This is a genomic window from Natronococcus sp. CG52 (genome assembly GCF_023913515.1).
GTDB lineage: Archaea > Halobacteriota > Halobacteria > Halobacteriales > Natrialbaceae > Natronococcus > Natronococcus zhouii.
Window position 1 is genome coordinate 665,543 of the sequence record NZ_CP099391.1, and the last position, 55,415, is coordinate 720,957.

A 55,415-nucleotide genomic window follows, 5' to 3' on the forward strand; every position below is an offset into this window, starting at 1 on the left:
ATCGGCCACGCCGTCGAGACGCTTGCGGGCGCGATCGAGCGGATCGGTCTCGAGCACGAGTAACTGCTCGACACGTCCGATCCGAGGTATCGATGGCCGAGAGCGCGGCTCGAGCACCGCGAGAGGCGTGCGATCCGGGGAAGGACAGGTGATTCATCGGTTCCGACCGCGAGCCTCCAAGAGGCGAGCGGGCCGACGACTGACGTGGAGGACGCGTAGCGTCCGGAACGGAAGGAGGAGCGCTTTTGATCAACCTTTTACCGAGTGACAGCGCGACGTGCGACAGCAACGCTGTCGCCGTCGCGTCTCGAACGCAGCGTAAAAGGTTGGTGTTAGTACTTCGGCTCCGCCCCGGTCGTCTCGTAGACTGCGTCCATCAGGTCGTCGCGACGATCCTGCCAGCTGTCGAGCGCGCCGGGGTGGGACGGGTAGTTCTCGTAGTGGGCGAGCAGTTCGTCGGCCCGCCGCTTCGTCCGGTAGAGGTTCCAGATCGTGCCCCAGTGGCCGCGGCTCTTGAGCAGGGCCTCCGCCTTGAGCTTCGGTCCGATGTCCGTGCTGCCGGAGTACAGCGCCTCGGCGAGTTTGTCGCCCGGCATCGCGGCGAGCAGCCCCATCAGGTCGTCGACGTCGACGGCCGTCGAAAGGATGTTGTAGACGTCCAGCGCGGCGTAGCGGGCGCCGAAGTGCTCCATCACGCGCTGATTGTACTCCCAGAGGGTAGCCTCGCCGCAGTCGCCGGTCTCGAGCGCCTCGATCGCCTGGTCGGCGGCGTACTTGCCGGCGTAGGCGGCTCCGGCGATACCGCCGCCCGTCGTGGGGTTGACGTGTCCGGCGGCATCGCCGACGGCCATGTAGCCGGGATGGACGGCCGAATCGTACGGCCGCCGCGTCGGAAGCGCGGCGCCGAGTTTGTCCTCGACCTCGGCGCCGTCGAACTCCGCACGGCTCTGGAGGTCGCGCTTGAGATCCTCGACGAGTTCCATCGGCTCCTCGGTCATCTGGAAGCCGAGTCCGGCGTTGATCTCCGTCTCCGTGCGCGGGAAGTACCAGAGGTAGCCCGCCGCGCGCTCGGTCGGCTTGAAGACGAGCGCGTCGGACCACTCGACGGGTTCGTCGACGGTGACGATCTCGCGGTAGGCCGAACAGAAGTGCGTGTAGTTGACGTTCGTGTCGAACGTCGACTCCGAGAAGTCGACGTGGTCCTGGAGTACCGACAGCGAGCCGGCGGCGTCGATGACGATATCGGCCTCGTACTCGAGTCGCTCTCCCTTCCGCGTCGCCGTGACGCCGGTCACCTGGCCGTCGTCGGCCTGGGTGACGTCCTGGACGACGGTGTCGTAGTGGACGTCGGCGCCGGTCTCCTCGGCGCCCTCGATGATCAGCTTGCCGTACTCCAGGCGGTCGATGACGGCCAGCTCCCCGGGAACGGGGATCTCGAGGACCGTATCCTCCTGCGGGATCTCGAAGCGGCCGTGGTCGACGCCGGTGTTGGTGAACGCGGGTTCGATCTTCGACTTGGGAATCGACTCGGGGAAGGCGTCCGCACCCTTCAGCGCGTCCCCGCAGGCGATGTGCCCCGCCTCTTCCTCGGACTTTCGCTCGAGGATGACGGCGTCGTATCCCTCGCGTGCGACGGTCGCTGCGGCGTAACAGCCTGCGGTCCCGGCGCCGACGACGACCACGTCCGGCGATCGAGTCTCGGGCGTCGCGGCGGTGGCCGACTGTTCCTGCGTACTCATATCGATAATGTGTATTCCGCGGTAAGAAAACGTTTTATGAGCGATCCGGCGATCCGTCGGCGACAAAACTCCGGCCGATGCCGGGCGGCCGGGCCGTGCCGGGTCGACCCCGGGTAGCTTCCGTCGGAACTGTCACGAGCGATTGTAATAAAGAGTTTTGGTGGGGTCTTTCGTACCGTCCCGTATGACAGAGTACACCGTCGAGTTCGTCGGCACGGGCGAGACGATCACCTGCACGGACAAGGAGACCATCCTCAGCCGCTGTCTCGAGGAGGGAATCGCCCAGGAGTACTCCTGCCGCGTCGGGATGTGTCTGGCCTGTTCGGCCGAGATCGTCGAGGGCGAGGTCACCCAGCCGGCGGCTCGCGGGCTCACGGAGAAAGAAGCAGAGAACTACGCGCTCACCTGCATGGCGCGACCGCAGTCGGACCTCAAACTCGACCGCGGAAAGTACCCGCCGAGCATCGAGGGCGACCTCGAGGCGGACACCGGAAACGAACCGACGCCGGCTGACGACTGACCCTCCGTCCCCTACTTCTAGACGAACTCTCGAGAAACGACGATAGCGTCAGAACGATCCGAGATCGCGTCGGTCTGTGGCCGATCCCGGTCGATCAGTCGACGAAGTCGATGTCGTCGCCCTGCGGCGCCTGCTCGGGCTGGACCGCTTCGCCCTCTCCGCGGCCGTAGATCTGTGGCGACTCGACGCCCGTGACGACGATCATCGTCCGCATGCTGCCCTCGAGGGTCTCGTCGATCGAGGTCCCCCAGATGATGCGGGCGTCGGGGTCGATCCGGTCGTAGATCTCTTCGACGACTCCCTCCGCCTCCTCGATGGACATGTCGTTGCCGCCGGTGACGTTGACCAGCGCGGAACTCGCGCCGGAGATGTCGACGTCGAGCAGCGGCGATCGGAGGGCGGTCTTGACCGAGTCCTCGGCCTTGGCTTCCGAGTCGGACTCGCCGAGACCGATCATGGCGACGCCGCCGCGTTCCATCACGGTGCGGACGTCGGCGAAGTCGAGGTTGACGAGGCCGGGTTTCGTGATCAGCTCCGTGATCCCCTTCACCGAGCGCATCAGCACCTCGTCGCTCACCTTGAACGCCTGGCGGACGGGAAGTTTGCCGACCGAGTCGAGCAGGCGGTCGTTCGGGACGACGATGACGGTGTCGCTCACGTCGCGAAGTCGCTCGAGACCGGCTTCGGCGTTCGTCCGGCGGACCTCTCCCTCGGCGGTGAACGGCGTGGTAACGATCGAGATCGTGAGTGCACCGGACTCGCGGGCCGCCTTCGCGACGACGGGCGCGGATCCGGTACCGGTGCCACCGCCGAGGCCGGCCGTAACGAAGACCATGTCGGAGCCGTCGATGGCGTCGTAGATGTCCTCCTGGCTCTCGAGGGCGGCCTCTTCACCGACCTGGGGGAGCGAACCGGCGCCGCGGCCGCCGGTCTTGTCCTCGCCCATCAGAATCTTGGTGTCGGCCTCGATCTCCACGAGGTGTTGAACGTCCGTGTTCGCGGCGACGAGTTTCGCGCCGTGGATTCCCTCCTCGTGCATCCGGTTGATCGTGTTTCCGCCGGCACCCCCGCAGCCGACGACCGTGATGTCGGTCTGGAGATCCTGCAGAACGTCTTCCAGTTCGTCGTCCGTCATCGTCCCTGTGTTGGTGTCCGATCCGTCCGCGGTCGACGGGCCGGACCCCGACTCGGGAACCTCCCCCTCCGCGTTTTCGGCCTCGTCGATCGCGTCTTCGATGAGAGAGTCCATTCCTGGCCCTGACTAGTAGATGGAGCGTAATTACCTTTCCCCTACACGTCAGACTTCTGGCTGACTAGTAAGGAGATCTTACCTATCACGACCAGTGAATTAAAAATCCCGCAATAGCGGGCGGGAATGATACAATTACTGTTCTCTTTCGATTCGGTCAGATCGGGAACCGATGCGTCCGCTCGCGATGAACTGTTTCGGGTTTGATGGTTTCGCCGTTAACGGTGACGGGTTCACCGGAGGTGAGCGCACCGAACTTCGGCCCCTCGGGAATACCGAGCGTCCGGGCGAGTTCCGGATCGAAGGCCAGTTCCTCGACGAGGACGGCGTCGTCCTCGACCGTCACCGACTCGTACTTCGTCTCGAGGACGGCGGCTCCCTCCTCGACGATCCGGCGCCGACTCTCGGACTTCGGGACGGCGGCTCGCGCGCCGACGCGGCTCCCGCTGTTCTCGGTCTCGAACGCGACGCTGTGGTGTTCGACGATCTCGCGAACCCGGACGGGATCGATCCCTTCCGCCGTCTCGATCAGTTCCGTCGGGAGGTCGACGACCGCAAACGACGACTCGGATCGGACACCGAATCGGACGCCGCCCCCGATCGTCCCGAGTCTCGACTCGACGGCGTCGACGAGTTCCAGAGAGCGGTTGCCGACTTCGCGCAGCCAGGTTTCGCCGACGATCCGACAGTCGAGTTCGGCCAGCGTCTCCTCGAGCACCGGCCACTCGCCGTCGAGCATCGCGACGTCGGCCCGACTCGCCGCGAACGCCTGCTCGAGGACCTGACGGTGGCTCTCGGGGTGGCCCATCGCCTCGAGCGCCCAGTCGGCGGCGATGTGGCCGACCGCCCACGGCGTCTCCCGGGTGATCCGTCCGAACCGCGGCGCGTAGTGGTTACCGCCAAAGCCGACGAACTGTCCGGAACTGTGGGGGTCGACGTCGCGCAGGTCGAGGATAGCGCGCGCGACCGCTTCCGCGCCGTCGGGGTCGTCCCACTGTTCGTCGCCGCTGCCGAGTTCGGCGAACAGCGACGGACAGCCGACGTCGCTCGGCCCGTGGTGGGTACACTCCATGCCAACCTCGTACTCGTCGGGCGCGTACTCCTCGAAGGCCTCGAGCAGCCGAGAGAGGGCGTTCGGACACGCCTCGGCGAGCGTATCGTCTTCGCCGCCGAACTCCGCCGGCCCGAAGCTCCCCGTGAAGTGGCCCGTGAGCAGGGCGCCAGTGTCGCCGGAGTGACGCGACGCGAACACGAGCAGGTCGGGGTCGCAGTCGAACGCGGCGGCCGGGCGCTCGAGTTCGAGATGTAAGTCGTCGAAGGAGCGAAGTTCGGCGTTCTCGAGTCGGTAGAAGGTGCCGCCGCCGCCGGCGTCGGGACTGGTGTCGTCCTCTTGGGCCGTCCAGTCGGCGCGCTCGCGGAGGTGGTCGCAGATGCGGACGGACGCGCGGTCGGCGCGGCTCTCGACGATTGCGATCACGAGTCGAGTGTCGGTTACGACGCCTCGAATACCCTGCGTTTTCGGCCGTTCGGGCCGCGAGTCGAGAATCAGTCGGAGGCGATCGGCTGCTCCGGCGCGGGGGCTTCAGTCGAGAGTAGCTGCGCGTAGTCGTCGAGATCCAGCGCGAACTCGCGGGCGGTCGTCGGACTGACCCACTCGTACTCGAACTCGGAGCCGTGTTCCTCGCCGCCGTCGGCGACCGTGTGAGTCCACTCGTCGCGCGGTTCGTGAACGGTCGCGTGGAAGAAGTGGCGGACGTACCGCTTCGGCGGCGACCGGCGACGCGTCCAGACGTCCGTCGTGACGTGTCGCGCTCCGTGCAGGTTCTCGAGTCCGCTCTCCTCTCTCACTTCCCGGAACAGTCCCTCCCGGGGAGATTCGCCCGTCTCGAGCGTTCCCTTCGGAATCTGCAGTCCGTCGTGGCCTGGTCCCTCGAATACGAGCAACTCGCCCGTTTTCCGCGTGATGTACGCACAGGCCTTGTGTACGTACGTCACGTTCTCCGTTTCGTTCATGGCCGTACCTATCACGTGTTTCAGGTAAAGCCCTCTCCCAAAGTGTTTGGGGCGAGACTGCCAGCGCCTCGTCGATCACGGCAGTAGCAGGGTGACGAACGCAACGTAGCCGGCGACGAGTGCGACCCCGTCGAGGCGAGACAGTCGTCTGCCGTACCCCATCATCGCGACCAGTACGACGGTGAAGACGACCAGCACCGGCAGTTCGAACCGGAGCGTGCTCGGGGCGATCTCGATCGGCGTGATCAGTGCGACGATGCCGAGCACCGCGAGGACGTTGTAGATGTTCGAGCCGACGACGTTCCCGACGGCGAACGCCGTCTCGTCCCGGATCGCGCCGATGACCGAAGCCGCCAGCTCGGGCAGCGAGGTGCCGAGTGCGAGCACCGTGAGTCCGACGAACAGTTCGGAGAAGCCGAGCTTCAGGAGGAGATCGGAGCCGCCGGCGACGAGCCAGCGCGAGCCGATAACGAGCGCCAGGAGTCCGCCGACGACGAGCGCGCCGTCGCGGAGTTCGACGCCGTTTCCCGCATCGGGGGTATCCTCGAGCGGCGCGGGATCGGCGTTGACGTAGTAGAGCAGGTACGCCGTGAAGCCGCCGAGAACGAGCAGGAAGAGCGCTCCCTCGAGACGACCGATCGTCCCGTTCGATCCGAAGGCGACGAGCAGGATCGCCGCGAACGCCATGAACGGGACGTGTCGCTTCACGACCGTCTCGCTGACCGAAAGCGGCTTGATCAGCGTGGCGACGCCGAGGACCAGTCCGATGTTCGCGATGTTCGAGCCGATGACCGCTCCCAGTCCGATGTCCGTCGAGACGTCGAGCGCGCCGATGGTCGCGACGAACAGCTCCGGCGCGGTCGTCGCGAACGCGATCACCGTCACGCCGACGGTCGCCGCCCGGAGGCCGATCCCGAGCGCGAGTCGACCGGCGCCGGCGACGAGCAACTCCGCGCCGCCGTAGAGGGCGACGACCCCGCCCAGGAGCAACAGCAGAGAGAACGCGGTCTCGGAGAGCATACGTGTCGCTACTCGAGAGCGTGGTATAAGCGACGCGGAGATGAGTGAGGCCGAGACATTATTATGTATTGCTCGATAAGTATCGGCAGCAAATGAGTGACGACCCGGAGTCAATTGCTCCACTTGTCGCTGACTCCGCAACGGCGGTCTTCGATCGAATCAGCGATGCGGTTTTCGCGCTCGACGAGGAGTGGCGGTTTACCTTTCTCAACGAACAGGCGGAGCACATCCTCCGGCAAAGCGAGGCGGAACTGCTCGGAAAGCCCATCTGGGAGGCGTTTCCCGGCGCGGTCGGATCGACGTTTCAGCGGGAGTACGAACGGGCCATGGAGACCCAGGAGGCGGTCACGTTCGAGGAGTTCTACCAGCCGCTCGACACCTGGTTCGAGGTCCGGGCGTACCCCTCGGAGAACGGACTCTCCGTCTACTTTCGCGACATCAGCGCGCGTGCCGAGCGAGAGCGGGAGCTTCGGAAACGCAAGCGAGCGCTCCGCCAGGCCTACGAGATCGTTGCGGACCCGGATCGGACGTTCTCCGAGCAGGTCGACGCGCTCTTGACGACCGTCCGCGACGTGATCGGAACCGACTACGCGACGCTCTCGCGCGTTCGCGAGGACGCCGACGAGTACATCTTCGAAACGATCGACATCCCGGACGGCGTCGAACTCCAGGAGGGCGACGTGGTATCGCTCTCGCTCCTGCCGAACTGCGCGACGGTCGTTCGGACCGGGCAAACGCTCGTCCTCGAGGACGTCGCGGCGGAGGCACCGGAGCTGGTGGATCCCGAGTTCGGCATCGCCTGCTATCTCGGGGCGCCGATAACCGCCAACGGAGAGGTGTACGGGACCTTCTGCTTCTACGGTACGGAGGCGCGATCCGAAGCGTTCTCCGAGTGGGACGTGACGTTCGTCGAACTGTTGAGCAACTGGGTGAGCTACGAACTCGAGCGCAAGCAGCGCGAGCACGACCTCGAGGCGTCGAACGAACGCTTGGAGCAGTTCGCCTACACCGTTTCCCACGACCTGCAGGAGCCGCTGCGAATGGTCTCGAGCTACCTCTCGCTCATCGAACAGCGCTACGAGGACGAGTTCGACGAGGAGGGACGGGAGTTCCTCGAGTTCGCCCTCGACGGTGCGGATCGGATGCGCGAAATGATCGACGCGCTGCTCACGTACTCGCGGGTCGAAACGCAGGGCCAGGAGTTCGAACCCGTCGACCTGGACGACGTCCTCGAGGACGTACTCGACGACCTCCACCTGCAACTCGAGGAAAACGACGCTTCGGTCTCGACGGAGTCGTTACCCCGTGTCCAAGGAGACGACGACCAACTGCGGCAGGTGTTCCAGAACCTGGTCGAGAACGCGATCACCTACTGCGGCGACGAACCGCCGCGGATCCACGTCACCGTCGAACGAGACGACGGCACCTGCGTGGTCTCCGTCCGCGACGAGGGGATCGGCATCGATCCGGCGGAGACCGACCGGATCTTCGAGATCTTCGAGCGTCTCCACTCGGTGGAGGAACACGACGGCACCGGCATCGGCCTCGCGCTCTGTCGGCGGATCGTCGATCGTCACGACGGTGAAATCTGGGTCGAGTCCCAACCCGGCAGGGGTTCGACGTTCTCGTTCACGCTGCCGTCAGCGGACGCGGCCGACGACTGACGTCGGTCGTACGGTCGTAACAATCCGTGCGATTCCAGATCCGCACGGCACCCGCGAACGGGTTGATTGCAGCGGAGCGCCGGGTCGGTTTGAACGGAGAGCAGACCTCGAGCCACCGCGTCGTCGAAGCCACACTGATTATGACCCCGCCGGATCGAGTACCGGCCATGACGATGAAGGTCTTCGGACTGCTCGGCAACCCCGTCGGTCACTCGCTTTCACCGCCGATGCACGAGGCGGCCTACGACGAACTCGGGCTCGAGGCGCGCTACGTCACCCTCGAACCGGAGCCGGCGGAGATCGCGGACGCGATCCACGGCGCCGACGCGCTCGGGGTTCGCGGGCTGAACGTGACGATCCCGTTCAAGCGGGACGCCCTCGAGATCGTCGACGCGGACGAGCTGGCCACCCGGATCGGCGCGGTAAACACGATCGATTTCAGCGGGTCCGGACCGCCGACCGGCCACAACACCGACGCCGGCGGCGCGCTGCGGGCGCTCCGCGATCACGGCGTCGACCTCGAGGGCGCACGCGCGGTGGTCGTCGGTGCCGGCGGCGCCGGCCGGGCGATCTCGTTCGGACTCGCCGACGCGGGAGCGACGGTAACGATCGCGAACCGGACCGAGTCGACGGCGCACGAACTCGCCGACGAGGTGCCCGGCGCGTCCGGACAGGGGCTCGAGGACCTTACCGACCTGCTCGCCGACGCCGACGTGCTGGTCAACGCGACGAGCGTCGGGATGGAGGAGGACGCTACGCCGGTCCCGTCGGAGGCGCTCCACGGCGACCTCGCCGTGATGGACGCCGTCTACCGTCCGCTCGAGACGCGACTGCTGCGCGAGGCCGCCGCCGTCGGGGCGACGACCGTCGACGGCGCCTGGATGTTGCTCTATCAGGGCGTCGAGGCGTTCGAACTGTGGACGGGTCGCGAGGCACCGGTCGCGACGATGAACGAGGCGCTCCGGTCGCGACTCTGAAGCGTCTCCGTTGGAACGCCGCTCGTGCTGGTATCAGGCGAATTTAAGTGAGGGGAGCGGACTATATTCAGCTAATGGCAATCCTCCAAAAGCTGAAGTCGCTGTTGGGGTTCGACGATTCGGGCTCGGAGCGAGGGGACACTCGGGAGGTCGGGGTAACGGTCGAACGCGAACGGTCCGGGGAGACCGACACCGAGACAGTCACCGACGATGAATCGACGTCGACCAGCACCGACAGTGCGGCGGCCGGCACCGACGCTGCGGCGTCGACTGACTCGATGACTGAACCGTCGGACGCTCCCCACAAGCCGGCTGAACCGGCGGAATCGACGGGGCCGGATCAGACCGACGCGATGCCGGAGGGGGAGAAGGCTCCGGACGAAGCGGGCCTCGAGGACTCCGTAGAAGAGACCGCAGACGAGCCGGAGACCGAAGCCGAAACGGAGACGGAAGAAGATGCGGGCGCGGACGACGATCTCGACGAGGAGGAGCGCAGCGAACCCGTCGACGTGATCAAGGGGATCGGTCCCGCCTACGCCGACCGGATGGCCGATGCGGGCGTCGAGACCGTCGCCGACCTCGCCGACGCCGACGCCGCCGAACTCGAGTCCGAGACCGACATCTCGGAGAAGCGCATCCAGGGCTGGATCGACCGGGCGAAGGTCCGATAACGAACGCCGCTTCGATCTCTCGTCTCTCCATTGCTACCGCTCGTTTCGAGCGCGGAATCGCAAAAGGATTAGTCCTAGACTCCGTCAGCAGGGGTATGAGCGATCCGCGCGTCGTTACCTCGTTCGACTCGTTCCGAGCCGCCGCTCGCGGCCCCCTCGAGTGCGTCGACGAGGCCGAGACGACGCGCACGATCCGCGTTCCCGTCGAAGTGCAGGTTTCTACCGTCGATCCGTTTCTGGCGTACCGACGGGTGCGCGATGGACCCGGAAGCGTCTATCTCGAGACGACCGGCGGCCAGCCCGGCTGGGGCTACTTCGGCACCGACCCGGTCGACCGCCTCACGGTCGGCCCGGACGCGACGGCATGGAACCGAAACGCCGACTCGCCGACGCTGGCCGCGCTCGAGGGGCTGCTGGAGCGCGATCGACTCGTCCGCGGCGACTGCGACGTCCCCTACCCCTGCGGGGCGGTCGGCTGGCTCTCCTACGACGTCGCGCGCGAACTCGAGACGCTGCCGGAATCGGCCGTCGACGACCGCGGACTGCCGCGGCTGGAACTGGGGATCTACGATTGCCTGGCCGCCTGGGAGGCGCCGGCGGAAACGGCGGATGCGACGGACGGGGAGGTCACACTACGGATCACCGCCTGTCCGCGGCTCCCCGGGGAGGCCGCGGCGGCGGACCTCGAGGCCGCCTACGAGCGCGGCCGGGATCGAGCGCTCGAACTCGCCCGCGCGTGTCTCGAGGGCGATCCGGGGATCGGCGAGGCGCCGGTCGACGCCGACGAGGCGAACTTTGAGAGCGACTGCGGCCGCGACGCGTTCGCCGACCGCGTTCGTCGGGTCAAGGAGTACGTCCGCGACGGCGACACCTTCCAGGCGAACGTCTCCCAGCGGCTGGTCGCACCCGCCGCGGTCCATCCCGTCGCCGCCTACGACGCCCTGCGGCGGGTGAACCCGGCGCCCTACTCGGGACTGCTCGAGTTCCGATCCGCCGACCTGGTGAGCGCGAGTCCGGAGTTGCTGCTCGAGCGCGGGGAGCCACGGTCCCCGGAATTCTCGAGCGGCGGGCGAGGCGGTTCCACCGCCTCGAACGAGACGGCGTCGCCGTCTCGCGATCCGCGAGAGCGCGACGGAGAGTTCGTCCGGACGGAGCCGATCGCCGGAACCCGGCCGCGCGGCGCAACGCCCGAGGAGGACGACGCGTTCGAGGACGATCTGCGAACCGACGAGAAGGAGCGCGCCGAGCACGCGATGCTCGTCGACCTGGAGCGCAACGACCTCGGCAAAGTGTGCGAGTACGGCTCCGTCGAGGTCGACGAGTACCGACGGATCGACCGCTACTCCGAGGTGATGCACCTCGTCTCGAACGTGACCGGTCGGCTCCGACCGACCGAGACGCTCGCGGACGCCGTCGCGGCCGTTTTCCCGGGCGGGACGATCACCGGCGCGCCCAAGCCGCGGACGATGGAAATTATCGACGAACTCGAGGCGACCCGACGCGGCCCCTACACCGGTAGTATCGGGATCTTCGGCCTCGACGGCCGCGCGACGCTGAATATCGTCATCCGGACGCTCGTCTGTCACGCCGACGAGTACCACCTCCGGGTCGGCGCGGGAATCGTCCACGACTCGGAGCCGAACCGGGAGTACGACGAGACCCTCGACAAGGCGCGGGCGCTGCTCACTGCCGTCGACGAGGCGCTCGGCGAGCGGGCCGGAATAGCGCTCGAGAGCGATGGAGGAGATCAGCGATGACGGACACCGACAGCACCTGCGAGCGAGTGGACACGAGCGAGCGGCCCGACGATCGACCAGCGGGAGGGAGGAAGGGTTTTCATCAACGTTTTGCCAGGGAACGAGCGTCAGCGAGTGACCGCAGCAAAAGGTTGCTGGTGGTCGACAATTACGACTCTTTCGCGTACAATCTCGTCCAGTACGTCGGCGAGGTCGCCGACGAGGTCGTCGTCCGACGAAACGACGAGATCGACCTCGAGGGCGTTCGCGACCTCGACCCGACGGGGATCGTCGTCTCACCGGGGCCGGGGACGCCCCGGGAGGCCGGCGTTTCGATCCCGCTGTTCGCCGAATCCGAGTATCCGACCCTGGGCGTCTGTCTCGGTCATCAGGCGCTGTGTGCGGCCGAGGGCGCCCCGGTCGTCCACGCACCGCACGTCGTCCACGGGAAGCCGTCGACGGTCTCCCACGACGGCGAGGGGCTCTTTTCGGATCTTCCCGAGACGTTTCGGGTCGGCCGGTACCACTCGCTGGCGGTCGAGCGCGAGGACCTCCCGGAGACGCTCGCGGAGACGGCCCGGACGACCGACGAGCGCGGCGTCCTGATGGCGGTCCGCCACCGCGAGAAGCCCCACCTCGGCGTGCAGTTCCACCCCGAGAGCATCCTCACGCGGAGTCACGAGGACGCCGCCGCGGGGGACGGCATCTCGCTTCGAGTCGGCAAGCGGATGATCGCCAACTTCTGTCGGTTCGCCGCCGACCACGAGGGGACCGAGCCGAATCGGGGGTGAACCGATGAGCGACGAGTTGCTGTACCACGTCGACGGCGAACTCGTTCCCGCGAGCGAGGCGACCGTCAGCGTCGACGACCGGGGCTTTCGCTACGGCGACGCCGCCTTCGAAACGCTGCGGGCCTACGGCGGGACGCTCTTCGAGTGGAGCGCCCACGTCGAGCGCCTCGAGCGAACCTGCGACGCGCTGCGCCTCGAGCACGGCCTCTCCGCCGACGACCTCCACGAGCGGGTTCGGGAGACGCTCGCGGCCAACGACCTCGCGGACGCCTACGCGCGACTGTCGGTCACCCGCGGCGTCCAGCCGGGAAAGCTGACGCCCCAACCGGAGGTCGATCCGACAGTCGTCGTCTACGTCAAACCGCTCCCTCGCGGCGGACTCGAGGGCGCCCCCGTCTGGGACGGGCCGGCAACGGTCCAATCCGTCGAGACCAGGCGGGTCCCCGACGCGGCGATTCCGGCGAGCGCGAAGACCCACAACTACCTGAACGGGATCCTCGCGCGGGCGGAACTCGAGGGCGACGCGGACGAGGCGCTGCTTCGCGATCTCGAAGGGAACGTCGCGGAGGGCGCGACGAGCAACCTGTTCTTCGTCCGGGGCGGCACGCTTTGCACCCCTTCGACCGACGGCGACGTGCTGCCGGGGATCACCCGCGAGATCGTGCTCGAACTGGCCGACGAGGCCGGTGTGCCGACCGAGGAGGGACGTTACGGACTCGAGGACGTACTCGAGGCTGACGAGGCGTTTCTCACCAACCGGACCTGGGAGCTCCGTCCGGTGGCCGAATTGGACAGGGCCGAGATCGGCGGGGGCGAGGTGACGGAACGACTCTCGAGGAGCTACGACGAGCGCGTTAAGGAGGTCTGTTACTAGTGGCAGAAACGGACTCGAGGGTTACTCATCGGATGTGGTGGCGCGCGCTGAGCGACAGTGAGCGAACAGCGAACTGTCGCTCGGCCGTCTTCCAAGCCTTCGCTCGTTCCATCTGCTCACGGACGCTACGCGTCCGTTCGCACGGGACGCGGGACCGCGCCGGTCCCGCGCTACTCGCGAAGATCTCGCACGGCGTCGACCGACGGCTCACTCGATGTTCGCCGTCGGCCAGCGCGCACCACCGTACAGGCAGCAAGTGGATTGACTCGGGATCCGCTCCCCGTCACTAATACCGTCGGTCGCTCGCAGCGTGCCGGCTCCCACAGTTTCAAGCCCGGCCGAACGGGAGACGGAAACGTGTTCTCGAGGGGACGCCGGCGACTGCTCGAGGTCTGGCGGCGGGTGTTCCACCTGTCCTGGCCCGTGATGGCCGAGCAGTTCCTCCGGACGCTGATGCGGACGACTGACGTCGCCGTTACGGGGCTGTTCTCGCCGGCGGCGGTCGCCGCGGTCGGGCTGGCGGACCTGTACGCCCGGCTCCCCCTCCGGATCGGGCTGGGACTCGGCAGCGGCGCGATCGCGAATCGGGACGAGGCGATCACGCAGGCGGTGATTCTCGGCGCGCTCGCGGGGATCCCGTTCGTGCTCTTCGGCTTCCTCCTCGGCCAGTGGGCGATCCGGATCCTGGGCGCCGAGGCCGAAGTCGCCCGTATGGGCGGGCTCTACCTGGCGATCATCTTCGCGACGAGCCCGGCCCGCCACGTCGCGATCGTCGCCGCGCGGTCGATTCAGGGGGCCGGCGACACGCGAACGCCGATGTACGTCAACGGGGTCTCGAACGCGCTCAACATCGTCGGCACGGTCGTCCTCGGACTGGGACTCGGGCCGGTGCCGGAACTCCACATCGTCGGCGTCGGCATCGCGACCGCCTTCGGCAACGTCTTCTCCGCGCTGGCGCTCGTCGCGGCCATCAACTCGTCGTGGACGCCCGCCGGCTTCGCTCGTCCCTCGCGGGTGACGATCACGAAGCAGTTGCTCGCGATCAGCGCCCCGCGGATCGTCGAGGGAGGGATCACGTTCCTCCTCGAGTTCCCGTTCAACGCAATTCTGCTGTACTTCGGAACCGAGGTCAACGCCGCCTACCAGATCGGGCGACGGGTCTACCAGCAGCTGACGTCGCCGCTCTCGCGAGGCTACCGCACCGGCACGAGCATCGTCGTCGGACAGAGCCTCGGAGACGGCGACCCCGCTCGAGCGCGGTACGACGGCTGGGCCGCGGCCGCGCTCGGTCTGGTGACCGTCGGCTCGCTGGGCGTCGTCCTCTTCGTGCGAGCCGAGTGGCTGGTCTCCCTGTTCACCGACGATCCGGAGACGCTGTCGTACGCGGCCGGCTTCGCCAGGGCCTACGCCGCGGCGGCGCCGGTTACCGTCCTCTACGTCGTTCTCGCGGGCGCGCTGACCAGCGGCAGTGATACTATGACTCCCCTTATCGCCCGCGTGACGGGGATGTTCTTCGGGATGCTCGGAATCTCGTACGTCGCCGGCGTTCGCCTCGGTTACGGCGTCCCGGCGATCTACGCCTCGATCGTCGTCTACTACGTCTGGGCGACGATCTACGTCGCGGTCGGCTTCCACCGCGGCCGCTGGATCGAGCGCACCCAGTCGATGATGGACGAACGGGGGAGCACGACCGGCGAAGACTGACGGTCTCGGCGCGGTCACCTGCCGGGTTCGAGCGGCGCCGGCTTGCCTTTGGCGGGCGTCTCGAGCAGTTCCCGATCCGTTCCCGAGAGCTCCAGCGCGAAGTCGGCGCCGAACGCGCGGGCGGGCGTCTGGAACCCCGGCTCGACCCGCTTGTCCGCGAGCACTCGTTCGGCGGCGCTCACCGCGGACTCGGCGGTCAGCGCGTAGGGATCGGGCGTTCGGAGTCGAGCGCGCGCTCGCCATCCGCTCTCGCCGTCGCGGACCTCGCCCCAGACGACGGCGGTCCCGGTCGCCAGTTCGCGCTCGTCCGGCCCGTCGACGACGGCATCGATCGCGCCGTTTGCGACGCGTTCGACCGGTTCGCTCTCGAGGAGCCACCGGAACGAGTCGGCCGCCGACAGCAGCGGTTCGGCCCACTCGGGGACGGCGCCGTACACCTCGATCGAGTCGATGCCCGTCGTGTGAGCCGCGGTGACGACGTCCCCCATCGGAATCGTGACGGCGTGTTCGGGGCCGTCACCGAAGTCGATCTCGCGGGTCCGGTACGTCGCCGGCACGCTCAGCAGGCGATCGTTCCGGCGAACGACGCTGCCGTGGTCCGCGAGTTCGACGAACGTCCGCGCGGTCCCGCGCGAGAACGCGAGGTCGCCCTTGATTCCGAGTCGCAACTGATCGGCTTCGGGGAGTCGCTCGTGGAGGGTTGCCGCCAGACAGTCCGTCGGCACGACGTCGAAACCGACGCCGGGGAGTACCGTGATCTCCGCCGCTCGAGCCGCCTCGTCCTTCCGGCGAAGCCGCTCGAACACCGGGAACTCGCCGGTGACGTCGAGATAGTCCGTTTCCGCCTCGAGACACGCGTCGACGAGTGGTTCGGCCGTTTCGACGAACGGACCCGCACAGTTCAACACGGCGTCGAAACTCCCGAGTTCGGTCTCGAGGTCGTCCGCCTCGAGATCGATCGTCCGCCCTTCGAGACCGAGCGCGTCGGCCTGTTCGGCGACGCGGCGGCCGTCACGTCCGGCGACCGTCGGCGCGCCGCCCCGCGAGACCGCTTCGCTCGCGATCAGCCGCCCGGTGTAGCCGTACGAGCCGTAAACGAGAAGGGAGTCCATAGCCGTCGTTGATCGGTCAGAGTGTTAAAAGCCCGTCAGACGGTGTCGAAACGTTCACCACGGACGACTCGTAACCGGGGACTAATGGCGGCCACACAGCGGATCGTCTCGCTCGAGGAGATGCCTGCGGAATCGACGTTTCTCTTTCGCGTCGCCGACGAGTTAGGTGACGAACGGGAGGCAATTCTCGTCACGAACGGGGAAGCGTCGGCGGACGACGTCTCCTGCTGGCTGAACTACTGTCAGCACTTCACCCACATCAAACTCGACAAGGGCGACGGCGCACCGATGCGCGAGGGCGAGGTGATCTGTGCGAACCACGGGGCGTACTTCGACGCCGACTCCGGCGAGTGCACGTTCGGTCCCTGCGAGGGCGCGTACCTGTCCGATCTCGAGGTAACCGTCGACGACGGGGACGTCTACCTCGTCGACGACGAGTACGAGTTCGTCGGGACGGGGCCGGTCGAAACCGACGACGCGGACCTGACCTCGACCTCGAACGTCGAGTTCTGAGCGATCGTCGTTTTTCGACGACGATCGGGTTAGACGCGAGTTCGGAAGTGTCGACCCCTCCGTAGCCTTCCAGCGGACGCGCAGAGATCGGACGGGAGTCGCACGTCGATGGACGTCACCGACCGTCTCGGGAGATACAGGCCGGCTAGACCGCAAAACGGTCGATGACATCCTTGAGAACGGCGAATAGTTTCGTCGACGACTCGGGTCGACGTCGTCAAGTTCGCTCGTTGACTTCGAGGACCTTGCCAGCCGCGATGGTCTGGCCCATGTCGCGGATGGCGAAGCTTCCGAGTTCGGGGATCTCGCCGGACGGTTCGATGCTGAGGGGCTTCTGCGGTCGGATGGTGACCACGGCAGCGTCACCCGACTGGATGAAGTCGGGGCTCTCTTCGGCGACTTCACCCGATGCGGGATCGATCTTCTGGTCGATGGACTCGATGGTGCACGCGACCTGCGCGGTGTGGGCGTGGAACACCGGCGTGTAGCCCGCCGTGATAACCGAGGGGTGTTGCATGACGACGATCTGGGCCTGGAACGTCTCGGCCACCGTCGGCGGGTCGGCGGCGGGGCCACAGACGTCACCGCGGCGGATGTCGTCCTTCCCGATGCCGCGGACGTTGAACCCGACGTTGTCGCCGGGCCTGGCCTCGGGAACCTCTTCGTGGTGCATCTCGATCGTCTTGACCTCGCCGCCGACGTCCGAGGGCTGGAACGAAACGCTGTCGCCCACGTTGAGTATCCCCGTCTCGATGCGGCCGACCGGGACCGTCCCGATGCCGGAGATCGTGTAAACATCTTGAATGGGAAGACGCAGCGGCGCGTCCGTCGGCGGTTGAGGCTCGGGAAGACCGTTGAGGGCGGCCAACAGGATGTTCCCGTCGTACCAGGCTGTGTTCTCCGACTCTTCGGCGACGTTGTCTCCCTTGAACGCGGAGACCGGAATGAACTCGGCGTCGTCCGTGTCGAAGCGGACCTGATTGAGGAGTTCCCTGACTTCGGTAACGACGCTCCTGTACTCGTCCTCGTCGTAATCGACGAGATCCATCTTGTTGACCGCGACGATGAGTTCGCCGATACCGAGCGTGCGGGCCAGGAAGACGTGTTCCTGGGTCTGGGGCGCGACGCCGTCGTCGGCGGCGACGACGAGGACCGCGTGATCGGCTTGGCTCGCGCCAGTGATCATGTTCTTGACGAAGTCGCGGTGACCGGGTGTATCGACGATCGTGAAATTGTACGTGTCCGTGTCGAACTTCTGGTGGGCGATGTCGATGGTGACACCGCGTTCGCGCTCCTCGGCGAGGTTGTCCATGACGTAGGCGAACTCGAAGCCGCCTTTGCCCTTCTCTTCGGCTTCCTCGCGGTGCTGTTCGATGACGTGCTCCGGCACGCTCCCCGTCTCGTAGAGGAGGCGTCCCACGAGCGTGCTCTTCCCGTGGTCGACGTGGCCGATGATGGCCAGGTTCTGGTGTGGTTTGTCTTGACTCATACTGGTGGGAGTAGGGTGTTGTTACGACACCACGAGTCGTTATATAGTGGTGGGGGTACTGCGCACCGTCCACCGATGAAGGGGTCGAGTTTCCCGGAGACCACTCGCACGAGTTGCGTCATCTCCTCCAGAAAAGACGCTCGTATCGAAGTGGTGAACTGAGCGAAAGGGGGCGCTAGACTCTTCGATAACGGGTTATCTGTTCGATCCGCGACTCTCTCTGAGATCACACTATCGGGAGGGACTTCGACAAAAGTCGAGATCGTCCTGAGTATCCTTTCGATCGATACATCCCCGACCTCGAGGCCGCGAACGAGGCGAAACCCGATTCAGAGCGACTGATCCCGAACTTCGACCGGGATGACCAGATCCCGTTCCTGGTCGTAGTCGAGCAGTCCGGCGTCGACCAGTCGCGGCATGTGGTCGTGGTACAGCGAGATGTAGACGTTGGCGACCCGTTCGGCGGAGAGCTCCGTCACCTTGCAGCCGTTCTCGCGGACCGCGACCTCCTCGGCGGCGTCCGGCAGCGTCAGCTCCTCGCTGTAGGTGCGCATCACCTGAAGCAGCAGTCGACGGCGCTCGTCGGCCAGCAACTCGAAGGCCTCGTCGACCGCTTCTGACGACTCCTCGCGCTGCTCGAGCCAGTCGAGCATCGCCAGGACGAACTCGACGCCGTCGAACTCCGAATGAGACGTATTAGTCATACGTATTTCCGTCAATTCCCGGGTCGAACGGACGACCGCTGGAGACGGAGACGACTGCCGCCCGGGAGAGACGCGGATCGTCCGTTCAGCTGCGGGTTCGTATCAGGTGGTCGCCTCGCCCACAAATAGGAGTGTCGAATCCGATTCGCCGTCGTTCGACGGCAGAACGTTCGCCAGAGCGTACTCTTCGACTACTCGATCGTGTACGTCGGTTCGTCGACGGCCTCGCTCTTGCAGTCGGGACAGCGCGAGGGAAGGTTTAGCAGGTCGTCGAAGTCGTCGAAGCCGCACTCCCGACACGTCGGTGGCGCGACGAGAAACTGCTCGTCCGCGCCGTCGACGGAGTGGGAAACGTGCTCGAGGTGGCGAACCACCGCGTTCGTCGTCAGATCGAACTGCGTCGCGAGCTCGCTCGGCGTCGACGGCTCCGCACGGAGGGCGTCTGCGAGTCGCTGTCGGGTCGTTTCGTCGGCTTCTCGCATGACGCTCACTCTCCGCTGGCGCCGGTTAGCTCTTCGGCTTCCCGTGGACGATCTCTCGCGGCGAGAACCGCAGGCCGGAGCCCATGTAAGGGCAAGCAACTTACATACCGCCGGTGAACACCAGGTTATGAAGGCTGTCGTCCTTGCAGGCGGATACGCGACCCGGATGTGGCCGATCACGAAACATCGCCCGAAGATGTTCCTCCCGATCGGCGATGCCACTGTCATCGATCGGATCTTCGAAGAACTCGAGGCCGACGACCGGATCGACGAGGTGTACGTGAGCACGAACGAACGATTCGCGTCCGACTTCGAGGAACACCTCGCCGACAGCGAGTTCGACAAGCCGACGCTCTCGGTCGAGGAGACGACCGAAGAGGACGACAAGTTCGGCGTCGTCGGCGCGCTCGCCCAGCTGATCGATCGGGAGAACGTCGACGACGATCTGCTGATCGTCGCCGGTGACAACCTGATGAGTTTCGATATCCCGGAGTTTCTCGACTACTTCCAGGAGCAGGACGCGCCGACGCTCGCCGCCTACGACGTCGGCTCCCGCGAGAAGGCCAAGTCGTACGGACTGGTCGATCTCGAGGGCGACCGCGTCGTCGACTTCCAGGAGAAACCGGACGATCCGAAGAGCACGCTCGTGTCGATCGCCTGTTACGCGTTTCCGCGGGATGCACTCTCCCTGCTCCCGACGTACCTCGAAGACGGGAACAATCCCGACGAACCCGGCTGGTTCGTCCAGTGGCTTCAGAACCGCGAACCGACGTACGCCTACACCTTCGAGGGGGCGTGGTTCGACATCGGGACACCCGAGAGCTACCTCGACGCCGTCGGCTGGTACCTCGACGGAGAGTCGCTCGTCGCCGAGTCGGCGACCCTCGACGACGCGACGATCGGCGACAACGTCCACGTGATGGACGACGTGACGCTCACCGACACGAATCTCGACCACGCGGTCATCTTCCCGGAAGCACGCGTCGAGAACGCCGATATCCGCCGCTCGATCATCGACGAGGGGACTCGTCTCGAGGATCTCGATCTCGCGGGAGCGCTCATCGGGGCCCACACGACGATCACGAACGGCTCGTCCGAGTAACAGTAGTTGACAATATATCTGTTTGTTCGGGCTGCAAGTCGAAAATGCAATGTGTACAGAGCGTGTGCGTATCGATCCGATTGTTATCAGAGAATACTTATAGGATATGAAGTGTTGTCTTTCGAAAAGATGTCTCCATTCCCTCTATTCATTGACCAGGAAACCGGAACGATAGACACGTCTCGGATCCTTGCGGAAGGAACACCGCTCGCCAAACTCGTCGGCTTACTCGGGGCAATCGCACTCGCCCCTTACGCAATAGCGGTCACACTGTTCCCTTACGGGGGGTTCGGAGTGCTCTTGACGGTTTTGAGTCAGTTTCTTCTCGTCGTCAGCTCCGCCATCGTTCTGATGTACGTTATCGCTCGTGCAGTTCAACTCTCTGCCACCTGATCGCCACGCTTCCAGTCACCGAATCAACGAATTCAATTTCGTTCCTGAGGACTGAATGGTGCAAACGTAGTACCAAGCGCCGATGCGCTATCGCGTCGGGAGGGTAGCGGTCTCGAGCCGGAACTCGACGAACGTTCGACGGGATCGACGAACGCTTGCCGAACGTATTCCGGAGCGTTCGAACTCGAGAACGGGATCGCCGGCAGTCTGCGCAGCTCCGGATCCGCCTCGAGCTCCGCCAGTACCTCGCCGCCGGTCTTTCATCAGTACCTGCAGAGGGTTGAACGAACTTGTCGACCCCGCGCTGGACTACGAACGGCGAAAAGAGGAGACGTGATCGACGCCTCGCGGCGTCGACGAGTTACGCCTCTGCGGTCAATTCCTGTAACCGCTCGAGACCGTCTTCCGCCTCCGTCTTCGTCTCCTCGAGCGGATCGACGATCTCGTCCGGCAGGTTCATCCGGTCCGCGAGCTCCAGTAGCGTCTCGAGTCTCGTGATCTCGAGGCGCTCGATCGTTCGACCGAGTTCGGCTTCGACGAGGTCGCCGAGGACCGGCCGCTCGAGGTCGTCGACGAGTTCGTCGCGCTCGGAGCGAAGGGTGTCGAGGGGCGCGTGCTCGATCGGTCCGGGTTCGGCGTCGACGCCGTCGAAGATCACGTCGAGCCGCCCTATCTGATCCGTCGTCGCCTCGCTGTGGGCCATGTAGAACTCCTCGAGTCCCTCGTCGGTCGCGGCCTCCGCCAGCTCGGTCTGTAGGTTTTCGAGTTCTCGCTCGAGGTGGTACAGTTCGCGAAGCTTTCGGACGAACAGATCTCGTTCCGATTCGATCATCCCATCGAAGGGGCAGTATCGACGTACATAGCCCTTCGGCCGTCACTCGAAACGCGTCGCCGCTCCTGGATCTGCCGACTTCCCGTCGCGCGTCTCGACGAAATCTCCCACCCGATTCACTTATTTCGGTCTGGAAAAACGTGGCAGTATGAGCCTCTTTGGGGAGTTTCACGTTCCCGCCGAAGCGTTCGTCCTCCACGAAACGCTTCGGGCCGTCCCGGACCTGGTCGTCGAAGTCGAGCGCGTCGTCGCGGCCGACGAGGTCCTCACACCGTACTTCTGGGTCTCCGATGTCGATAGCGACACGTTCGAGCGGGCGATCGAGTCCGACCCGACCGTCGAAAACGTTCGACACGTCGATGACTACGACCGTTCGATGCTGTACCGCGCAACGTGGACCGCGAACGTCGAGTCGCTCGTCTACGCCTACACGGAGACCGGCGTCACGATCCTCGAGGCGTCCGCACAGCACGACAAGTGGGAGCTTCGGATGCGATTTACCGACCGTGAGTGTCTCGACGAGTTCCAGTCGTACTGTGCCGACTACGATATTCCGTATCGACTCACACAGCTGTTCGCACGCGCCCATCCGCGCGGAGTCGGACAGTACGGGTTGACCGAAAAGCAACACGAGGCGCTCGTCACCGCGTGGGAGATGGAGTACTTCTCGTCGCCGTCTATCTCGCTCGCAGACATCGCCGAGGAGCTCGACATCACGCAGCAATCACTCTCCAAACGGTTACACCGGGGCCACGAGGCGCTGATCGAGAATACACTCGCCGTCACGCCGCCTACCGAGGAATCGTCGCTCGCCAGGTGACTCGACCGAACCGCCGGGATCAGATCGGATCGATCTCGTAACTTAAAGGACTGATTATACAGACCGACGGCTCAATCCCGCTCATTACGTACGATACGTACCTATGGGACACGGCCCCTCGGAACTCGATGTCGTCTTCGAACTTCTTGCAAACCAACGACGCCGACAGGCTCTTGCCGTGCTCAAGACGGGCGACCGTCAACTGACGCTGAACGACCTGACGAAAGAGATTGCCGTCCAGGAATTCGAGGAGCGGATTACCGACATTCCTAGCGAGGACGTCTACGACATCTTTCTCTCGCTGCAGCACACCCACGTCCCCAAGCTCGCGGCGCTCGAACTCGTCGAGTACGATCGGAAACGGAACATCGTCGAACCGACCGATCAGTTCGAGGCCCTGGAACCCCATCTCTCGATCGCGATGGATCTCGAGCCCGACTTCGGGTCAGGATCCGACAGAGCCGATGCCCGGTGATCCGGCTCAGTGACCGGGCGGCAGCGTCGCAGCCGCGAGCCAGAACTCCTCGATCGATCGCGCGATATCGACGAACTCGCTCGGGTCGACGGGTTTCGTCAGATAGGCGTTTGCGCCCAGTCGGTAGGCCCGCCGCACGTTTTCGGGAGTGGCCGAGCTCGTGAGCATAATCACCGGAATCTCACGGTGGTCGGCATCCGTTTTGATGCTGTCCAGTACCTCCTCGCCTGACAGCTGCGGCAGGTTCAGATCGAGGAGGACGAGGTCCGGACGCGGAGCGTCCTCGTACGGTCCCCGCTGCCGGATGAACTCGAGTGCGTCCCGTCCGTTGGAGACGACGTGGATTCGGTGAGAAATGTCGGCTTCGTCCATCGCCTCCTCGAGCAAGCGGACGTCTCCGGGGTTGTCTTCGACGAGCAGTATCTCCCTCGTCTGGGCGTCTCGATGGCTGAAACCGGTCCCGTGTGCGGTCATCGTTCGCCTCAGTCAACTCCGAATCCGCCGTACCGTCGCGCTCTCCAGGGTACGCTCGCCCAGTGCCCGAAAGCGGACGGATTCTCCCACTTCTCGCCACTTCGCGTTGCGTTCGAGAGAACTCGTTTCCGTCACTCCGATCTCCGCCGGCTCGTTCCAACTGGGAACTGTCCCCTGTCTCGTCATTCACGTCGAGCTATGGACGAATCGCATATAAGAGATCGGTCCAAACAGATTGGTCCGCCCGTCTGTCACGAGAGCTCCGCGTCCAGCGCGCGAATCGTTCCGCGCGTACCGTCCCAGTCGGTTTCGTACTCGAGGGCGATCCGCCGGTCCATGTGCGGTCCGTCGACCACTAGCGTCTCGAACTCGCCGCCTTCCCCGAGGATGTGGACGCCGTACTCCTCGTTGAGCGTCTCGAGCTCCGCGAGGGCGTCCTCGTCTACGGTCCGGCCGATCCACGACTCGTCGAGGCCGTGGGCCGCAACCTGGATGATCCTGATCTCGAAGCCGGCCTCGAGCATCACGTCGGCGAGTTCGCGGGGGTCCTCCTGCCACAGCGGCGCGAACAGTTCGCAGTCGAGGCGGTCACACATCCCCCGAATTCGACTCGTCTGGTACTCGCTCTCGACGGCGCCCGCCGTGACACCTGCGATGCCGCCGGGCAGTTCCGCGTCGAGGTCGGCTAGGGCGGCCTCGAGCGGTTCGAGTTCGTCGTCGCCCTGGACGCTCGAGTCCGCGGCGTCGTCGGCCTCGAAGTCCGCGGGTTCGACGTCGACCAGCGGGATTCCGACGCTCTCGGCCGCCAGTCCGGCCAGCTCGGTCGCGGGGACGTGATACATGTACGAGTCGCCCGCCGGGTGGACGGTGACGAGTCGTTCGACGTTCAGTCCGCGCTCGAGAGCCCGATACAGCGCCCACGCGGAGTCCTTGCCGCCGGAGAACAGGCTGACCCACGCTCCGTCTGCGTCGCTCATACTGACTACTGGCCACACGGGAGTAAAGGGGTGACGAGTTTCGGTCGTCACCGGGACGGGCCGGAACCCGGCTCGTCGTCGGACTCGAGGTCGTCCGTCGAGTCGCCGTCGGACTCGAGGTCGGCCGTCGAACGGAACGCGGACCGCGGCCCGCCGTCGGTGAGCCCCGATTCCGGTTCGCTATCGGCGAGAGCCGTCTCGTCGCTCGCCTCACCGTTCGGTCCGCTGAACGTCGAGGCGATCCTGGCGCCGACGAGGCTCACCACGATCGCACTGACGACGTACAGCGCCAGTCGTTCACCGGCCGTGATGGCGAAGCTGTCGATCGAGAGGACCCCCTGCTCGATCGCGGGCACCAGAACCGAGTCGATGATGCGCTGTTGCTCGAGGAAGTACGCCGAGAAGCCGCGGATCACCAGCCCGACGGCGACGATGATAAAGGGGAGATTGAGATAGGAGCTCCGGATCGGCTCCTCGCGGATGACCTCGTCGAGCAGCCGACCGGCGCTCGCCGTCAGCGCGGCGGCGGCGAGCCAGGGGACGCTGTCGAAGGCGAACTGGACTGCGGGGATCAGGATCCCCGACGGGTCCTCGAGGTTCGAGACGCCGAGCGCGCCGGCGAAGAGCCCGACGAACGTCAATCCTGCCGCGACGACGTAGGTGACGACGGACACCTGTCCGGAGTACAGCGACTCGCGGACCTGGTGTGCGAACCCGGTCATGATCTCGTCGATGTTGAACCCCTTGTAGAGCAGGAAGACCCCGATCACGGTCGTAATCGCGGCTGCCCCCTCGGCGGGACCGACGAACCACGCGAGCATCGGGAACACCAGCAGCGTCAACCCGATCGGTACGAGCACCGTCTGGCGGAGCTCTTCGTCGGCGAGGAACTGCTTGAGCAGGTAGTAGGTGGACTCGATATCTCGAGCCTGGCGGACGACCACGCGGTCGACGGAGTCGACCTGAACGCGACTCTCGACGATCGGCACCAGTCGTTCGTCCTCGGCGCTGTCGATGACGACGACGGCCGAGTCGGGGTCGTGGGTCGCCATGAGGTCGTCTATCTGCCGTGCGACGGACCGGTCGGCCGAGACCATCGACTCTCGGTCCCCCGAGACGACCGCGACGACGACCTCCTCGTTCTCGTCGCGAAGGCTCTGGGCGACGCGCAGGGTCTCGAGCAGGGAGTTGACCCCCGAATCCTCCGGATCTGCGAGACCGACGTCGGTCACGAGCGCACGGATTGCCTCCCAGCCGACGATGGGCGACCGAAGTCCGGTCTTTCGCCCGACGTCGTCGGTCCGGTCGAGACAGACGACCAGCGTTGTCACGGTAGGCGTTCCATTCTGTGCAACGATAAAACCACGGACTCGTTCACCGGTACAGACTGTCCGACGGAAGTCGTTGAGGGGGTTCGACCGCTCGTTCGGTCGGCCCGCTGCAAGTCGTTACGCCCGCCCGTCTCAGAACCGGAGCCGGAACTCCCGGTCGCCGACGACGCTCGCGATTCCGGCGCCGAACGAGTAGGCGAGGCTCCGGGCACCGCCGCCGACGCGAGCCATCAGCGGCCGCTCGGGTTCGAACTTCTCGACGGCCACCGCGTCGACCTCGAGGCGGTCCGCTAGCTCGTCTTCGATCTCGCGCCGGGTACCGAGTTCGTCGACGAGCCCCATCTCGCGGGCCTGCTCGCCGAGGTAGATCCGAGCCTCGGTCTCGCGGACGAACTCGGGATCTACGTCCCGGCCGTCGCTGACGCGTTCGACGAACGTCTCGTAGTAGTCGTCGATCAACCCCTGGAGGTAGGCTCGCTCGCTGTCGTCCATCTCCTTCAGCGGGCTGCCGGCGTCCTTGTACTTCCCCGCGGCGAAGCGCTCGTAGGAGAGGCCGACCTTGTCGGCGAGGTCGCTCGCGTTGACTCGCGAGCCGATGACGCCGATCGACCCCACGATGGAGCCGTCTCGCGCCCAGAGCTCGTCACAGCCGCTGGCGATCCAGTAGCCCCCGCTCGCACAGACGTCGGTCGTATACGCGACCGTCGGCCCCTCGAACCGTTCGGCCGCGAGTTTGATGTCGTCGCTGGGGACGACCTCGCCACCGGGCGTGTTCAGCTTCAGGAGGAGCGCGTCGACGCTGTCGTCCTCGTCCGCCCGGTCGATCTGCTCGACGATATCGTCGGCCGGAGTCGAGCCCGGACTCGAGGGGAACCGTCCGCCGCCGCCGTCCCGGGTGATCGGCCCCTCGACGGCGACTTCGGCGACGTCGTAGCCGGGAAAGAGGCTGTCGGCGATCGAGCCGGCGATCCGAACGCCGAGGACGATCACGGCGAGCGCGACGAGCACGCCGACGAGATCCGCGAGCGTCTCGGGATAGATGACGAACAGTGCAACGCCGATCGCGGCGAACGCCGCGGCGCCGACCGCCACGATGGCGAGTCGGCCGATACCTTCGCTACTGACCACGACAGACACCTCGAGTCATACCTGACGGTGACACTGCGATCCCGTTAAGCGTTGACGGTCGAAGGTCGAACCGGCGGTGACTATCGAGTCGCCGCCCGATAGCGACCCATGAAGGTATCGAACCAACCGAAACGGGTTACACACCGATCGCACGACGGCTGTGCGATCGGGTGTGCACTGACTTTCAGTGGCTACGATAGTCACTCGGCCGTGATGCTACCCGGCGCGTCAGTAGTATCCCCGTCGTCCTCGACCGACTGTTCGGTCTCGCTGGTGTGGGTGACACGCTCGTCAGGCTCGGCCGTCCAGTCCCCGACCCACTCCTGGAGGACGTTCCAGCTATCGCGGACGAACGGAACCGGATCGTCGGGGACCGCGTAGTCGAACCGCGGTTGCCGAACGAGTGAGACGGCGACATCGCGCACGGCAGCCCCGAGCGGCGGTCGCTCGACGAGCGGAAACTCCTTTGTCAGCACGCTGTGGATGTAGCTGAGCTCGCCCCGAAGGAGGTGACCGCCGAGACCAGTCCGGTAGGTCGGTTTGCCTGGAATCGGCTCGTCCATCGCAAGCTGCCAGTAGTAGAAGGGGAAATCGGCACCCGTCTGGACGGAAAACGGCAGCGACGACCAGAACCGCGGATTGATCTCCATCAGTTTGAACTCCTCCGTCTCCGGATCGCGCAGGAACTCGACCATCGCCAGCCCGTGCCACTCGAGTTCGTCGAGCAGCGATCGGCCGGCCTCCTCGAGTTCGGGGATGTACACCGACTCGCGGTAGGCGCTCGGCCCGCCGCAGTACTCCCAGCCGCGCCGTTGACAGTGCTGGAAGGTCGCGACCGGATCGCCGCGGTCGTACAGCGCGAAGAAGCCGTACTCCCTGGAGTCGGGGACGAGTTCCTGGACGAGCGGTACGTGGCCCCGCTTCTCGACGCAGGCGGCTTCGTTCGGCGGCTCTCCGGGCGTCTGGTAGTTCGTCGAGCCGATCTCGCCGCGATCGAACGCGGAGCCGAGATACTCCGGCGCGGCGACCGTGTACCGGGGCTTGACGATGGTTTGGCGCCCCCAGTCGTCCCACTCGTCGAGGAGGGCGGTTTCCGGCGCCGCGACGCCGGCCGCCTCGGCCGCCTCGAAGAGTTCGACGCGATCCTGAACTCGCCGAAGCGTCTCGAAGGTTGGCCAAGGTGTGGCGACTTCCGCTGCGAACGCCTTCCGGTTCCGTGCGAGGGAGTAGACGTCCTCCTCGCGAACCGGGATAATCGTTCTAACGTCGGACCGCTCGGCGATCGAGAGAAGAGCGTCGCCGTAGGCGAGCAGATCGTCGCCTGGATCCGGTAGCTGGACGAACTCGTCGCAGTATCTCGAGAACGCCGCCGGCGTCGTCGTGGTCTCCCCGCCGACGATCGTTCGGACACCGCGTGGACGGAGCGAACGGAGACAGGCGACAGTGCTCGGGGCGTCGATCCCCGGCACGAAAACGGCAGCGTCGTCCCTGGGCTTGTGCATGGGATATGCACCACGGGACGATTGTATTGTTATGGTCGGACTACCGACGAACGACGGTTCGTACGTCAGATTTCGCTTCGTTCTCCGACCTCTAGGTGTCGACTACCGGCGGCCGCACGGTATCGGAACAAAGCGTAGTCGGGTCGTGACGTATCGACGCCTGTGGCTACGGTCAGGCCGGTGATACTGTCGGACAGAACTAGTTGGAGACCGATTGCTCGAACGCGGCCGTCTCCGTCGTCGACGGCCGCCAATTCGCGATCGATTTCCCACTGACTGCTGTCCGGCAGTGTGAAACGCGGCGTCGACCGCTCGACCCGAAAACAAAACGAAAGCTACCGGCAAAAACGAACGGCAGCAGACACAGGTTGACGAATCGAGTTAGAGCAGCCCCGTCTTCTGGAGCTTCATCAGGTCCTCGGTGTCCAGGGTCTCGCCTTCCTTGAACTTCTGATAGATCTCTTCGGCCTCCTCTTTGGCCTCCTCTTTCTTCTTGTCGCGCTGGGACTTGCGCTGCTCTTCTTCCTGCTTGTCCAGTTCGCGGAGGCGCTTCTGGACGCGAACGAAGTCCTCGTGGTGGCGGTCGGCGGCTTCCTGGGCCTCGACGAACTTCTCGTGCATCTCGTCGGCCTCGTCACGGATGTCGTCGGCCTCGCGGTAGGCCTCGATCATCTGGTTGTGATGTTCCTGGGCCTTGTCCGCCAGTTCCGTGACCTTCTGGTGGTGCTGGGAGGCCTCGGAACGCACTTCCTCGGCTTCCTCGACGAGCTCCTCGAGATCCTCGTTCTGCTCGAGTTTCCCCTTGCGCTCCTCGTACTCCTCGCGCTTGGACTCGATCTTTTCGATGAGCTCCTTTTCCTCTTCGCTCGAGAGCACCTCGGTCTGCTGTTTGAACTCGAGCTGTTCGATCTCCTCCTCGAGTTCCTCTAAGTCCTTACCCTCGTTGAGCTCCATGTCCGACTTGAGCTCCTCGACGCGGTCGAACAGCTCGTTGGCCTCGGCGTTGAGCTCGTTGCGTTTGTCCTTGTGCTCCTGGACCTGCTCGTTGAGCTCGTCGCGTTTCTCGCGGTGTTCCTGGGCCTCGTCGACCTTCTCTCGCGTCTTCGCGTTGAGATCGTCGCGGCTGGAAGCCCGTTCGGAGGCCATCTGGTTCAGCTCGTTTCGTCGGTCTCGGAGCTGACCGGCCTTCTTGATGAGCTGTCCCTTGGAGTTGTTTTCGAGGTCGTCCTCTGTCAGTTCGATGTTTTTCGATTCGTCTACCATGTGTTAGTCAAACCTCTGTGCCATACCCGCACCGGGGCGGTCGACGGGAGTCGACGACGGTGCTCGCTCAATAACTCGGCGAGCGACCGGCTCCTCCCAATTCGGCGCGCACAGCGTTTGCTCACGATCTGCGAAACCTCGGTGAATAAGATTTCCTGTCATCGATCGTCGAGCGATACGCGCCCCGGTGGCGTTCTGGTGACTACAACTACTGTCGCCGGTAATTTAAATGTACCGGTCACTAAACCCGTGAAAACCGTTAGCAGGGCCCTCATCGGGCCGTGTCGAGCGGTAACACGACCGCCGCCGGAGTTATAAATGGATCCGGCTGCGTGCCGGCGATCTCGCTCGAGAGCGGATCGACCGTCGGCGCTCGGATCCCTGACGGGCGTCCGGTCCGGAGCGATCGACTCGCTCAGAACAGGTCCTCGAGTCGGTCGTCGGCGAACTGTTCGGCTGGGTCCTCGTCCGGTTCGTCGTCCGTCCGGGCCTCGCGAGCGCGTTCCATGAACGCCTCGAGTCGCTCGGAACGTTCGGCACCCCCGAGCAGGACCATTGCGGCGAGTCGGTCGCTCTCGAGCGGGAAGTCGCCGCCGCGAACCTGCATGCTTCCGGTCTCGTCCTCGACCCACCGCCGGGCCCGCTCGACGCCCTTCCGGGGGATCGCATCGAGCTCGCCGGCGACGATCAGCAGGGCGGAGTCGGCCGTCGTCGCGTCCGGCAAACTGGTCCCGGTAAGCAGTGCCTGTCGGGAGACGGTGAGGGCGGTGTTGATGTTCTCCGCGCTGTCCTCGGCTGCGGCCGCGCTGGCGTAGCCGAGCGTCGCGACGCCGCCCGATCGAAGGGTGTTGATAACTTCGCTCGAGTCGACCACGCTTTCTCCGACCCCCTCGACGGCTTCCCCCGAAGCGAGAAGCAGTCCGACTCGCCGGGCGATTTTGCGGTTGATCGTCTCGAACGCACCCTCCACGCTTTCGCCCTGTTCGTGCCAGGCGTCGTTGTCGATCAGCAGGGTCGCGTCGGCCTCCCGCAGGAGCGTCTTCAGCGACCGTCCGGCGTTGGCCTGGTAGAGCGACCCTTCGTTCCGTCCCGGCAGGATTCCGAGCGCGTAAACGGGGACGTCGTACATCCGCTGGAGGCGGTGAACGAGGACCGGTGCGCCCCCGCTTCCGGTGCCGCCGCCGAGTCCCGCGACGACGAAGATGGCCTCGGCGCTCGAGGTGATCCGACCGTCGAGGGCGTCGATCACCTGCCGGCTGTCGGACTGCATGATTTCGGTCCCGAGTTCGTTGTCGGCACCGACGCCGTGGCCGTTCACGCGGTCGGCGCCGATCAACGCGGTGTCGACGAACTCGAGTCCCGCGAGATCGGCCTCCGCGGAGTTGATCGCCAGTGCACCCTGCACGGCACCGAATCCCATCTTCGCATCAAACCGAGCGAGTCGCTCGGTTACCTTTCCACCGGCCTGCCCGACCCCAATCAGGGCAACCTTCATAGCGCCCGTATCTCGTGGCGACTTGTTGAACGTTCCGGTCCGGAAACTGGTCAGCGTCTCGATCAGTCTGTCGAACCGGGAAGATCCTTCGCCAATGGCAATTCACTTGTGGCCGACCGCTGTGGTGTCGCGTATGTTCTACGAACAGCGAATGGCCGTTCCGGAGACGCCGGCCGACCTGCGGGCGGAGTACGAGTCGGATCTCGCGTCAATCGTCGGCCGCCACGGCGTCGAGACGGCCGCCGAGCGAACGAGCGTCGACCGCGAGACGCTCGAGGCGGTGCGCGACGAGGCGTCGCCGGCGCTGTCGCTCGAAGCGGCCGCGGAGATCCAGGCGCTCGAGGAGGACGAACCGGACGCGGAGACGATCGTGACGATGGCCTGCGAGCACCTGCTGCTGGGGATGTCCTCGGCCGTCCTCGACGTCGACTCGGTCGAGAGCTACCTCGAGATCGACCTCGACGCGAAGGAGGTCCAGCAGAAGATCGAACGGCGAGCGCCGATGTCCCTCGAGGAGTACGTCCACGTTCAGCACGTCATCGTCGACCAGATGCCGTAGCGAGGGGAAAGGGTGGAGAGAAACGCGCTCGCAGAAGCGGAGGAGAGCGCGAAACGCGGCGAGAGTGGCGCTAGCCGACGTTACGACGCGAGCGTTACCTGTCCGGTCTGGTCGACCGTAATCCGGTAGCCGGCGTACTCGAACGTGACGGCGCCGACCGATCCACCGGTCGAGCCGGACGAGTGAAACAGCGAGTCGAGCGCCGTCGGATCGATCGCGTTGTACAGCGGTTCGTACTCGTCGGCGAGCTCGAGCTGGTCGACGTCTTCGGCCGACGCAATGGCCGAGACGATCGCTTCACTGAGCGGCTGGTCGGGGTCGGACTGGTACGAAAACGATTCTTGAGAGTTCTGAGAGACGTTCGCCGATTGGGCTGTTGATCTCATATCACTCCATACAGGATCGGCAGGGGAAACGGCACTCATTGGATTGCCAACGATTTAAATGGGGTCGTCGTCCGTCACCGTGTTCCGCAGGAGGTTGGCCTGTCCGCGCCGGAGCCGTGCCGACAGCGCCTGATCCGAGATGTCCAGCTGCCCGGCGATCGAGGAGAGCGTCGCCTCGCGCGGGACGTCGAAGTAGCCCGCCTCGAGCGCGGCCAGCAGGGCCTCTTGCTGTCTGTCGGAAAGGCCGTACTGACCGCTCTCGGGTCCTGGCTCGTGGTAGATCCGCTGCAGTCGAAACGGAACGTCTCGCTCGCGACAGCTCTCGCGGTACGCGAGGAGTGCGTCGCGCGACGGGACGCGAGCGCGGATCTGGGTGTCGCCGGTGACGGCAATCTCGAGGAACGCGATATCGTTCGCCGCGGCCGCGGGATGGGTCAGCCGCTCGGTTCCCCACTCGGTCAGGCTCGCACTGTACAGGCGCTTCTCGGCCATCTTCTCGAGCAGGGTGTGCTCGTCGACGGAGCTGTCGGTCTCGAGGGCCGATTCGACCGCCTCGAAGTTCCGACTGGTCGCCCAGAAGACGAGCTTCGTCGCACCCGTTTCCGACTCGTAGACCTGCTCGATAGAGAGCTGTGAAGCCGCTGCGGCCGCCTCACGCAGGATGGGCGTCGAGAGCTCGAACTCGACGATGAGAGTCATAGTCGGTGTACTCTCCCCAGCGTGTTAGTTCCCCGTCGCGACTCGTCGCCGATCCGAGCGCCCGTCCGAGCGGTGCGATTATGGGGGTTCACCCCCGAGTCGACGTATGCGAGTTGCGATCCTCGGTTGCGGCTACGTCGGCCTCGAGCTCGGCCGGCAGCTCACGGAACGCGGTCACGACGCGATCGGCGTCCGCCGATCCGACGATGGTATCGCACGGATCGACGACGCGGGTTTCGACGCCGTTCGGGCCGACATCACCGACGCGGCGGCGCTCGAGGCCGTGCCGTCGGTCGACGCTCTCGTCTTCGCCGCCAGCAGCGGCGGCAGGGGGGCGGACGTCGCGCGTGCGATCTACGTCGAGGGACTTCGAACGGCGATCGAGGCGTTCGGCGAACGCGACGAGCCGCCCCGGCGGTTAGTCTACACCTCCTCGACGAGCGTTCACGGCGATCACGACGGCGACCGGGTCGACGAGGAAACGCCGATCGAACCCACCACCGAGAAGACCGAGGTGCTCGCGGAGGCCGAGCGGATCGCCCTCGAGCACCCGCCCGAGTACGGGTTCGCCGGTACCGTGGCGCGCTACGCCGGGCTGTACGGCCCCGAGCGCTACCGGCTCGAGCGCTACCTCGAGGGACCGGTCACGGAGGGCTACCTGAACATGGTCCACCGGGACGACGCCGCGGGCGCTGTTCGGTTCCTCCTCGAGGAAGACCTCGCTCGGGACGAAGTCGTCCAGGTGGTCGACGACGAACCGGTCTCGAAGTGGGCCTTCGCCGACTGGCTCGCCGACGAAGCGGGGGTCGAGCAGCCGCCGAAACGAACGAAAGCCGAGCGCCTCGAGGACGGCGAGCTCTCGGAGGCCGCTCGACGCCGAATCCTGACGAGCAAGCGGTGCTCGAACGAGCGGCTGCGCGACCTCGGCTACGAGTTCGCCTATCCGACCTTTCGCGAGGGGTATCGGGACGCGATCGCCGCCTCCGACCGGATATAGGGGCCAACTACGTGAAATAAACTGACAGGAAACTTCTTGGGTATCCAATCTGATGGTGTGATATGCGATACCGGGGAGGCGGGGCTGGGGAGACCACGCTAGCCGTCGAAACCTCCGTGGAGACGGTCCGCTCCCTCGAGCCACTCGTCCTCTCGTTGCTCGTCGTGACCGTCGTCGCGCTCCTGCTCGGAGGCTGGTGGCTCGTACGGTGGCTTCGCCGACCGCCGGGGTCGCGACTGCAACGCCTCCTCGGCGGGCACGACGAAGTAGCCGTGTTGATGCATCCGAACCCCGATCCGGACGCGATGGCGTGTGCGATGGGCGTCGCCGAGATCGCGTCGTCGGTCGAGACCGACGCGACGCTGCAGTTTCCGGGCGAGATCCGCCACCAGGAGAATCGCGCGTTCCGGACCGTTCTCGGCCTCGACCTCGAGCGCATCGAGGCGACGTCGGAACTGGCCGCGGACGCGATCGTCCTCGTGGATCACAACACGGCGCGGGGCTTCACCGGCGCGCAACTCGTCGAACCGATCGCAGTCGTCGACCACCATCCCGGAAACGGGACCGGAACGGAGTTTACGGACGTCCGTACCGACTACGGGGCGGCCTCGACGATCGTCGTCGAGTACTTCGAGGAACTCGGCGTGACGGCCGACTCGACCGGGGACGGGGAGGATCCGGAGCTCTCTTCGGATCTCGCGACGGGACTGCTCTACGGGATCCTGTCGGACACGAACCACCTGACGAACGGCTGCTCACAGGCCGAGTTCGACGCCTGTGCGACCCTCTACGACGGCGTCGACGAGGATCTGCTCGATCGGATTGCCAACCCGCAGGTCAGCGACGACGTCCTGCAGATCAAAGCGTACGCGATTACGGAGCGGCGTATCGAGGGTCCCTTCGCCGTCTGCGACGTCGGGACCATCGCGAACGTCGACGCGATTCCCCAGGCCGCGGACGAACTGATGCACCTCGAGGGGGTCACGGCGGTCGTCGTCTACGGCGAGTACGACGGGACGCTTCATCTGTCGGGCCGGTCCCGCGACGACCGCGTTCACATGGGCGAGACGCTTCGCCACGCGGTCAGCGATATCCCGATGGCCAACGCGGGTGGCCACGCCCGAATGGGCGGGGGTCAGGTGTCGGTCGATCACATGGAGGGGATCGGTCCCTCCGACGGGATCGACAGGGCAGCGTTCGAGGATCGCCTCTTTTCGGCGATGGCCGGCAACCGATAACGACCGCCCACTCGAGGGTCGATCTCGCTCACCGGTGCGTCCGAACGAACGAGGTCAGCGCCGAGCGATCTCCCGTCTCCCCGGTCGCGACGAAGTGTGAGGCCAGGCGTTGCCGAGCGCGAGCGCGTCGTCCCACGGCCACTTGCGAGCGAGCGCACACGCGAGTCCACCCGAGAACCGATCGCCCGCACCGATCGCGAGCTGTGGATCGTCGACCTCGAGCGTTTCCACTCGAGTCGTTCCCGCTCTCGTCGCCGCAATCGCCTCGTCGGCGCCGTGGAAGACGACCGCGGTGATCTCGAGCGCCGATCGCAACGCCGAGAGCGTGGCGGTCGGATCGGCGCCGGAGACGCCGACGACTTCGGCGGCCGATTCGTACTCGCTTCGACTCACGCTCAACGCGACCTCGAGCGAGTCGTCCGCCGCGGCGAGTGCGTCGAACAGGTCCGTGATCGCCGCGCGCTCCGCCAGTCCGATCGCTCCGGGGTCGAGAACGAGGGGACAGTCGACGGAACGCGTTGCGAGACGTTCGAAGACCTCGGTGAGGCCGCGAAAGGAGACCCAGTTTCCGCAGCAGAGCGCGTCCGCGTCGGCGAGTTCCGTCCAGTCGATGACGGACAGGAGGTCGTCTACTCCCCACTCCGCGAATCGCTCCGTTCGCTCCGGAAACAGGCACTCCTCGCCGTCGAACGCGAGGACGCGGATCGTCGTCGGCGTCCCCATCGAGTGGGTCTCGAACGGCAGATCGGCGAGGACGGAGTGATCCAGGTGACCAGCGAGCGCCGCGTCGTCACCGAGCGCGTCGACCTGGATCGACGCGTTGACAGCCTGCCCGCCGGGGCGGACCTCGAGGCGCTCGAGCGGGAACGTCTCGCCGTCATCGAGCAGGTGGCGACCGAGTTCGGCCCTGGAGTCGAGGGGGTCGCCCTCGACACCCGTGACGCGATAGCAGTGGTCCACGCTGCCGTCGGGTAGCGAGACGATTCGCTTTCGCTCCGCGGCGAACTCGCTCTCGAGTCGTTCGGCGAGGGCGTCGCTCACGTCTCGTACTGCGGGCGATGGCGACAAAATACTGGCCACTGCGCTTCGGCCGCCGTCGGTCTCGACCGAGTGTGGTTTCCGCCGGGTGCGGTTTTCGTCGTCTGCGAACCGTCGTCTCGAAAGTCCCTAGCGGATTTCCTTCCACTCCGCGGTGCAGTCGGGACAGATCCGCACCGTTTTGATCTGATCCGGGTCGTTCTCAGTTTTCAGCGGTTTCTCACACTGGCCGCAGACGAGTCGATCGTAGGTGTCCTTCTCGAGTTCACCGTCGCGAAGTGCCTTCCGGACTGATTTCATGTTCGCCCCCTACGAAGGAGGGGGTGAAAAAGACCGGTGCTTTTTCTGGTAATACCGCGATTAGTGACTGTTCTCGATTCGAAAATTCGAACGAGCACCTCTCCCGGTCGGTACACGGGCGTCACGGCGACGGAGCGTCGAGAAGTATCCAGCCGTGCGGTGATATTCGAATCGCTGCGTCCGATTCGTCGTCCTCGTCGGCTCGCTCGCCACGATCGCACTGAACGCAGTCGGACGCCCGCCGACCGGCGCGAACGGCTGACCCGTCCGTTCGGTTCGCCGGAGTCGTGGCCGTTTTACCGGTTCGCTCGAACAGTGTACCGATGGAGTACGTCCAGGAGCGAATCGCGACGCTCCACGATCTCGGCGGCACAGCGGCTCCCGGTGGCCTCGAGCGCAACCCTGTCGCCGAGACGGCCGTGGTCGTTCCGATGACCGGTCGGGAACTCGAGAGCCCGGCCGCCGCGCGCGTGCTCTCGGAACTCGAGGCGCTCGAGCCGGCCGCCGTGTTCGTTCCCGTACGCGCTTCGCCCGGCCGTATCGAGCCGTTCCGCGAGTGGCTCGAGTCGTTCGCGCTGCCGATCCGTCCGCTCTGGTGTAACGCGCCCGACCTCGAGGCGCTGCTGGTCGACGCCGGACTCGCCGGGCGGACTGGAAAGGGCCACGACGTCTGGCTCGCGCTCGGCCCCGCGGCCGAGACCGCGAAGTACGTCGTGGTTCACGACGCCGACGCTCGAAGTTACGAGGCCGACCACGTTCGCCGGCTGCTCGCGCCCCTGACGATGGAGTTCGCCTTCTCGAAGGGGTACTACGCGCGCGTCGAGCAGGGACAGCTCTACGGCCGACTGTTCCGGCTGTTCTACGCGCCGTTGCTCCGAACGCTCTCGGCGAGTCACGACGCACCCGTTCTCGAGTACTTCGGCGCGTTTCGGTACGCGCTGGCCGGGGAGTTCGCGATGCGGGCCGAACTCGCCGAGCGACTCCGGCCGCCGCGAGCGTGGGGGCTCGAGGTGGGAACGCTGGGCGACGCCTTCGACTACGCCGGCTTCGCGGAAACCGCGCAGGTCGACCTCGGCCGCCACGAGCACGACCACCGCGCCGTCGCGGGCGAGGCGGGTCTCGAGGGGATGAGCCGCGAGGTGGCGGCCGAGCTGTTGCGCGTCCTGGAGGAGCACGGCGTCGCCCCCGACTACGAGAGCCTGCCGGCCCGATACCGCACCACGGGTCGAGAGCTGATCGAGCAGTACCGGGCGGACGCGGCGTTCAACGGACTCGCGTACGACCCAGCCGGGGAGCGCGACCAGCTCGAGCGCTACGCCGGCTCGATCGCTCCGCCGGGTCCCGACCGTCGGCTCCCGCGCTGGACGAACGCACCGATCACATCGCGGGCGGTCGTCGAAGCGGCCAGGCCGCGGCTCGAGCGACCGGTCGACTCGACGAGCGACGATTAAGCCGATGTCCGGGCTATCAATCTTTATCAGCACACCGTCCGTTGGACGGCGTATGGATGCGACCGCCGACGAACTCGCCGGCGTCGTCGACCTCTTCGGCGGGTTGACACGGTCGGAACTCGAGCGGGCGCTCGCCGAGGCTGCCTTCCGTGCCGACGGTGCGTCCGTCGACGAGGACGCCCTCGAGGCGGCTGTCGACCGCGCGCTCGACTCGTTCGCACTCGTCGCCTACGAGCCGTCAGGCCGCGACGGGCGTGTAAACGCAACTGCGTCGGCAACCACTGACGGCGGCGACGAGACGCTGCTGGTCGCCGGTCCGACCGCTTTCCCGACGGTTCCGGACCACGCGGAGGACGTGCCCCACATTCTCGACGTCGAGCCGCGCCGACTCGACCGCGAGGCGCTCGGCGAGACGGTCCGCGGCGAGTTCGCGGACGCGGCCGACGACGCCCTCGACGCCGGCGACGCCGAGCGGATCGAGACGCTACTCGACGTCAGCTACGACCTCGAGGCGTGGGCGCCGGTCGAACTGGACGACGAACGAACGCGACTGGACGCCGCCCTCGAGTGATCGCATGACAGGGCCGAGACTGAACCTGAATCCGATCGCGGACCACCCGCCCATCGGAATCGACGACCAGGAGCACGACGCGGCCGTCCTCGCGCCGATCATCGAACGCGACGACGAGGACTACCTGCTGTTCACCCGCCGGGCGGATCACCTCGGCAAGCACCCCGGTCAGATGAGCTTCCCGGGCGGCGGCGCCGAACCGGAAGACGAGTCGATCCTCGCGACCGCGCTCCGGGAGGCGAGCGAGGAGATCGGACTCGAGCCCGCCGAGGCGGACGTCGTCGGCCAACTCGACGACATCCGGACGATCACCGAGTACGCCGTCACGCCGTTCGCCGCCCGAATTCCCGACCGGGAGTACGAGCGCGACGGCGACGAAGTCGCCGAGATCGTCGTGCTGCCGCTGTCCGGCCTTCTCGACCCGGAAAACTACGAGACGGAGCGTCGAACCCATCCCTACTACGGCGACGTCGTCATCCACTACTTTCACGTCGACGGCTACACCGTCTGGGGCGCGACCGGCCGCATCCTGGTCCAGTTGCTCGAGCTGACGACCGATTTCGAGGCGCCCGAGCGCATCGATCGTTCGACGCTGTAAGCGCCGCTCGAAATACGTAGCCGCTGAAAGTCAGCGCACACCCGATCGCACGATAGCCGTGCAATCGGCGTGTGAACCGTTTCAGTTGGTACTATACCTGCGTGGAACGTCAGCTTTTTGCGCGACCGTCGCCCAACACGCCTATGGTCGCGCAGACGAGTGATCGAGTTCCGCACCGACTGTAGCAACTTCTTCGTCGCGCGAGGTGAGTTCCGATGTTAACCACGAGCACTGTCGCCCGCGCCGGACTGGACGCAATCGCGCTGAAACCCACCGAGTGTGAGGTCTCGGCGGCCGGGTCGATCCCGGTCGAGACGATCGCGATCGACTACGAGGGTCGCGAGCACCTTCCCGAGCCGAGCGTCCTCGAGTCGCTCTCGGCCGATGCGGACGTGCTGGTCACGACGCCGGTCCGGGCCGACGGCTTCGATCCCCTCGGTGACGACTCCGCTCTCGCCGACCTGCCACCCGCGGTCAGTCGCGTCCTGGTGGCCGGCCACCCCGCCTACCTCTCCGACGAGGAACAGGCTCGAGCGGTGGCGCCTCGACTCGGCGCCGCCCTCGAGCGCGATCCCGACGCCTGGGTCGGCACCGAGAGCGTCGAACGGATCGCCATGGCAACGGGTGCGACGCAGTACGACCTGCTCTCGCGGACGACCGAGCGCGAACTGCGCGCGCTCCGGTCGGCCGGTTTCGACGGCGATCTCGCCGTCTACGCGCCGACCGTCCTCACCGAGGACGACGACGCCGTCCTCGACGCTGTCGGCGCCTACATCTCCCGTCGACGGCCGGTCGCGGCGGCGCTCCCCGACGGGGCATCCACCGACTCGCGGGCGACCGGTCGCGCACGCGAAGTGTTACTGGCCGCGGCCGAGGACTACGCGCTCGTCGGCACCGAAGCCGAAATCGGCGACCAGACGGACGTTCTTCGAGAGGCCGGGGCGACGACGGTCGTCGGCTACCCCGCACGGGGTCTCGAGTCCGTCCTCGAGTAACCCGCTCCCGGCGCCGATTCGCCGCGAACATCCCGTGCACCTAAGAGCCTTCAGTATCCACAGGAGGCCATGACGTTGCTCGCCGAGCAGACGACGACGACGGCCGCCGACGCGCTCGAGGCGGCCGAGGTCGCGGTGCTCCCCGTGGGGAGTACCGAACAGCACGGCCCCGCGCTGCCGCTGGGGATGGATCACATGGCCGCCGAGGCGTTCGCCCGCACGGCGACCGGTCACGACGATGCAGTGGTCCTGCCGACGCTCCCGGTCGGCGTAAGCGACCACCACCGCCAGTTCGACGGCACGCTGTACGTCTCCGCGGAGACGTTCGAGCGCTACGTCGCCGAGACGGTCTCGAGTCTCGCCGAACACGGCGTCCGGAAGGCGGTCGTGGTCAACGGTCACGGCGGAAACTCCGGCGCGCTCCGCCGGGCCGCACGAACGCTGCGCCGGGAACAGGCGGCGTTCGCCCCGCCGTGGAACTGGTGGGACGGGGTCGAGAGCCTCGCGGACGATCTCTTCGACGAGGACGGCGGCCACGCCGACGCGATGGAGTCGAGTCTCCTCTGGTACATCCGCGAGGACCTCGTCCGCCCGGACGAACTCGAGGCCGCCGAGGCCGGCGCGAGCGAGGGCTGGGGCGAGTCCGTCCACGGCGCGGCGATCGGCTTCGACACGATCGACTTCTCCGACAGCGGCGCGGTCGGTCGGCCCACGCAGGCCGACCCGGAGAAGGGCGAACGACTGTTCGAGACCGGCCGCGACCAGCTTCACGCACTGATCGACTGGCTCGCCGACCGCCCGCTCGAGGCCTGCTGGCCGCGTGATCACCGATGAGCGGGGACGAACCGGAGCCGGAACTCGCCGTCGGCGCGGACGCGTTCACCCAGCGCGGCGAGGATCTCGAGGTGGCCGTCGTCGGCGGCGGTGCGATCGGCGCGACGGCCGCCTACGACCTGGCGTGCGAGGGAGTCGACGTGACGCTGTACGACCGCGGCTCCATCGCGAGCGGCTCGAGCGGCCGCGCCGCGGGCGTCTGTTACGACGCTTTCGCCGACTCGCTCGACGCCGAAATCGGGAGCGACGCGATCGAACGGTTTCGGTCGCTCTCGGGCGACGACACGTTCCCGTTCGTCGAGTGTCCCTACGTCTGGCTGGCCCGCGAGGGCGACGACCGCAGGGCGGACGCCATCCGGGAGCAGGTGACGCGGATGCAGGAGAACGGTCTCGTCGCCCTCGAGGCCGACGGCGACGATCTGGCGGACCGTTTCTCCGGCCTGCGGACGGACGACGTGGCGGTGGCGGGCATCGCCGGCGCCGCGGGCTACACCGATCCTGCCAGGTACACGGCCTGTCTCGCGGCCGCCGCGGACGGCGCCGGCGCGACGCTGCGGCCGGGGACGCCGGTCCGCGTTCGAACCGACCCCGCGCGGGTCGTGCTGGACGCAGACGGAACCAGTCACGAGGTCGACGCCGTGCTCGTCGCCGCGGGAGCCCACACGAAGCGCGTGCTCGCGGAGGCCGGGTTCTCGATCGCGATGAAGCCCTACCGGGTGCAGGCGCTCGTCGCCGCCCGCGAGTTCGCGGAGCCGATGTGTTACGACGCGACCGGGGAATTCTACCTGCGGCCTCACGCCGGCGGACTCCTGGCGGGCGACGGCACGGAGTACGTCGAGGCGGATCCGGACGCGTACGATCGCGACGCGTCACCGGGGTTCGCGGCCGGCCTGCTCGAGCGCGTCGACCACCGGCTGTCGGGCGTCGATCTGGATCCCGAGCGGGACCTCGAGCGGGCCTGGGCCGGGCTCTGTACGGCGACGCCGGATCGCGACCCGCTGGTCGGCCGACTCGAGGACGGGCTCTACGTCGCGACCGGGTTCCAGGGTCACGGCTTCATGCGCGCGCCGGCGATCGCCGAACGCGTCGCCGACGAGATCCTCGGCGGCGACGGGATCGACCCCTTCGACCCCGCGCGATTCGACGGCGACGAGGAGTTCGACGTCGTGGAGGGGATGACGATCGAGCCGGAGAACTAGTCGCCACCGAAACAGCGCGTACTCGAGCGCACGGCGGCTGTGCGTTCGGCGTGTGATCCGTTTCAGTTGCTGCCGAAGTCCCGGTCCTCGACGGTGAGCTCTTCGGCGTCGGTGGGTGTCGTATCGTGGTCGTCGCGGTCGTCCCCGAGCGAGGACGCCTTCGGAATCTCGATGCGGAGCGCACCTGACTCGGTTAGCTTGGCCGTTCCCGCGTCCGGTTCGACGACCGCGTCGCCGGGGAGTTCGGCCTCGCCCTCGAGTTCCATCCCGCGACCGGGAAAGCGCATCTCGTAGCCGTCGTGAAACTGTCGGAAGCGGTCGATCCGGATCTTGACGGTGCCCTCGAGGTAGCGGACCTGAATGTCGTCGGGCTCGGCACCGGGTGCGTCGAAGATGACGAGGTAGGACGTCTCGTCCTCGAGGAGATCGACCGGAAGCGGACGGTGGGTCTGGACGCGACCGTTCGCGCGACCGACCTGTCGGTAGAGCGCGTTTCCGACCGCACTACTGAGTTCCTTGAAGCTCACGGGCTGTCACCCCCGTTACGCGAGGGGAGGCGACCAGGTGCCGGGGCGGGGACCGGGCAGTAGATACTGGACATGACCTGACCTTTCGGTACGAGAGCCGCGTTCTTATTGGTTGTGATGGCTGAAATATCCGTTTGACGCCCTGGCGCTGCTCGACGGCTCAGAGCTCGACCGGTTCCAGGCAGTCGGTGCCGCCGCAGACCGGGCACGAGAGCTCCGAGACGTCGAATCCGTCGGGAACGTCGTAGGTGTAGTGGTTCTCGAAGAGGTCGAGAAAACAGTCCTCGGCGGTACAGACGATCTCTTCCGTCGGTGGCATGCGCGATAGTAGCGCTACCACGACCATCAACGTCGGGGTTACGGCACGGTGAGTCGCCCGCTTCGAAAGTGGCGCGCCGATTGAAATCGCTTCGAACGTCGCGCGATCCGCCGGTGTCGGCTTCCCGACCTGCCCACCGAGGGGGTGGGAATGAAGGGGCGACGAGCCGGATTCGTGGGCCCGGCGCGTCGGGGCTTTGGGGTGGGACTGAAAGGGGTCGCCGGTCCGCCGCGAAGCGGCGACCGGCGAGGGCTTTCGTGTAGTCACCGTTTTACCGCTCGAGGCGCTATCCGACGCCATGACCGACCCCGAGACGCTGTCGGTGACGATCGTCGACGGCTACGTCGACGAGCCCGCCCACTTCGGGGTGCCGCCGTACATCTCGACGTACCCCCGGTACGCGGCGGGTGCGCTCGTCGACGCGGGCGTCCCGCGCGAGCGGATCACGTACCACACGATCGACGGTCTGCGCGACGAGCCCGACCGGTGGCGCGACGTCGACGAAGCGGATCTCATGATCTACCTCGGCGGCATGACCGTTCCCGGCAAGTACGTCGGTGGGACCCCCGCCGAGCCCGACGAGGTGCGGAAACTCGCCTGGACGGCGAACGGAACCAGCCTGATGGGCGGCCCCGTCAAGTTCGGCGTCGGCGACGCCAACGAGGGCGGAACCGAGACCGAACGTCAGGATCTGGACTTCGACTTCGTCGCCAAGGGCGACGTCGAGGCCGCCGTCTTCGACCTCGTCGAGAGCGGCCTCGAGGGGTTCAACAACCGGATGCGCGACGTCGACGAGGTCTCGCGGTGGGCCCAGGAGGGCGCGTTCATCGTCGAGCAACACCCCAACCACCCCGAGTACCTGATCTGCGAGCTCGAGACCTCTCGCGGCTGCGCGTACCGGTGCTCGTTCTGTACCGAACCGCTGTACGGAAACCCCTCGTTCCGGCCGCCGCCGACGGTCGTCGGCGAGGTCGACGCGCTCTCGAATTTCGGCGTCAAACACTTCCGGATCGGGCGGCAGGCCGACATCCTCGCCTACGGCGGCGACGGCGAGGCGCCCAACCCCGAGGCGCTTCGGGAGCTGTACGGCGGCATCCGTGAGGTCGCCCCCGACCTCGAGACGCTCCACCTGGACAACATGAACCCCATCACGATCGTCAACTGGCCCGAACAGAGCCGGGAGGGGATTCGAATCATCGCCGAGCACAACACGCCGGGCGATACGGCCGCGTTTGGTCTCGAGTCCGCCGACCCGCTCGTCCAGGAGGAGAACAACCTGAACGTCACCGCCGAGGAGTGTTTCCAGGCGGTCAAGATCGTCAACGAGGAAGCCGGATGGCGGCCCGGCGAGGATCCCGCCGACGCGCCGACGTTCGGTGAGAACGCGCCGCGGCGTCTCCCGAAACTGCTCCCCGGCATCAACCTCCTGCACGGGCTCAAGGGCGAGCGCGAGGAGACCTACGAGCGCAACCTCGAGTTCCTCCACCGGGTCTACGACGAGGGCTACATGCTACGGCGGGTCAACATCCGCCAGGTGATGGCCTTCGACGGCACCGACATGTCCGATACCGGTGCCGAGATCGCGAACGAGCACAAGAAGCTGTTCAAGCGCTACAAACAGCAGGTCCGCGAGGAGATCGACAACCCGATGCTCGCCCGCGTCACCCCGCCGGGAACGGTCCTGCCGGACATTCACCTCGAGTACCACCAGGACGGCAAGACGTTCGGGCGACAGCTGGGCACCTACCCGCTGCTGGTCGGCATTCCCGGCGAGCGCGAACTCGGCCGAACGATCGACGTCGCCGTCGTCGACCACGGCTACCGGTCGGTGACCGGCGTCCCCTATCCGCTCGATCTCAACGACGCGTCGATGGACGAACTCACCGTCATCCCAGGAATCGGCGATTCGACCGCGGGCGATATCGTCGTCAACCGCCCGTACGAGTCCATCGGCGAGGCCGATCTCGGGACCGACGTCGACCTCGAGGGAGTCGTCACGACGCGACCGTTCGAGCGGGCGGACTGAGCGCGATCGGCAAGTTGACTGCCACCGTTCACCACGGTAGACGGTCGGTAGTTCTATTACGGTTGCCACTCTGAGTCAAACTTGAGGGTCTACCTGTGGAAATATCTGAAAAACTGCTGTGTTTGTTCAGTACGGAAGTCTCGGCAGAGGAGGATCGATACGTCATCGAGGTGCCACGACAGGAGGTCGAAACCGGCGACATCGACGCCGGTGACGTCTACCGCGTCGCGCTCATTTCTCGTGATGAAACAACAGAGGAGACGACATCCGCGTCGGCGAGCCAGCCACAGACCGCGCCGTCGGAGCCACAGCCGCCGGTCGACGTCGGCGAGACGCGGTACGTCGAAATCGAAGACATCGGCAAGCAGGGTGACGGCATCGCCCGCGTCGAGCGCGGCTACGTCATCATCGTTCCCGGCGCGGACGTCGGCGAACGCGTCAAGGTCGAAATCTCCGAGGTCAAGTCGAACTTCGCCGTCGGCGAGATCATCGAGGAGACGTTCTAGAGACGAACTTTTTTGCCGCGGAATTGACTGGCGTCGGAGACGCCAGCCTCAACCCCCCGGCAAAAAAGTTCGATGAAAAAAGAGCCGAGCGCGCCCCTCGGGCGCGCTCGGGGAAACGGCGCGCGAAGCGCGCCGTATGCCGTTTCATTGTGTTAGTCCACGTACCTCTAGCTTGACAACTGATACCTACAGGTGCGCACTGAACGCTGCTGCAACTTGTCTGAGAAAGAACTTATACTCTTAATTGATTATAACTGATATGAACCGTCGAACGGCCCTTGCGATGATTAGCACTGGGGCAATAGCGGGAGGCGCTGGTTACTTCTTTTTTGAAAGAGCTGGCCCTATTAATTTTCAACTCATGAATTTCACTGGGAGGACACAAAATGTTGATGTTATTATCTCCGAAGACGGCGGAGAGACGGTATTGAATGAATCGTATGAAATTGATGAACGAAAGACTCGCGGAGCAACTGTAATTCGGGAAGACGAATTTACTGAAGCAGTTAATGGTGATATATTTAATACCGTTATTGAACTTTCCAGCGGTGAGTCAGAGGAGAGCGGGTTCCAGATGATGTGCAATGAGAGTGATATGACATCGGATTTGTTCGTAGCGGAGATACGGGAAAACCGTGAGAGAGACGATATATATTTTGAGTTTGACCAATCTGTCTGTGGTTGAAGTTCACAAAACGTATTCAGAACGATTTCATGACAGCCGACAGTGAAATTGATTGTTGCTCCGTTACCTACTTCGCCTGTACTGAACAGTGATACGTGAAGCGTGGCTGAAGCGAATCGTCTGCTTCGTAGCAACAGGAGCTTACCACGCCCTCCCCCAACCGATTCGCTCGCGCAACGTTGTCGACGCCCTCACTTACGCTCGGTCGGCCGGCAGCGCCCGCCATTGCGTACGGTAACTCCGTCTGAAGTGAGACGCCGGGTACCGGTCCAGAACGCGACTGACAGATGCTCGCAGAAATAGAGAACCGTTTTCTCACGACCACCTACTCCGGAATCGTCTCGCGGAACGTCTCCGGACCGTCGTGGAAACAGTCTCCGACGACGATAGCGTCCGCACCGGCCTCGAGGATCTCGCTCGCTTTCTCGGCGCTGTTGATCCCGCCACCGTAGAACAGCGCCGTCTCCGAGAGATATTTCGAGGCCGCCTCGACGTCCGCCGGGCCGCCGTAGGTGCCCGAGTACTCGACGTAGAAGATCGGAAAGTCGTAGAACGCTTCCGTGGCGAGGGCGGCACCGGCGACCTCCTCCGGGGTGTACCTCGCGTCGACGCCCGAGACGGCGGCCGCCGTCGACTCGAGGTGCTGGACGACGTACCCCTCGCCGACCACTTTCGTCGCGAGTTCGGCCACCGCGTCGATACCCTTCGACGCGATCAGATCCCCGACGACCGGGACGCTCGAGCCGAGCAACTCGTCAGGCTTCCGGCCGACTTCGGTGAAGAGGTCGACGTGCTTGCCGACGAAGTGATCCCGGTCGCCGTTGTACACCGCGGGAATCGAGAGGTAGTCGGCGGCCTCGATGGTGTCCGTCGAGACGTGGTCCGAACTGTACGGTTCCTGGAGGACGGGGAGCCCCGGGAGCGCCCCTTTGACGCGTTCGATCGCGTCGAGGCTGTTGTCCTCGCTGACGTTATCGGAGCCGCCGACGAGCACCATGTCGGTCCCCTCGAGTATCTCGAGGTCCGACGGTAACGGCTTGGCCGGATCGACCTTCGTGACGTGGGTGATCTCCTCCCAGTCGATATCCATGGCGACGGATTCAGCGGTTGCGCCTAATTCCTGTCGGTTTCGCGCGGCTTCGCCGTCGCCTATTCCGAATGTGGCATCTCGTCTCCGAGCGGCGTCCCGTCGATCCGTTTCGCCCCTTCGGAGTCGTGGACGACGACGCTCTCGGAGTCGGGAGCGGCCGGCTCGTAGTTGTCCCGGACGCCGATCGCCTCCTCGAGTTCCCGGACGGCGCGTTCCTTCAGCGCGCCGGCGAGTTCCTCGGCGTCCTCGCGAGAGATGTCTCGGCCGAGTCCCTCGCACTCGTGGGCGCGAACGATTCCTTCCTCGTCGACCGCTTCGCCCATCGGCTGGCTGGTGCCGGCGAGGGCGACGCTGAAGGGGTAGGTGCGGCAGATCAGGGGACGATCGTCGTGGGCGGTACAGGCGCCGACGCCGTCGTCGCCCTCCGCGTAGAAGGCGCAGTCGCCGCAGCCGTCGGTCTGAAGCGCCCACTCGAAGGTCTCGCCCTCGAGACCCCCGTCTCGCTCCTCGAGGCCGTAAGGCATGGGTCGGGCGACGTCGCGCCAGTCGCGCTCGCCGGACTCGGGAACGGCGTCGCTATCGACGTCGGCGTCCTCGAGGTGGCGAACCTCGTCGGGGAACACCGTCGCCGTGTGTTCGTCCTCGCCGTGGCCCGTACAGCAGGCGCCACAGCGGGTACACTCGAAGCCGATCGACTCGACGGCGTCGGCGAGGTCGTCGATCGCGAGGTCGCGGGCCTGCTCGAGTTCGGCCTCCAGCGATTGCACACCCTATCTGACGCGCCGAGCGACAAAAGCCGGTCGCTTGTGGCCGACAGCTCGCGACGGACGCGGAGTAACCGTTACGAGTATCCACGTGCTACGACACCTAATGACATCGCTCAACGAGGAGATGGCCGACGTACAGACGGAGATCGACCAGGTTCGGGAACACCTTCGTGCGGAGGTTCCCGACCTCTTCGCGTTCGACGTCACCGTCAGCAGAATCGAGTACAACGCGAACAACAACAGCGTCACGCTCACGGTCGAGCCGAGCTCCGAAGCGCGCAAGCAGATCTCCGAAGAGTTCGGCGGCGTGCGAGTGCGGATGGAAGACCAGTTGACGTTCGAGTTCCAGTTCACCTCGGACGCGTAGCACGGCCGTTACGACGGAACGTGGCGCGCTCACCGTCCCACTCGAGTCGCCCCTCGACCGCGAGTTTCTCGAGGTGGGCGCGGACGGTCGCCCGCGCGAGGTCGCGGACCCCGGAGAGGTCCTTCTCGTAGGCCGCCTTGAGAACCCCCTCGAGCGATTCGGCGCCGTTTTCGACCGCCTCGAGCACCCGTCGCTCGCGGCGATACCGGTGAATGAGGAGCCGCTCGAGGGTCTCTCGGGGGGTATCGATGACGGGACCGTGACCGGGATGAAGCGTCGGCGGGTCGATCGCCCAGAACCGGCGCAGGGTGCTCAGGTACGCGCGCATGTCGCCCTCGGGGGCGGCGACGACGACGCTCCCCTCGATAACGGCGCAGTCACCGCAGACGATCGGTCCGTCCGCGCCGGCCTCGAGTGCGACGTGGTCGGGCGCGTGTCCGGGAGCGTCCAGCACGCGAACGCGCTCGTCGCCGAGTCGGATCGTCGCTCCGAAACGGAGTTCGCGGTCGGGATGTCGACCCGTCGCCTCGCGAAACCGATTCGTCCGTCCGTATCGCGCCCAGACGGTCGCGTTCGTCTCGCTGGCGTAGGCGGCGACCCCCCCGACGTGGTCAGAATGGGTGTGCGTGAGAACGATGTGTTCGACCGCGCGTTCGTCGACCAGTCGGTCGAGCTCTCCGGTCCGGGCAGCAGGATCGACGAGTATCGCCGGCTGCGTGCCGATCAGGTACGCGTTCGTGCGTCCTCCGGGTGCGCGCGTCGTGGCGGGAACCGAACAGCGAACGACGTCCATACTCGGCCATCGAAGCGGGCGGAAAAAGGCCTGTTGGCGGCGTTCGGTACCTGATTAGCGGCCCCGATCAGTGCTTGAGGAAGTACACCTGCTTGCGTGCGTCGCGGAAACTGTAGCGCGAGCCGATGAGGCCGACGTCCTCGAGGCGGTTGAGAGCGTAGCGAACGGTCCGGTCGGGGAGCAGCGATTCCTCGGCCAGCTGCCCCTGCGAGAGCGGCGAGTCGGTCTCGAGAACCTTGGCGACCAGCTTCGCACTCGGTGGCAGTTCGCGAAGCCGATCGCGGTATTCGTCTTCGGAGAGGAGTTCCTCGGCAGCAGCGGCACGGTCTTCCGCGGTACTCATGCTCATACTTACCCCAGCGAAATCGTCGGTGGTAAAGCTTCCCTATATGTGGATACGAACAATCCAGTTTGTATTAGGGGTATAAATGGAATATAATCACAGCTAGCTAACCGGTTCAATCTCCGTATTCGATCGCTCGTGACGGCGACGCTCGACGGGTAAGAGCGCCGCAAATAGCGGTTTCTCGATGAGTACCGGTGGTCACGGACCGGAGCTAAAAGTTATCTCCCGACAGACACATTGTGGGGGAGACACGTATCCCGCTCGGGGTCGCGGTCGACAGACTCCAGTATCGTTTTATCCCACGGCTGCTGTAGTTGCTCCCAGTGTGAAAGGACAGGAGTGGTACCAGGCCGACGACGTCGCCGAGGAGTACGACGATAAGCGCTTCTCCCAGGGCGGTCAGCTGATCGACCGCCGGGAGAAGGAGGCCGTACTCGACGCGATCATGCCCGTCGAGGATCGGAACGTCCTCGAGATCGCCTGTGGTACCGGGCGATTCACCGTCATGCTCGCGGAGCGCGGCGCGGACGTCGTTGGACTGGACATTTCGGCAGCGATGTTGCAGCAAGGACGCAAGAAAGCCCAGAACACGGATCTCGCGGGAACGCTCGAGTTCCTCCGCGGTGACGCCGGTCGGCTGCCGTTCCCGGACGATCACTTCGACATCGTCATCGCGATGCGATTCTTCCACCTGGCCGACGATCCGGAGGCGTTCCTGCGGGAGATGCAGCGGGTCTCGAGCGACCAGATCGTCTTCGACACGTTCAACCGGTTCAGCGCGCGCAGCATCTACAACTGGGCGCTTCCGATGGGGTCACGGCTCTACTCGAAGAGCGAGGTGAGCGTCCTGCTCGCGAAGAACGACCTGTCGCTGGTCGACGTTGAGGACGACTTCCTCGCCCCCTACGGTCTCTATCGCTCGATCCCGAACGGACTCGCCGCTCCGATTCGTACCATCGACGAAGCCGTGGGCGGCCACCCGATCGCCGACCATCTGGCGTCGGTCTCGTACTGGAACACGCGCGTTCGCTGACCCTGCCTGGGCCCAGGATCGAATCCCACCCTATTTTTATTCTCGGCTCAATCTACTATACGGTATGGAGCTCTCGGTAGTCGTCTCGACGCTCAACGACCGAGAGCAGTTGCTATCGTGTCTCGACTCGATCAGCGCCGAGACGCCGATAGGCACGGAAATCGTCGTCGTCAACGGGCCATCGTCGGACGGGACGACCGGCGTCGTTCGCGAACGCGCCGACGTCGACGTTCTCGTCGAAATCTCCGAACGGAACCCCAACGTCTCCCGGAACGCCGGATTCGAGGAAGTGACGGGCGACGTCGTCGCCTTCCTGGACGGGGAGTACGTGATCGAACCCGGCTGGTACGAGGCCGTCGAGCAGGCGATCGGGAACGACGCCGACGTCGTCACCGGTCCGATCAGGGAGGCCGACGGAACGACGTCGAACGGAGAGCGGACGCGGACGATCGCCGGCCGCAGCGTGACTACCTTCGACGGCGACAACGTCGCGTTCGATCGAACCGTTCTCGAGGCACTCGACGGGTTCGACGAGTATCTCGAGGCCGACGGTACCCGGGACTGCGCCCACCGCGTGGCCGGCCTCGGGTTCGAGGTCACCTGGTCGAGGCCGATGACGGCTCACAGCGACGTCGGAGCCGACGGCGGACGGACCGACTCCGACTGGGGGTCCACCTACCAGTCCCTTTCCTATCGCCTCGCGAAGAACTACGGCCCGCGACCGACCGTCCTCGCCCGGACGGTCGGCAGCGCAGTCCGCGACGGCGTCGCCGGCGTTCGAGGGATCGTCACCGGCGACGCGACGCCGACGGGGTGGCTCTCGGACGGCCTCGACGTCGTCACGAACGCCGGCGGCGGGTTCCGTGACGGCATTCGGGCTCGCTACGCGGATCGGTCCTCCCGTCGAAACCCGAACGGGCTCTCGGTGCGCCACGACCGGGCCGTCCGCGTCTACGATCGCCGTTGAGAGGACTCACTCACGACGGAACTGCGGCTCTCGTTCCTCGAGTCTGGCCTCGAACCCCTCCCGGTAGTCGTCGGTATCGTCCAGTTCGCGTCCGAGCGCACGCTCGAACTGGAGGCCCTGCTCGAGCGGCATCTCGAGGGCCGCGTTGAGCGCGCGCTTCCCGTTCTCGAGGCCCAGCGGTGCGTTCTCACAGAGCCGGTCCGCGAACGCTTTCGTCCGTTCGTCGACCGCCTCGTTCTCACAGAGTTCGTGGACCAGCCCCGTCCGCGCCGCGTCCTCGGGGTCGACGAATTCGCCGGTGAGAACGATCTCCTTCGCTTTCGAGAGGCCGACCAGTCGGGGCAGTCGCTGGGTACCACCGCCGTGGGGGAAGGTGCCGAGCGCGACCTCGAGCAGCCCGTACTTCGCGTCGCGGCCGAGGATCCGGAAGTCGCAGGGAAGGGTCAGTTCGAACGCGCCGGCCGGTGCGGCCCGTTTGATCCCGGCGACGACCGGCTGTCGCGTCTCCTCGATCGCCTCGAGCAGGGTCGGAAAGACGTCGCGATCGATCTCGGAATCGGGTTCGACGCGGTCGCGCATCATCTCGAGATCCATTCCGGCGCTGAAGACGGGGCCCTCTCCGAGGAGGGTCGCCGCCCACACTTCGTCCGCGGCGTCGACGCGTTCGAACGCCTCGGTCAGCTCTCGCATGAGGGCGACCGTCATCGCGTTTCGTTTCTCGGGACGAGAGAGATAGACGTCCGCTCGCCGGTCGTTCCAGTCGATAGCCGCGAGTCCCGTGCCAACAGACTCCATGGAGAACCGATCAGGAGCCAGGAGTATAACGTTCGGGTCCGGCGACCGATATCGAAACCGCCGCGGGGCGACCCGCGCCCGTTATTCGGGATCGAAACCGCCGGCGAGCCGGTCGATTGCGAAGAGTGCGACCGCGCCGACCAACGTCCAGGCGCCCGTCAGCAACAGGACGTCGGTCGTCAGAGCGTGCGTCTCGGCGATTTCGTGGAGCGGCGCGGGCACGGAGCCGGCGATGAGTCCGACGAGGAAGACGAGCGTCACCTCGCGGTGCCGATCCAGTGCGCGCCGCACGAGCCTGGCGATCGTGACGAGGCCGACGACCCCCCCGGCGACGAACACGACGACGGTCGTCCCCGGCTCGAGGACGGCCGCGAGCGTTCCGCCGGCGAGGACGAGGTCCTGAATCGACTGGATGAACGCGGTCAACTCCGACGAGAGGAAGACGTACTGGCCGAGGAGGATCAGGATCAGCGAGCCGGAGATTCCCGGCAGGATCATCGCGCTGATCGCCAGCGCGCCCGAGAGGAAGATCAGGACGGCGCCGCTTCCCGGCAGCTGGAGGATGTTGGCGGAAACGAGTAGCGCGAGGCCGGTCCCGGCGGCGGCTGCGAGGGCGTGTCGCGTCGAGGCGAGGGTCAGACTTCGAAAGAGGGCGACCGCGGATGCGGCGATCAGCCCGATGAAGAAGCCGAAGAGCGCAACCGGGTGGGACTCGGACAGCGCCGAGACGGCGCCGGCGATGAGCGCGACGGCGGTCGCCATTCCGATGCCGAGCGGCAGGAGGAACTGCAGGTCCATCTCGAGCAACGCCTCCCGGGCTCGTTCCCGTCGATCGGGATCGTATCCGCGGAGCGCGGCGATCGCTCTCCCGGGCGTGAGCGCGGTCACGGCGGCGATCAGTCGGCCGTAAAAGCCGAACAACAGGGCGACGGTACCGCCGGAGACGCCGGGGAGCGCGTCGGCCGTCCCCATACAGAGTCCGTAACAGTAGATGCGCAGGACCGCCATCCGCGAACCGAATCGCTGTTCGAGAGCGTGTAGCATACCTGGTAGTCACCGTTGAATCGTCGGTCTCGAGCGCGGCAATCCGGACGCTCGGTTCACGACCATACGTATCGAAGTTTCGGGACGGTCATAAATCGACTCACTCGGGACAGCGGTCGATAATCCGACGGTTCTTCGGAGTGCGGGCCCTCAGTCCCGAGATTTCGATTTCGGGGCGAGTACGTCGATCACTCGACAGGCGTTCTTCGAGAAGGCTCGGCGTAGCAGATCTTCCGAGACGTCCAGCGTGAGAATCTCCATGACGGCGACGTCGGGATGGCAGGCGGGCGTCCCGCTCCCGAAGAGCACGCGGTCGGGGTGTTCCCGGAGCGCGCGCTCGAGGTGGTCGCGATACCTGACGAAACTCGTCTCGAGGTAGCAGTCGTCGTAGCGCTCGAGGAGGTCGATCATCTCGGTCATGAGCGACCGATCGAGCGGATGGCCGCCGAAGTGTGCGACGACGACCGGGAACGACCGGCCGAGGAGCGTCTCCGCCAGCGCCGCGGGTGGCGCGTCGACGCCGCCGCGGACGATCAGCGGGAGCCCGGCGTCCTCGAGGGCCGCGAGCACCGCCTCGTCCGGGTAGTCGTCGACGGCGGGATCGAGGACGAAGCCGTGGAAGCGGTCGTCGTAGGCGTACCTCTCGACGTCGTCGGGAGTCGTGTGGTGGTCCGCGCGTCGACTGACGGCGTTTCGAAGCCGACCCGCGGCGGTCGTCTCGGGTCGGTGTGTTCCGTTGATTCGGGCGAACGCGACGAACGGGCGGTCGACGCTGCGTCTGGCGACGCCGTTGTTCGGTGCGACGTACGTCGTTCCCGCCGCCGCGGCCGGAAAGACGACCGATCGAGTGATCCCGGCCTGGTGCATCTCCCGCTCGAGTCGATCCGGCGAGATCGTTCGGCCCCCGGTTGGCGTCTCGCGGTCCGGTATCAGGCGTGCGTAGACGTCTACGATACGAAACCCGTGTTCCAGCTCCAGCATCCCGTCCACCTCTTTTCGGAACGAACATATCTGGTTACCGACTCGTCGCTCGCGGTGTGCAGACGATTCGCACGGCGGAATCGCAAGACGCGAGTCCGACAGGAGGGAAAAGCTTATATAGAAGTGCTGACGACATGGTTAGTGAGGATCCACAATGGCACAACAGCGACGCATGGGCGGACAGCCTATGTTCATTATGAGCGAGGATAGTCAGCGAACGCAGGGTCGAGACGCCCAGTCGTCGAACATTATGGCCGGCAAGGCGGTCGCCGAGTCGGTACGGACGACACTCGGACCCCGCGGGATGGACAAGATGCTCGTCGACTCGAGCGGCGAGGTCGTCATCACGAACGACGGCGCGACCATCTTGAACGAGATGGACATCGAACACCCCGCGGCCCAGATGCTCGTCGAGGTCGCCGACTCCCAGGAGGAGGAGGTCGGCGACGGAACGACGACCGCGGCCGTGATCGCTGGCAACCTGCTCGGTGAGGCCGAAGATCTCATCGAACAGGACGTCCATGCGACGACGATCGTCGAGGGCTACCACGAGGCCGCCGAGATCGCCCTCGAGGCGATCGCCGAGCAGGTCGGCGAGGACGAGGTCGACGACGAGATTCTGAAGCAGGTCGCCGAGTCGAGCATGACCGGCAAAGGCACCGGCGGTCTGACCGCCGAGTCGCTGGCCGAGACGGTCGTCGAGGCGATCCGACACGTCGAGACGGACGCGGGCGTCGAGCGGGAGAACGTCACCGTCCACACGCAGATCGGCGCGTCCTCGAACGCGACCGAACTCGTCCCCGGCATCGTCATCGACGAGGAGGCCGCCCACGACGCGATGCCGAGCGAGGTCGAGGACGCCTCGATCGCCGTGCTCGACGTCGAACTCGGCGTCCGCACCGGCGAGATTGACGCCGAGTACGCCATCGACTCGATCGACCAGCTCAACCAGGCCATCGACGCCGAGGAGAGCGAGGTCCGGGGCTACGCCGAAACGCTCGCCGAGAGCGGCGCCGACGTCGTCTTCACGACCGACGACGTCGACGACCGTATCAGCTCGTTCCTCGCGAGCGAGGGCGTGCTCGTCTTCGACGACATCGGCAACTCCGACGCGCGCCAGATCGTCTCCGCGACGGGTGCAACCCGCGTCGGTGCCCTCGAGGACCTCGAGGAATCCGACTTCGGCGCGGCCGACCGCGTCCGGACCAAGAACTACGGCGACGACGACCTCGCGTTCGTCGAAGGTGGCGCGGC

The 55,415-nt window shown here is 65.8% G+C and carries 59 protein-coding genes (2 of these 59 running past the window's edge); 29 read left to right on the forward strand and 30 right to left on the reverse strand.

Annotation, left to right across the window (positions count from 1 at the left end; all coding sequences use genetic code 11):
- On the forward strand, nt 1-63 hold the 3' end of the coding sequence (locus tag NED97_RS03500; RefSeq protein WP_252489340.1) for an amidohydrolase. Its footprint begins 1,212 nt before the window's first position; 63 of the gene's 1,275 nt are visible here — the last part of the coding sequence; its start codon lies off the left edge, out of view; it ends in the stop codon at nt 61-63.
- Nucleotides 64-332: 269 nt separating this feature from the next.
- Here NED97_RS03500 and NED97_RS03505 read toward each other — a convergent pair whose 3' ends face one another.
- Entirely contained in the window at nt 333-1,739 is a 1,407-nt protein-coding gene (locus tag NED97_RS03505; protein ID WP_252489341.1) for a geranylgeranyl reductase family protein, read from the reverse strand.
- 184 nt (nt 1,740-1,923) lie between these two features.
- Between NED97_RS03505 and NED97_RS03510 the strand changes: the two genes are divergently transcribed.
- Nucleotides 1,924-2,259: a 2Fe-2S iron-sulfur cluster-binding protein gene (locus NED97_RS03510; protein ID WP_252489342.1), complete on the forward strand. Its 336-nt coding sequence runs from the start codon at nt 1,924-1,926 to the stop codon at nt 2,257-2,259.
- Nucleotides 2,260-2,353: 94 nt separating this feature from the next.
- Here NED97_RS03510 and ftsZ read toward each other — a convergent pair whose 3' ends face one another.
- The 4 genes from ftsZ to NED97_RS03530 form a co-directional block, all read right to left on the reverse strand.
- Nucleotides 2,354-3,508, reverse strand: a complete 1,155-nt coding sequence (gene ftsZ, locus NED97_RS03515) for a cell division protein FtsZ (protein ID WP_252489343.1) — start codon at nt 3,506-3,508, stop codon at nt 2,354-2,356.
- 157 nt (nt 3,509-3,665) lie between these two features.
- Complete coding sequence (locus NED97_RS03520) at nt 3,666-4,985, reverse strand: D-aminoacyl-tRNA deacylase (RefSeq protein ID WP_252489344.1); 1,320 nt, start codon at nt 4,983-4,985, stop codon at nt 3,666-3,668.
- A gap of 68 nt (nt 4,986-5,053) precedes the next feature.
- Complete coding sequence (locus NED97_RS03525) at nt 5,054-5,521, reverse strand: NUDIX hydrolase (protein WP_252489345.1); 468 nt, start codon at nt 5,519-5,521, stop codon at nt 5,054-5,056.
- A gap of 75 nt (nt 5,522-5,596) precedes the next feature.
- The gene (locus NED97_RS03530) at nt 5,597-6,541 is read right to left on the reverse strand and encodes a calcium/sodium antiporter (RefSeq protein ID WP_252489346.1); all 945 of its coding nucleotides are present in this window, start codon (nt 6,539-6,541) and stop codon (nt 5,597-5,599) included.
- A 92-nt stretch (nt 6,542-6,633) separates the two neighbouring features.
- On the opposite strand from NED97_RS03530, the gene NED97_RS03535 reads away from it, so the two are divergent.
- From NED97_RS03535 to NED97_RS03565, 7 genes are all read left to right on the forward strand, one after another.
- A complete protein-coding gene (locus tag NED97_RS03535) occupies nt 6,634-8,205 on the forward strand; it encodes a sensor histidine kinase (protein ID WP_252489347.1) in 1,572 nt (523 codons plus the stop codon).
- A 173-nt stretch (nt 8,206-8,378) separates the two neighbouring features.
- Nucleotides 8,379-9,182: a shikimate dehydrogenase gene (locus NED97_RS03540; RefSeq protein WP_252490565.1), complete on the forward strand. Its 804-nt coding sequence runs from the start codon at nt 8,379-8,381 to the stop codon at nt 9,180-9,182.
- A 74-nt stretch (nt 9,183-9,256) separates the two neighbouring features.
- Nucleotides 9,257-9,853, forward strand: coding sequence for a helix-hairpin-helix domain-containing protein (locus tag NED97_RS03545; RefSeq protein WP_252489348.1), 597 nt, complete (start codon nt 9,257-9,259; stop codon nt 9,851-9,853).
- A gap of 95 nt (nt 9,854-9,948) precedes the next feature.
- Nucleotides 9,949-11,610, forward strand: coding sequence for an anthranilate synthase component I family protein (locus NED97_RS03550; RefSeq protein WP_252489349.1), 1,662 nt, complete (start codon nt 9,949-9,951; stop codon nt 11,608-11,610).
- Between the two features lie 137 nt (nt 11,611-11,747).
- Nucleotides 11,748-12,380, forward strand: a complete 633-nt coding sequence (locus NED97_RS03555) for an anthranilate synthase component II (RefSeq protein WP_382205819.1) — start codon at nt 11,748-11,750, stop codon at nt 12,378-12,380.
- A gap of 4 nt (nt 12,381-12,384) precedes the next feature.
- Nucleotides 12,385-13,254: an aminotransferase class IV gene (locus tag NED97_RS03560; protein ID WP_252489351.1), complete on the forward strand. Its 870-nt coding sequence runs from the start codon at nt 12,385-12,387 to the stop codon at nt 13,252-13,254.
- Between the two features lie 357 nt (nt 13,255-13,611).
- A complete protein-coding gene (locus NED97_RS03565; protein WP_252489352.1) occupies nt 13,612-14,958 on the forward strand; it encodes an MATE family efflux transporter in 1,347 nt (448 codons plus the stop codon).
- Nucleotides 14,959-14,972: 14 nt separating this feature from the next.
- Here the strand turns inward: NED97_RS03565 and NED97_RS03570 are convergent, their stop codons facing one another.
- Nucleotides 14,973-16,070: a saccharopine dehydrogenase family protein gene (locus tag NED97_RS03570; RefSeq protein ID WP_252489353.1), complete on the reverse strand. Its 1,098-nt coding sequence runs from the start codon at nt 16,068-16,070 to the stop codon at nt 14,973-14,975.
- A gap of 84 nt (nt 16,071-16,154) precedes the next feature.
- Between NED97_RS03570 and NED97_RS03575 the strand changes: the two genes are divergently transcribed.
- Nucleotides 16,155-16,583: a Rieske (2Fe-2S) protein gene (locus NED97_RS03575; protein ID WP_252489354.1), complete on the forward strand. Its 429-nt coding sequence runs from the start codon at nt 16,155-16,157 to the stop codon at nt 16,581-16,583.
- Between the two features lie 217 nt (nt 16,584-16,800).
- On the opposite strand, the gene tuf is transcribed toward NED97_RS03575, so the two are convergent.
- From tuf to NED97_RS03590, 3 genes are all read right to left on the reverse strand, one after another.
- Complete coding sequence (tuf, locus tag NED97_RS03580; protein WP_252489355.1) at nt 16,801-18,072, reverse strand: translation elongation factor EF-1 subunit alpha; 1,272 nt, start codon at nt 18,070-18,072, stop codon at nt 16,801-16,803.
- Between the two features lie 329 nt (nt 18,073-18,401).
- Nucleotides 18,402-18,776, reverse strand: a complete 375-nt coding sequence (locus NED97_RS03585; protein ID WP_252489356.1) for a DUF7344 domain-containing protein — start codon at nt 18,774-18,776, stop codon at nt 18,402-18,404.
- A 191-nt stretch (nt 18,777-18,967) separates the two neighbouring features.
- A complete protein-coding gene (locus NED97_RS03590; RefSeq protein WP_252489357.1) occupies nt 18,968-19,258 on the reverse strand; it encodes a transcriptional regulator in 291 nt (96 codons plus the stop codon).
- Nucleotides 19,259-19,385: 127 nt separating this feature from the next.
- Here NED97_RS03590 and NED97_RS03595 point away from each other — a divergent pair, with 127 nt between their 5' ends.
- Complete coding sequence (locus tag NED97_RS03595) at nt 19,386-20,360, forward strand: sugar phosphate nucleotidyltransferase (protein ID WP_252489358.1); 975 nt, start codon at nt 19,386-19,388, stop codon at nt 20,358-20,360.
- 754 nt (nt 20,361-21,114) lie between these two features.
- Here NED97_RS03595 and NED97_RS03600 read toward each other — a convergent pair.
- Nucleotides 21,115-21,585, reverse strand: a complete 471-nt coding sequence (locus NED97_RS03600) for a DUF892 family protein (RefSeq protein WP_252489359.1) — start codon at nt 21,583-21,585, stop codon at nt 21,115-21,117.
- Between the two features lie 148 nt (nt 21,586-21,733).
- Between NED97_RS03600 and NED97_RS03605 the strand changes: the two genes are divergently transcribed.
- Together NED97_RS03605 and NED97_RS03610 are read left to right on the forward strand one after the other, a co-directional pair.
- Entirely contained in the window at nt 21,734-22,405 is a 672-nt protein-coding gene (locus NED97_RS03605) for a helix-turn-helix domain-containing protein (RefSeq protein WP_252489360.1), read from the forward strand.
- A 103-nt stretch (nt 22,406-22,508) separates the two neighbouring features.
- A complete protein-coding gene (locus NED97_RS03610) occupies nt 22,509-22,880 on the forward strand; it encodes a DUF7344 domain-containing protein (protein ID WP_252489361.1) in 372 nt (123 codons plus the stop codon).
- A gap of 6 nt (nt 22,881-22,886) precedes the next feature.
- Here the strand turns inward: NED97_RS03610 and NED97_RS03615 are convergent, their stop codons facing one another.
- The 7 genes from NED97_RS03615 to NED97_RS03645 form a co-directional block, all read right to left on the reverse strand.
- Nucleotides 22,887-23,354, reverse strand: a complete 468-nt coding sequence (locus NED97_RS03615) for a response regulator (RefSeq protein WP_252489362.1) — start codon at nt 23,352-23,354, stop codon at nt 22,887-22,889.
- Between the two features lie 251 nt (nt 23,355-23,605).
- Nucleotides 23,606-24,331 carry a diphthine--ammonia ligase gene (locus NED97_RS03620; RefSeq protein ID WP_252489363.1) on the reverse strand — a complete coding sequence of 242 codons (726 nt, stop codon included), beginning with the start codon at nt 24,329-24,331 and terminating at the stop codon, nt 23,606-23,608.
- A 47-nt stretch (nt 24,332-24,378) separates the two neighbouring features.
- A complete protein-coding gene (locus NED97_RS03625; protein ID WP_252489364.1) occupies nt 24,379-25,662 on the reverse strand; it encodes a DUF373 family protein in 1,284 nt (427 codons plus the stop codon).
- Nucleotides 25,663-25,794: 132 nt separating this feature from the next.
- Nucleotides 25,795-26,790: a signal peptide peptidase SppA gene (sppA, locus tag NED97_RS03630; protein ID WP_252489365.1), complete on the reverse strand. Its 996-nt coding sequence runs from the start codon at nt 26,788-26,790 to the stop codon at nt 25,795-25,797.
- Nucleotides 26,791-26,990: 200 nt separating this feature from the next.
- Nucleotides 26,991-28,292, reverse strand: a complete 1,302-nt coding sequence (locus NED97_RS03635; protein ID WP_252489366.1) for a carboxylate--amine ligase — start codon at nt 28,290-28,292, stop codon at nt 26,991-26,993.
- Nucleotides 28,293-28,673: 381 nt separating this feature from the next.
- Nucleotides 28,674-29,555: a coiled-coil protein gene (locus NED97_RS03640; protein ID WP_252489367.1), complete on the reverse strand. Its 882-nt coding sequence runs from the start codon at nt 29,553-29,555 to the stop codon at nt 28,674-28,676.
- Between the two features lie 415 nt (nt 29,556-29,970).
- Entirely contained in the window at nt 29,971-31,050 is a 1,080-nt protein-coding gene (locus NED97_RS03645) for a tubulin/FtsZ family protein (RefSeq protein WP_252489368.1), read from the reverse strand.
- 133 nt (nt 31,051-31,183) lie between these two features.
- Between NED97_RS03645 and NED97_RS03650 the strand changes: the two genes are divergently transcribed.
- Nucleotides 31,184-31,609, forward strand: coding sequence for a DUF5791 family protein (locus NED97_RS03650; protein WP_252489369.1), 426 nt, complete (start codon nt 31,184-31,186; stop codon nt 31,607-31,609).
- A gap of 80 nt (nt 31,610-31,689) precedes the next feature.
- Here the strand turns inward: NED97_RS03650 and NED97_RS03655 are convergent, their stop codons facing one another.
- A complete protein-coding gene (locus NED97_RS03655) occupies nt 31,690-31,995 on the reverse strand; it encodes a HalOD1 output domain-containing protein (RefSeq protein ID WP_252489370.1) in 306 nt (101 codons plus the stop codon).
- A gap of 54 nt (nt 31,996-32,049) precedes the next feature.
- Nucleotides 32,050-32,694: a helix-turn-helix domain-containing protein gene (locus tag NED97_RS03660; RefSeq protein WP_252489371.1), complete on the reverse strand. Its 645-nt coding sequence runs from the start codon at nt 32,692-32,694 to the stop codon at nt 32,050-32,052.
- 106 nt (nt 32,695-32,800) lie between these two features.
- On the opposite strand from NED97_RS03660, the gene NED97_RS03665 reads away from it, so the two are divergent.
- Together NED97_RS03665 and NED97_RS03670 are read left to right on the forward strand one after the other, a co-directional pair.
- A complete protein-coding gene (locus NED97_RS03665) occupies nt 32,801-33,691 on the forward strand; it encodes an SDR family oxidoreductase (RefSeq protein ID WP_252489372.1) in 891 nt (296 codons plus the stop codon).
- 62 nt (nt 33,692-33,753) lie between these two features.
- Nucleotides 33,754-34,929, forward strand: a complete 1,176-nt coding sequence (locus tag NED97_RS03670) for a DHH family phosphoesterase (RefSeq protein ID WP_252489373.1) — start codon at nt 33,754-33,756, stop codon at nt 34,927-34,929.
- Between the two features lie 54 nt (nt 34,930-34,983).
- Here the strand turns inward: NED97_RS03670 and NED97_RS03675 are convergent, their stop codons facing one another.
- Both NED97_RS03675 and NED97_RS03680 read right to left on the reverse strand, forming a co-directional pair.
- Nucleotides 34,984-35,970 carry a carbohydrate kinase family protein gene (locus tag NED97_RS03675; RefSeq protein WP_252489374.1) on the reverse strand — a complete coding sequence of 329 codons (987 nt, stop codon included), beginning with the start codon at nt 35,968-35,970 and terminating at the stop codon, nt 34,984-34,986.
- A gap of 126 nt (nt 35,971-36,096) precedes the next feature.
- Nucleotides 36,097-36,267: an HVO_0758 family zinc finger protein gene (locus NED97_RS03680; protein ID WP_252489375.1), complete on the reverse strand. Its 171-nt coding sequence runs from the start codon at nt 36,265-36,267 to the stop codon at nt 36,097-36,099.
- Between the two features lie 323 nt (nt 36,268-36,590).
- Between NED97_RS03680 and NED97_RS03685 the strand changes: the two genes are divergently transcribed.
- From NED97_RS03685 to NED97_RS03710, 6 genes are all read left to right on the forward strand, one after another.
- Complete coding sequence (locus NED97_RS03685; protein WP_252489376.1) at nt 36,591-37,718, forward strand: glycosyltransferase family protein; 1,128 nt, start codon at nt 36,591-36,593, stop codon at nt 37,716-37,718.
- Between the two features lie 52 nt (nt 37,719-37,770).
- Nucleotides 37,771-38,289, forward strand: a complete 519-nt coding sequence (locus NED97_RS03690) for a DUF7109 family protein (RefSeq protein WP_252489377.1) — start codon at nt 37,771-37,773, stop codon at nt 38,287-38,289.
- A gap of 4 nt (nt 38,290-38,293) precedes the next feature.
- Nucleotides 38,294-38,887 carry an NUDIX hydrolase gene (locus NED97_RS03695; protein ID WP_252489378.1) on the forward strand — a complete coding sequence of 198 codons (594 nt, stop codon included), beginning with the start codon at nt 38,294-38,296 and terminating at the stop codon, nt 38,885-38,887.
- A gap of 215 nt (nt 38,888-39,102) precedes the next feature.
- Nucleotides 39,103-39,882 (forward strand): DUF7388 family protein, encoded by a 780-nt coding sequence (locus tag NED97_RS03700; protein ID WP_252489379.1) that lies wholly within the window; start codon nt 39,103-39,105, stop codon nt 39,880-39,882.
- Nucleotides 39,883-39,951: 69 nt separating this feature from the next.
- Entirely contained in the window at nt 39,952-40,716 is a 765-nt protein-coding gene (locus NED97_RS03705) for a creatininase family protein (RefSeq protein WP_252489380.1), read from the forward strand.
- Nucleotides 40,713-41,915: an NAD(P)/FAD-dependent oxidoreductase gene (locus NED97_RS03710; protein WP_252489381.1), complete on the forward strand. Its 1,203-nt coding sequence runs from the start codon at nt 40,713-40,715 to the stop codon at nt 41,913-41,915. Before NED97_RS03705 ends, NED97_RS03710 begins: the two co-directional genes overlap by 4 nt.
- A 62-nt stretch (nt 41,916-41,977) precedes the next feature.
- Here NED97_RS03710 and NED97_RS03715 read toward each other — a convergent pair whose 3' ends face one another.
- On the reverse strand, nt 41,978-42,442 hold the full coding sequence (locus NED97_RS03715; RefSeq protein ID WP_252489382.1) for an Hsp20/alpha crystallin family protein: 465 nt from the start codon (nt 42,440-42,442) through the stop codon (nt 41,978-41,980).
- Between the two features lie 160 nt (nt 42,443-42,602).
- A complete protein-coding gene (locus NED97_RS03720; protein ID WP_252489383.1) occupies nt 42,603-42,761 on the reverse strand; it encodes a DUF7559 family protein in 159 nt (52 codons plus the stop codon).
- 298 nt (nt 42,762-43,059) lie between these two features.
- Between NED97_RS03720 and NED97_RS03725 the strand changes: the two genes are divergently transcribed.
- From NED97_RS03725 to NED97_RS03735, 3 genes are all read left to right on the forward strand, one after another.
- Nucleotides 43,060-44,787: a radical SAM protein gene (locus NED97_RS03725; protein ID WP_252489384.1), complete on the forward strand. Its 1,728-nt coding sequence runs from the start codon at nt 43,060-43,062 to the stop codon at nt 44,785-44,787.
- A gap of 95 nt (nt 44,788-44,882) precedes the next feature.
- A complete protein-coding gene (locus NED97_RS03730; protein ID WP_252489385.1) occupies nt 44,883-45,293 on the forward strand; it encodes a TRAM domain-containing protein in 411 nt (136 codons plus the stop codon).
- 259 nt (nt 45,294-45,552) lie between these two features.
- Nucleotides 45,553-45,978 carry a hypothetical protein gene (locus NED97_RS03735; protein ID WP_252489386.1) on the forward strand — a complete coding sequence of 142 codons (426 nt, stop codon included), beginning with the start codon at nt 45,553-45,555 and terminating at the stop codon, nt 45,976-45,978.
- Nucleotides 45,979-46,303: 325 nt separating this feature from the next.
- On the opposite strand, the gene NED97_RS03740 is transcribed toward NED97_RS03735, so the two are convergent.
- Complete coding sequence (locus tag NED97_RS03740; RefSeq protein WP_252489387.1) at nt 46,304-47,068, reverse strand: geranylgeranylglyceryl/heptaprenylglyceryl phosphate synthase; 765 nt, start codon at nt 47,066-47,068, stop codon at nt 46,304-46,306.
- A 59-nt stretch (nt 47,069-47,127) separates the two neighbouring features.
- Nucleotides 47,128-47,835 (reverse strand): YkgJ family cysteine cluster protein, encoded by a 708-nt coding sequence (locus tag NED97_RS03745; protein WP_252489388.1) that lies wholly within the window; start codon nt 47,833-47,835, stop codon nt 47,128-47,130.
- Nucleotides 47,836-47,938: 103 nt separating this feature from the next.
- On the opposite strand from NED97_RS03745, the gene NED97_RS03750 reads away from it, so the two are divergent.
- Nucleotides 47,939-48,202 (forward strand): hypothetical protein, encoded by a 264-nt coding sequence (locus tag NED97_RS03750; protein WP_252489389.1) that lies wholly within the window; start codon nt 47,939-47,941, stop codon nt 48,200-48,202.
- On the opposite strand, the gene NED97_RS03755 is transcribed toward NED97_RS03750, so the two are convergent.
- Nucleotides 48,186-48,995, reverse strand: coding sequence for an MBL fold metallo-hydrolase (locus tag NED97_RS03755; RefSeq protein WP_252489390.1), 810 nt, complete (start codon nt 48,993-48,995; stop codon nt 48,186-48,188). The two genes, NED97_RS03750 and NED97_RS03755, sit on opposite strands and share 17 nt — an antisense overlap.
- A 67-nt stretch (nt 48,996-49,062) precedes the next feature.
- Nucleotides 49,063-49,344, reverse strand: coding sequence for a MarR family transcriptional regulator (locus tag NED97_RS03760; RefSeq protein WP_252489391.1), 282 nt, complete (start codon nt 49,342-49,344; stop codon nt 49,063-49,065).
- A gap of 322 nt (nt 49,345-49,666) precedes the next feature.
- Between NED97_RS03760 and NED97_RS03765 the strand changes: the two genes are divergently transcribed.
- Entirely contained in the window at nt 49,667-50,374 is a 708-nt protein-coding gene (locus NED97_RS03765; RefSeq protein ID WP_252489392.1) for a class I SAM-dependent methyltransferase, read from the forward strand.
- A 64-nt stretch (nt 50,375-50,438) separates the two neighbouring features.
- A complete protein-coding gene (locus NED97_RS03770) occupies nt 50,439-51,341 on the forward strand; it encodes a glycosyltransferase family 2 protein (RefSeq protein WP_252489393.1) in 903 nt (300 codons plus the stop codon).
- A 6-nt stretch (nt 51,342-51,347) separates the two neighbouring features.
- Here the strand turns inward: NED97_RS03770 and NED97_RS03775 are convergent, their stop codons facing one another.
- The 3 genes from NED97_RS03775 to NED97_RS03785 all read right to left on the reverse strand — a co-directional run bounded on the left by NED97_RS03775 (nt 51,348) and on the right by NED97_RS03785 (nt 54,161).
- The gene (locus tag NED97_RS03775; protein WP_252489394.1) at nt 51,348-52,136 is read right to left on the reverse strand and encodes an enoyl-CoA hydratase/isomerase family protein; all 789 of its coding nucleotides are present in this window, start codon (nt 52,134-52,136) and stop codon (nt 51,348-51,350) included.
- A gap of 81 nt (nt 52,137-52,217) precedes the next feature.
- Entirely contained in the window at nt 52,218-53,180 is a 963-nt protein-coding gene (locus NED97_RS03780) for a DUF368 domain-containing protein (protein ID WP_252489395.1), read from the reverse strand.
- 150 nt (nt 53,181-53,330) lie between these two features.
- On the reverse strand, nt 53,331-54,161 hold the full coding sequence (locus tag NED97_RS03785) for an amidohydrolase family protein (protein WP_252489396.1): 831 nt from the start codon (nt 54,159-54,161) through the stop codon (nt 53,331-53,333).
- A 187-nt stretch (nt 54,162-54,348) separates the two neighbouring features.
- Here NED97_RS03785 and thsA point away from each other — a divergent pair, with 187 nt between their 5' ends.
- Nucleotides 54,349-55,415, forward strand: the 5' portion of a protein-coding gene (gene thsA, locus NED97_RS03790; protein WP_252490566.1) for a thermosome subunit alpha. The gene runs 478 nt beyond the window's last position; the window shows 1,067 of its 1,545 coding nt (coding positions 1-1,067); its start codon is at nt 54,349-54,351; its stop codon lies beyond the right edge, outside the window.

Excerpts from the sequence above, each read along its gene's own strand:
- NED97_RS03505 (WP_252489341.1), bottom strand. The coding sequence starts at position 1,739 with ATGAGTACGCAGGAACAGTCGGCCACCGCCGCGACGCCCGAGACTCGA.
- NED97_RS03510 (WP_252489342.1), top strand. The coding sequence starts at position 1,924 with ATGACAGAGTACACCGTCGAGTTCGTCGGCACGGGCGAGACGATCACC.
- ftsZ (WP_252489343.1), bottom strand. The coding sequence starts at position 3,508 with ATGGACTCTCTCATCGAAGACGCGATCGACGAGGCCGAAAACGCGGAG.
- NED97_RS03525 (WP_252489345.1), bottom strand. The coding sequence starts at position 5,521 with ATGAACGAAACGGAGAACGTGACGTACGTACACAAGGCCTGTGCGTAC.
- NED97_RS03530 (WP_252489346.1), bottom strand. The coding sequence starts at position 6,541 with ATGCTCTCCGAGACCGCGTTCTCTCTGCTGTTGCTCCTGGGCGGGGTC.
- NED97_RS03535 (WP_252489347.1), top strand. The coding sequence starts at position 6,634 with ATGAGTGACGACCCGGAGTCAATTGCTCCACTTGTCGCTGACTCCGCA.
- NED97_RS03540 (WP_252490565.1), top strand. The coding sequence starts at position 8,379 with ATGAAGGTCTTCGGACTGCTCGGCAACCCCGTCGGTCACTCGCTTTCA.
- NED97_RS03545 (WP_252489348.1), top strand. The coding sequence starts at position 9,257 with ATGGCAATCCTCCAAAAGCTGAAGTCGCTGTTGGGGTTCGACGATTCG.
- NED97_RS03550 (WP_252489349.1), top strand. The coding sequence starts at position 9,949 with ATGAGCGATCCGCGCGTCGTTACCTCGTTCGACTCGTTCCGAGCCGCC.
- NED97_RS03560 (WP_252489351.1), top strand. The coding sequence starts at position 12,385 with ATGAGCGACGAGTTGCTGTACCACGTCGACGGCGAACTCGTTCCCGCG.
- NED97_RS03570 (WP_252489353.1), bottom strand. The coding sequence starts at position 16,070 with ATGGACTCCCTTCTCGTTTACGGCTCGTACGGCTACACCGGGCGGCTG.
- NED97_RS03575 (WP_252489354.1), top strand. The coding sequence starts at position 16,155 with ATGGCGGCCACACAGCGGATCGTCTCGCTCGAGGAGATGCCTGCGGAA.
- tuf (WP_252489355.1), bottom strand. The coding sequence starts at position 18,072 with ATGAGTCAAGACAAACCACACCAGAACCTGGCCATCATCGGCCACGTC.
- NED97_RS03585 (WP_252489356.1), bottom strand. The coding sequence starts at position 18,776 with ATGACTAATACGTCTCATTCGGAGTTCGACGGCGTCGAGTTCGTCCTG.
- NED97_RS03590 (WP_252489357.1), bottom strand. The coding sequence starts at position 19,258 with ATGCGAGAAGCCGACGAAACGACCCGACAGCGACTCGCAGACGCCCTC.
- NED97_RS03595 (WP_252489358.1), top strand. The coding sequence starts at position 19,386 with ATGAAGGCTGTCGTCCTTGCAGGCGGATACGCGACCCGGATGTGGCCG.
- NED97_RS03600 (WP_252489359.1), bottom strand. The coding sequence starts at position 21,585 with ATGATCGAATCGGAACGAGATCTGTTCGTCCGAAAGCTTCGCGAACTG.
- NED97_RS03605 (WP_252489360.1), top strand. The coding sequence starts at position 21,734 with ATGAGCCTCTTTGGGGAGTTTCACGTTCCCGCCGAAGCGTTCGTCCTC.
- NED97_RS03610 (WP_252489361.1), top strand. The coding sequence starts at position 22,509 with ATGGGACACGGCCCCTCGGAACTCGATGTCGTCTTCGAACTTCTTGCA.
- NED97_RS03615 (WP_252489362.1), bottom strand. The coding sequence starts at position 23,354 with ATGACCGCACACGGGACCGGTTTCAGCCATCGAGACGCCCAGACGAGG.
- NED97_RS03620 (WP_252489363.1), bottom strand. The coding sequence starts at position 24,331 with ATGAGCGACGCAGACGGAGCGTGGGTCAGCCTGTTCTCCGGCGGCAAG.
- NED97_RS03635 (WP_252489366.1), bottom strand. The coding sequence starts at position 28,292 with ATGCACAAGCCCAGGGACGACGCTGCCGTTTTCGTGCCGGGGATCGAC.
- NED97_RS03640 (WP_252489367.1), bottom strand. The coding sequence starts at position 29,555 with ATGGTAGACGAATCGAAAAACATCGAACTGACAGAGGACGACCTCGAA.
- NED97_RS03645 (WP_252489368.1), bottom strand. The coding sequence starts at position 31,050 with ATGAAGGTTGCCCTGATTGGGGTCGGGCAGGCCGGTGGAAAGGTAACC.
- NED97_RS03650 (WP_252489369.1), top strand. The coding sequence starts at position 31,184 with ATGTTCTACGAACAGCGAATGGCCGTTCCGGAGACGCCGGCCGACCTG.
- NED97_RS03655 (WP_252489370.1), bottom strand. The coding sequence starts at position 31,995 with ATGAGATCAACAGCCCAATCGGCGAACGTCTCTCAGAACTCTCAAGAA.
- NED97_RS03660 (WP_252489371.1), bottom strand. The coding sequence starts at position 32,694 with ATGACTCTCATCGTCGAGTTCGAGCTCTCGACGCCCATCCTGCGTGAG.
- NED97_RS03665 (WP_252489372.1), top strand. The coding sequence starts at position 32,801 with ATGCGAGTTGCGATCCTCGGTTGCGGCTACGTCGGCCTCGAGCTCGGC.
- NED97_RS03670 (WP_252489373.1), top strand. The coding sequence starts at position 33,754 with ATGCGATACCGGGGAGGCGGGGCTGGGGAGACCACGCTAGCCGTCGAA.
- NED97_RS03680 (WP_252489375.1), bottom strand. The coding sequence starts at position 36,267 with ATGAAATCAGTCCGGAAGGCACTTCGCGACGGTGAACTCGAGAAGGAC.
- NED97_RS03685 (WP_252489376.1), top strand. The coding sequence starts at position 36,591 with ATGGAGTACGTCCAGGAGCGAATCGCGACGCTCCACGATCTCGGCGGC.
- NED97_RS03690 (WP_252489377.1), top strand. The coding sequence starts at position 37,771 with ATGGATGCGACCGCCGACGAACTCGCCGGCGTCGTCGACCTCTTCGGC.
- NED97_RS03695 (WP_252489378.1), top strand. The coding sequence starts at position 38,294 with ATGACAGGGCCGAGACTGAACCTGAATCCGATCGCGGACCACCCGCCC.
- NED97_RS03700 (WP_252489379.1), top strand. The coding sequence starts at position 39,103 with ATGTTAACCACGAGCACTGTCGCCCGCGCCGGACTGGACGCAATCGCG.
- NED97_RS03705 (WP_252489380.1), top strand. The coding sequence starts at position 39,952 with ATGACGTTGCTCGCCGAGCAGACGACGACGACGGCCGCCGACGCGCTC.
- NED97_RS03710 (WP_252489381.1), top strand. The coding sequence starts at position 40,713 with ATGAGCGGGGACGAACCGGAGCCGGAACTCGCCGTCGGCGCGGACGCG.
- NED97_RS03720 (WP_252489383.1), bottom strand. The coding sequence starts at position 42,761 with ATGCCACCGACGGAAGAGATCGTCTGTACCGCCGAGGACTGTTTTCTC.
- NED97_RS03725 (WP_252489384.1), top strand. The coding sequence starts at position 43,060 with ATGACCGACCCCGAGACGCTGTCGGTGACGATCGTCGACGGCTACGTC.
- NED97_RS03735 (WP_252489386.1), top strand. The coding sequence starts at position 45,553 with ATGAACCGTCGAACGGCCCTTGCGATGATTAGCACTGGGGCAATAGCG.
- NED97_RS03740 (WP_252489387.1), bottom strand. The coding sequence starts at position 47,068 with ATGGATATCGACTGGGAGGAGATCACCCACGTCACGAAGGTCGATCCG.
- NED97_RS03750 (WP_252489389.1), top strand. The coding sequence starts at position 47,939 with ATGACATCGCTCAACGAGGAGATGGCCGACGTACAGACGGAGATCGAC.
- NED97_RS03755 (WP_252489390.1), bottom strand. The coding sequence starts at position 48,995 with ATGGACGTCGTTCGCTGTTCGGTTCCCGCCACGACGCGCGCACCCGGA.
- NED97_RS03760 (WP_252489391.1), bottom strand. The coding sequence starts at position 49,344 with ATGAGCATGAGTACCGCGGAAGACCGTGCCGCTGCTGCCGAGGAACTC.
- NED97_RS03770 (WP_252489393.1), top strand. The coding sequence starts at position 50,439 with ATGGAGCTCTCGGTAGTCGTCTCGACGCTCAACGACCGAGAGCAGTTG.
- NED97_RS03775 (WP_252489394.1), bottom strand. The coding sequence starts at position 52,136 with ATGGAGTCTGTTGGCACGGGACTCGCGGCTATCGACTGGAACGACCGG.
- NED97_RS03780 (WP_252489395.1), bottom strand. The coding sequence starts at position 53,180 with ATGCTACACGCTCTCGAACAGCGATTCGGTTCGCGGATGGCGGTCCTG.
- NED97_RS03785 (WP_252489396.1), bottom strand. The coding sequence starts at position 54,161 with ATGCTGGAGCTGGAACACGGGTTTCGTATCGTAGACGTCTACGCACGC.